Here is a 57671-nt window from a genome sequence, read left to right as displayed (position 1 = left end):
GCGCCGGTTTCCTCCGCCGTCATGCAGAAGAACGATATCTCCATCTCTGGCATGTGAAACAACGTGCCTGACGATTTTTCCTTTTCCGGGCCTTTTCCAGTCTCTCGGATCTTGGTTCCATGACCACATGATGATATGATAGCCCTCTTTTAAGAGGCTTTTGAAAGCCGTATGATTCAGCGACCCTCCCGGCGGGCGGAATAACTTGTCCCCTTCCGGCTGCAGCGATCTGATATGATGCGCGGAGCTGTGAAGCTCTTGTAAAATGTCTTTGCGTTTTAAACGGTGAAAATAAACATGGTTCATCGTATGGTTGCCGATTTCATGCCCTTCTTCAACGATGCGTTTTGCCGTTACGGGGTATTTGTCTATACGGCTCCCGATACAAAAAAAGGTTGCTTTAACATTGTGCTGTTTCAGCACGTCTAACACAGCCTCCGTATAGACAGGATGGGGGCCGTCATCGAAGGTTAAAGATAGCTTCTTTTTTTCAGACCTTATATCCCAGTACACGTTTCCCGTCTTCTCCATGTCACTTCTTTTTAAAGATTTCGCATCGGCGGACACGGCAGTGAGACCCGTGAGGACGCATATCATGATGATCAGATGAAAGCATCTCAACGTTTACACCTCCAGTAAACACTACTGTTAACGTGTCCCCTTTTGTATAAAATCATTCTCTGCATCAAATGATGCACATCACCCGCTTCCCGCCTGTTTTTGTCCAAACCCGGCTGCCAGTCGTTTCTCATCAAACGGCAAATGCTGATAAACAAGTACGCTTATCGGACAGCTTATTTTAATAGAAGGAGATAGATTTGTGCTGTATACTAATTGAAAAGAGGTGAACGTACAGATGATAAAAAAGGGATTCAGTCTTGCCGTCATCATTGCTGTCGTGATGATCGGCTTTATGCAAAAAGACGTCTGGCTCAGCATGATTCGCGCGGGCGGCATGTACGCCGTGCTTATGAGTATCCTTCTGGTCGCAGCTGACGTATTTTTTCCGATCGTTCCATTCGCCATTATCGCGGCCTTAAACGGAGCGGTTTTCGGGATTGTAAACGGAGTGTGGATTACATTGTCAGGCGCGATGCTCGGAACAATGGCATTGTTTTTTCTCGTCCGGTACGGATTCAGAGACTGGGCCAGAAAAAAACTGGTGGCTTACCCGGCCGCGGCTCAATATGAAGGTTCATTTCATCAGCACGCGTTTACGGCGGTGCTTTTCGGGCGGCTGATTCCGATTATACCGTCGCTTGCCATGAATACCGTCTGCGGGCTGAGTAATATACGATGGCCGATCTTTTTTTCTGCGTCGGTGCTCGGCAAAATTCCGAACATTGTGATCGTGACCGTCGCAGGCGCTTCATTTACAAGCAACAAACTGCTGTCTTTCGGGATTTACGGAATGTATATGCTCGTCTTAATGGCGGTCATTTATAAGAAGTTTCCCGGCCTTTTAAAAACAACGAAAAAATGAAGCGCGTACCGCTCCCTATTCCGGCGGTACGGCTCCTCTCATTCTGAGAACTTTTCCGTTTAATTCTAAATTGATGCAGCTTCGTTCCGCGTTCTCTTTGCTGCTCAGTAAAGGTGCACATAACCGATTTTTTGGCTGCGGTAAAAGTTGATGGAAGCTTCAAGCTGTCCGATCGGCTGCCCGTTATGAAGAAGCAGCTAAAAATTGTCGGGTGAGCATTAGATTTGGGATGACAGCCACCTGAGATACTCATCCTCACGAAATGAAACGGCCGTCTCTTTATGTTTCTTTAAATTGATCCGCTTGAAACACATCGGGAGTCCTCCTTTTTGAGGCCGCAAATAAGAACGAGCATAAAACGGCTGCCAACGCCAGCATAACAGCAGCCCCTGCGATGACGATGACGCGGACGGAAGAACTGACAGCCGCCGCTCCGAAAACCGCCGTTACCACTATAATGAAGACGGCTTCGACTAATGAATAAAAGCTCCCCACTCTCCCCATGATGTCCACCGGAACATTCTTTTGATAAAACGTCAGAAAGCCTGTATTGGCAAACGCCAGAAAAAAAGCGAGAAGGAAAAATCCGAAAGCAGCCGTCCAAAAAACGTCAGAAAACGCATAAATCATATATCCGGCCGCTGTGAATAAAGAGCCCATTCCCATCAATAAAGAAGCCGGCATTTTTTTATTAAAGATTACGTTGACAAGCGCCCCCGCAATAATGCCTGCCCCTGAGACACTGACAAGAAAACCGTAATCGGCATCAGTCAGCTGAAGAACTTCTTTTGAAAAAGCGGCTTCAAGCGAATCAAGCGCGGATGGCATAACGGTCATGACCAGACTGAATAAAAAATAAATGATCATGACATTTCGCGCCGTTCGGCTGAAGCGATAGACGAGCTTCCAATCTTCTTTGTACACTGCCAAAGAAAGCTTCCGTGCGGGAGAATGTACGTGGGGCTCATTTTCAAGGTTCGGCAGCATCATCGTGATGAAACCGGACAGCACTAAAGCCGCCGCATTCACCCAAATCGCAAAAATCGGCGTGCCGGCGATAAAAAGCAGCCCGGCCGCAGCCGGCCCGAGGAGAAAAGCCCCTGATTCCGACAAAGCCCTTAGTGAATTGAATCGTTTTCTCCTTTCAGCCGGAATAAGCATCGTCACATACGCCATGGAACACGGACGAAACATCGCATTGGCCATTTGAATCAAAAACACGATACAATAAATGAAAAATAAAGACCTTACAGTAAACATCAGCGGCAGAACGGCAATGAATGCAGCCCGGATGAAATCAAGCGACATCATCATATTCCGTTTGTTACACCTGTCGATGATGCTGCCCGCCCACCCATTTGTCATCAAAACAGCCGCAGGCCTGATTAAATAAAGGATGGAAACCGCAAAAGCAGACCCCGTTTCTTTTAAAACAATAAGATTAAGAGACAAAAAATAAATCCATTCACCAATATTTGCTATCCCGATTCCGGTTAACAGAAGCATCGGGTACCGCCAAGACTTCAGGTTTTTCATCTTATCCCTCCCTTAGAAATAAAAAACGCCCTCAAGACAATAAAGTCTTGAGGACGGGAAACAGCCCGCTATGCCACCTCAATTCGGTTTGGTGCCGGCCTCTTGCCGGGTACAAAGCTTACTCGGTAACAGGAGTATCCGCCGCATCATCCTCGTTTTTCATGATTCCGATGCGAAGCTAAGAGGTTTGTTTCAACACATCCATTCATACTCCTTCACAGCTCCCGGAGCTCTCTGTCATGAATGATATCTGTCTACTCGTCTCTTCAGCGCTTTTCGTTATATTCTTTTCACCCTTACTTTTTTTAACAATATACAGGCTCAATCAGCAAAAATCAAGAGGCTGTAAGAAATAAAACCTGCCTTTGATTAATTTCCCTGTACAGACACAAACAGCCTGACTGCCACATACAGTTACATATAGGCTTTTGCCTACATAACTTTGTGGAGGTGAGGATGGTGACAGGTGTTTTTGCAGCGCTCGGGTTTATTGTGAAAGAACTCGTGTTTTTAGTATCATACGTGAAAAATAATGCCTTTCCACAACCGCTCTCAAATAGTGAGGAGAAAAAATACTTAGACCTTATGGCTGAAGGCGATGAACATGCCCGCAACATGCTGATCGAACACAATCTCCGTTTAGTCGCCCATATTGTAAAAAAATTCGAAAATACGGGAGAGGACGCAGAAGATCTGATCTCCATCGGTACAATCGGGCTGATCAAAGGAATTGAAAGCTACTCAGCCGGAAAAGGCACGAAGCTTGCCACATATGCTGCACGATGTATTGAAAATGAGATTTTAATGCATCTGCGCGCATTGAAAAAAACGAAAAAAGACGTCTCCCTTCATGATCCGATCGGCCAGGATAAAGAAGGGAATGAAATAAGCCTGATCGATGTCCTCAAGTCGGAAAGCGAAGATGTGATCGACACCATTCAGCTCAACATGGAACTTGAAAAGGTCAAAAAATATATCGATATTTTAGACGACCGCGAAAAAGAAGTCATCGTCGGCCGCTTCGGGCTTGATTTAAAAAAAGAAAAAACGCAGCGCGAGATCGCAAAGGAGCTCGGCATTTCAAGGAGTTATGTGTCGCGGATTGAAAAACGCGCATTGATGAAGATGTTTCATGAGTTTTACCGGGCGGAAAAGGAGAAGCGGAAGAAGAAGGGAAAGTGAGCGAAAAGCCGGATCTGACACTCCGGCTTTTTCTGCATTTTAGGACATTCCTCTTCAAGTATAACTTCAGGATTTAAAAGTAAAACATAACAAATGAATAGAATTGGTACAATCGTTAACCTTTTTAATGATTTTGAACCTCATAGGAACCCTTACATGACAGGATTTTTGTTGTTTTTCATTGTTTATCAAGATCTAAAGCAAAAGAACTTGCTATTTCTCAAATACATCCACCAAATTTTCAATGTTAGTTTGCTTTTCATACATACTACTAATAAAAGTAAGACCTTATTAGAGCTTTACAAGACAAGCTGAATTGACTATAGTCTAATTAGACTAAAATATTGATGTAAAGAAGTGAAAAATTAAATGATAAAGTCTTTTTTAATGTTGGGGCAGTCGAATATGGCGGGCCGTGGATTTTTGAATGAAGTAGACCCTATCTATAATGAAAAAATAAAAATGCTGCGCAATGGACAGTGGCAGATGATGACAGAGCCGATTAATTACGACCGTCCGGTTTCCGGCGTTGGCTTGGCGGCATCTTTTGCAGATGCTTGGTCGAAAGCTCATCCCGATGAAGAAATTGGCTTGATCCCTTGTGCGGAAGGCGGCAGTTCATTGAATGACTGGCATCCGGAAGGCATCCTTTTTCAGCATGCTTTGTCCGAAGCCCGCTTCGCCCTCCAATCCAGTCAAATTTGCGGAATCCTTTGGCACCAAGGTGAGAGTGACAGTTATCGTTTGCTGCATGAAACTTATTACGAGAAATTAACTCTTATCATTGAGACGCTAAGAAACGAGTTGAAACTTGATGATGTACCGTTGATTATTGGAGGGCTTGGTGACTTTCTTGGGAAGACCGGTTTTGGACAGCACGCGACTGAATTTCGACAGGTTAATGAACAATTGCTGCGTTTTGCTAATGAACAACAGAATTGTTATTTTGTTACTGCTGCAGGTTTGACTGCGAATCCTGATGGCATTCATTTAGACGCAGCTTCACAACGCAAATTCGGTTACCGCTATTTCGAGGCTTTTTCGAAAAAGCACCATATCCTGAAACCCATTTCGGGAGAGGAGCAATCACTGAAAATGAATGGTGACTATTCTAAAACAGAACAGATTTACCTTCATAGTATGGATTTGGCTTCGGGTAAAATCACGTACGCGGAATTTGAGGCGCGGATGGCGAAGGTGATGAAACCATGATTCCCTTACTTATCCTTGGCTTGCTCATCCAAAACCCCGGAGCTCACGGCTATGAACTTCTGGCCTTAATGGAAAAACGTCATTACAAATACATTGTTAACTTCACGAAAGGTTCATTTTATTACAATCTGCAGCAACTTGAAGAAAAGTGTTTGATTGAACAGATTCAGCAGAAACCCTCAACCAGCGGGCGTGAAATCCGTAACTTTAAAGTCACAGATTCGGGAAGAGCAGAATTTGAAAAATTAATGATCAAATACGGCACCAAATCGGAATATGTGAACCTGCAATTTTATGGGGCGTTACTCTTTGCCGATGAAATCGACAAAAATAAATTACTGGATCTGATCCAATCACAAATTGATCAGACTAAAACTCGAATCGAGCTCCTTGATGAATACCTGTCCATCACTCAAGAAATTCCCGGCACAATCAATTACTTTCGCCGTATGAATGAAAATTCCCGTTCACATCACTTGGTTAATTTAGAGTGGTTCGAAAAATTGAAAGCAGAAATAGAGTGAACTATTGCATAATAAAAAAATGCAATGTGGAATATATAAGAATATTTTAGCTAAATATAAAACCTGTGTCGCAGATATCTAGTAACATTATTGATACAGGTTTTATACCCCTTCTTTAATTAAACCAGCTAATAGGGTTGTCAACACTTGCCCCCCAACAAGAGCAAGTGAATCTGCTGCGCGTTCTTCTTTTTCAATCCGTATGAATAACCACTTTTCACCACCTATTCAGTATCAAGTAAGTCAACTGATTTTTCTCCTTCTTCCGCTAAACTGCTGCTTTAGTCGAATAAAAAAAGTGATCTCCCTTAAGGAAGAATCACTTCCTCTAATTGAACAAGCAGTGAAGATGAACATCGTTCTCGACATCAACTAAAATTTTTTAACTGCCTCCGCGTATGCAGCTTTCAATTGATTGATAGTAAACCCCTCCCGCAAGAAAACTCCGTCTTTTTCTATTTTCTTTTCAATATAAAACAATGATAACTTTCTTTCATCTTATGAAACCCAACCAGTTATTAGATGTTTTCTTTATCTGTACAAATACAGGTGAGTAACTTAATTTATTACATATAAGTTATCCTGCAAAACTGTGCACGAAATGTCGGGCAGATACATTTCGCTCCTGTTATTCTTTTGTTAAAGGAGGTCAAATAAATGGATTCGCTTAAAAGGATGAACAGCGCATTAACGTATATTGAAGAAAACCTCACGAACGCTATTGATTTCAAAGAAGCAGCAAGGCTTGCTTTCTGCTCTGAATATCATTTTAAAAGGATGTTTTCCTTCCTTACAGGTATTTCATTATCGGAATATATTCGCCGCAGACGTCTTACTCTTGCAGCTTTTGAACTTAAAGACAGCAGCGTAAAGGTGATTGATCTTGCAATAAAATACGGTTATCACTCACCAGATTCTTTTGCACGAGCATTTCAAAATCTGCATGGCATAAACCCATCAGAAGTTAAACATAATGGCCATTCACTTAAAGCTTATCCGCGAATGACCTTCCAGTTATCAATCAAAGGAGGAAATGAAATGAACTATCGCATTGAAGAAAAAGAGGCATTTCGCATCGTCGGCATTAAAAAAAGAGTCCCTATTTTGTTCAAAGGCGTGAATCCTGACATTGCATCGATGTGGGAAAGTTTAGATGAAGCAGCAATCAAACAACTAAAAGAGCTTTCTAATACAGCGCCTGCAGGGCTCATCAGTGCATCCACGAACTTTTCTGAAGGCCGGACAGAGGAAAACGGAGAGCTTGATCACTATATTGGCGCAGCCACAACGAAACATTGCCCAAATCACCTATCACAGCTTGAAGTCCCTGCCTCAACATGGGCTGTATTCGAAGCAGCCGGATCATTTCCGGATGCACTGCAGGAAGTATGGGGGCGGATTTATTCCGAATGGTTTCCATCGTCACATTATGAACAAATTGAAGGCCCAGAAATCCTGTGGAACGAGCATAAGGATGTAACATCGCCATCTTTTAAAAGTGAAATTTGGATACCCATTTCAAAAAAGGAATATATCTGACAATGAAATTAGAGGAATTAAAGGTTTTAAGGAAGGGGTCTTATCCCTTCCTCTTATGTCACTAACCCGATCTGCGGCAATATTGATGCCGCTAATCTTTGAATTGAGTTTTTTAATGAGCAGAGCCGTTCTTACTGAAAATATAAATTGAGGTGTATTGCGTTTTGATGATCTGCTTCTCACTTCTTATTTTCCGCCTTAACGTCCGATCATTTCTGCAATTCTTCCCCAAAGTCTGACGTTGATGATTGACCGCCAAGTCTCCCGTTTTGATTCCTGCCTTCACGGTTTCCCGAAGTGAGTTCTCTATTAATTCCGCTGCTTCTTTCCGGAAATAAATCACTTCACAACAGACAAACTGAAGGCGGTATAAAAAAACAGCTCCGTTAAAATGGCCGGAACTGTCTTTCAATTTGCAGTTATCTCCATCCGTTAGTTTAATTAGAATTCAGATAATCCAAGACACGATCAACTCTTTCATTGACTGAGTAATCTCCTTCAATTTTTAACAATGGACAAGATAAATCCGCCATCCAATGTTCGTGTAAAGCTTTGCTTCTAACTTCCATTCCGGCATGATCATATAAAGAAGCCCACTCTAAAAATGTTTTTGATTGTTCATATTTACTGCCGCCGGCTAACACTTCGTTTCCATAACGCTGAAATTCCCTATGCCTTAATCTCTCAAGCCGTATATCCTGCGGAATCCATAAGAAGATGACAAGGTCAAAATAACTTTTTAGATCATCGCCCCAGCGGCACACTGCGCCAGAAAGAATCCATTTCTCATTTATTGTCAAGTCTTTTTCAAGCAACTTTCTTCTTTCAGGGATTTCTCTTTTTTTAGTGAATTTATCTGTCCAATAGTAATCATCAGTATCAAGATGCGTATGCGGCAAATGCTTTGATAATGCAACACCCAATGTTGACGTTCCGACACCAGAGGCTCCCAATATGTGAATCTTATTTTTCATACTTCCCCTCCTTATGAAGCAACCAAACTCCCTGTTGCATAAGATACTTACTATTATTTTGACATAAATCCCCAAAAACCTTTACTTTGCCAGGGGAATCCAGATGCGGTTAAAACCATACCGCTTACGAACTTCATAGTCATTTTCAAACAGTGATTAACTTTCTCTCCGGCCTATTTTAATATCCTCATACACTTTTTCAAAAGTCTCGATTGGCAGTAAAAACTTGGTTGTTTTCTCGTTGCGGTAATTGATTACGATCTCAATTTGATTATTTTTTTGTTCAGACCCAATAAGTGCATTCTCCCATTTATCTCTGATTGAAATGATACAATTTTCCATTTTTCTTTTCCTTTTTCTTATAAATGTAATTCACTTTAACTCCCCTTTCATTGATCGGCAAAAGGTTCCGTAATAAGGAAGCTCCTTAAAAAAAGGATCAAAACTTTTATCAAGTTTGATCCTTTTCCCTTTTTAGTCATTTCTTCGCGAACGTTTATAGACATTCATGGTCACCAGCCAGCTCATAACAACGATTCCTGTAAAAAGAATGAGCATATTACTGTACAAATAAGCGGAATGATCAGCGTTAACAGGTAGCAGCCTTTGATTCAGCAAGCTGATCGATAATAAACCGCCTGCAATCGAAATACCCGTTCCCTCTGATAAAAAGCTCGTAAAATTAAGCAGACTCATTCCGGCGCCGGCTTCCTTTTGTTTCAAACTGCCAGACACAATTGTAGATATAACCGTTTTTGTGAAGGAGAGCCCCCCAAAAACAAAAACGATTATGACGGTCATAAGCCAAGGTGCCGCATCTATGAAAAAGGCAGCGATTAAAAAGCTGGAAGACATCAATACAATCCCAATGGTCAGCACATACAAAGAACCTTTCCGATCAACAAGCAATCCTCCAATGTAACCGAAGATGATGACGCTCATCGTCCCGGGGAACATAATCCCGCTTCCAATTGCCGCAGTACTTAAATGGTGAACATCTTTCATCATATAAGGAACCATAGACACAAATCCTGCAGCAGTGCCGAATATCAGGCCTCCGCTAAGGACGCCCGTCATAAACAAAACATTTTTCCCCAGTGCAGGGTCAACAAAGGGATCTTGAGTTTTCCTAATATGTTTCACAAATATCAGGAAAGCCAGAATACTGATGATCAGAAAAGACATTCTATATGACGTTGTAAACAGCAGAAAAAATACGATGCCTGCAGACATTAATATAATCCCCGTCATATCAAAGCGCCCGCTGATTCTTTCTTCCTTTTCCAGCAGTTTCACCAGGAATGGAACGGTGATAACTGTTGCTGTCGGAATAAGCAGCAAATATGACCAGTGAATATAATGAGCGATCATTCCGCCAATAGCTGGTCCGACACCTTCCCCCATTGCCACCAGCGACCCGATCAGACCAAATGCTTTACCCCTGTTTTCTTTCGGAATATAGCGTACTACTGCAACCATCACAAGAGCCGGGAATGCGGCTGCACCAGCCCCTTGAATAAATCGGGCCAGAATGAGTACATGAAAGAAAGAGTGTCCGACAAATCCAATGATCGACCCGAAGCCATTTACCATAATTCCAAATAGGAGCAGTTTTTTGATGCCCAGCTGATCTGATAACTTCCCATACAGAGCAGTTCCGATGGAAAAGGTTAACATAAAGGCCGTGTTCACCCAGTTTACACTCGCTGGCAGTTTATGAAAATCGTTAGCGATATCAGGTAGCGAGACGTTCAAAACCATTTCATTTAATACGCTGAAAAATGACAAAACACAAAGCCAAATGAACACTTGGTTGTGCCGTAAAGCTGACTGTGAATAAGGCGTATTCACAAATTTCCCTCCATTAATGAGGGCAGACGCAGTTTATAGGGCCATTGATACGCTTCCCTCTTTTAATTGTACCCTGTTCATTTTTTTGCACTTCATACATAACTCCCCCTGCATTGATTGATATACCTTATTATAAATCCTCAAGCCGATGTTTTGAATACTTTGCGGCACACACCCGCTAAATGACGAAACATCAAATACTGTTATTTTTAAAATTTACAGTACCAAAAAACCGCAATTTCATTTGCTGTTGAAAAATTGGAATAAAGCATTGTATCGACCGCTCCTATGACAAAGTTATTTTTGGCATAAAAATGACAAGCTGAAACATTAATATCTTGTGTTTCAAGCATAAGACCGCATAAATGATTCTCCTTTGCCCACTCAATCGCTTTATGTAATAAAGCCGTCCCGACACCATTTTTTCTATAATCTTTTGCAACGGCAATGTCTTCAATCAGTGCGTATCCATTCCAATTAGAACGAAGCTTACTCCGGCCGACACAGTCGTTCTCTGCGTAATAAAAAAAGACAACTTTATCCTCTTCTTCAATATAACTGACATCAATGTCTTCATCGTCATATTTTTTGACATAAGGTTCAGCAAATTTCTCCTCTGTATATGTCCAAACATTGTTTTCAAATGAAGGGATGATTCTCCCTGAAACAACGAAAGGTTCGTTTGGTTTATTGAAGTCTTTCATATTGAATTGAGTCATTTTAGTTATCATCATAATCGCCTTTCTGCAGTTATTGAACTCACTTTACACCTTTTGAACTGTTGATTCGTCTGCATGTCACGAAGACTAAAACAAAAAAGATACCAACATCGATTGGTATCATCTATTTTTTCGAGCCCTTACAACAACATCCTATTTCGGAGCTTCCAAACCAAATGTTGTCCATTCCTCTTTTGCCGGACCATAAATACCCGGAACAGGTAAACCTGCTTGTCTCATAAGGACAGTCATTTGTCCTCGATGATGATTTTGATGTTGAATTAAAAACATCAAAAGTGTACCATTCGGCATTTGCTGACCAATAAAGTTGACACATTCTTGAAGTGTATCGTCAGTCCATTGCGTTTTTAACGCCTGCACAAATGCATTACTGGCTTGATGATAACTCTCAGCAATAAACTGCGCCGACGCAGGAACAGGATAATCTTCAGCCGGAGCGTGGAACGTTAAATCTGTGTTCGAGGTAATGATATGAATGGCCGCGACAGTATGCCATGCAATACGGCCTAAAGTCCAATGTTGTGAAGTGATTTCTTGTTTAAGTGATTCATCAGTCAGATGATTCAGCAGTTTTTGTGTCGCATCGGCTTCGAATTCCCAAGATTTCAAAAAATGGTCTAAGGTTTGAAACATAAAAATCCTCCTTATCCTTTTTTGTATTTCTATGTATCTGCAGTTCAATTATAGTGCTCCGTTTAGTTAAAAAAGAACAAAACGATAGACAGACAATACAATAACAGACAAAATATAAGAACAAACAGATCACTCTATACTTCCTTTTCTTCAATCGGCAAAAAAGGATAGCTGTTCAAACAGGATTCTTCAGTGTCTAATATTTTCGCTTTACAAAAGTCCATACCGTCTTAGTGATTGAACCGGAGATAAAACAGCTCCCCGTCATCATAGCCACCCAAATGAAAAATGTCGGTTCGGCACCTATTACAATAAACATAAATATCAAGGACAAAATGAATACAATAACAACCATCATCCATACTTTTTTGAAGATGAAATATCCTAAAATCCCTAACAGAAAAGAAGCTGCCGGAAGAAAAATGAGAATGATATACGCGGGACTCAACAGCGGGCTAATACAAACACCTCCCAATTTCAAAACGAGGAAGTTCCTACTTTTTGTCTGATATCAAATGATTTGAAGTGATTTATTTCATCTTGATATTACGTCTTTTCATTCATTTTATACATATTATACCAATACAATTGGGTCAAATATAGATATTTGTTCATTTTTAACATATTTTCGGAAAATCAGGAGTGATTTAAAGTCGGAGGATAGCCCGCTTTTTCTTTTCCTAGTAAGCCCTGCCGCATTGGCTTTAGCCGATCTGCTTTCTCATTGTTTTTGCAGCGCTAATATTCTCATAATCGTGTGCATGACGCTGCTTTCGTCATTTGATTTGATGACAAAGTGCGCCGCATCTTTTATTTCATCAATGGCGTTCTTAACCGCAAAGCTGTAGGAAGCCGCTTCCATCAATTCTTTGTCATTGCGGCCGTCTCCGAATGCCATTGTTTCATCAGCCGAAACCCCTAATAATCGCTGCAGTTCTTGTACTGTTGATCCTTTATGTATTCCGATATTTGATATGTCCATCCAGGTATCTTCTGATGCTACGATATATAATTGGTGAAAAAATTCATGCAGCTTTTCTCTCGTTTCCGGACAGTTGGCGTCGGGGTCATGAACCGTAATCTTGATAAAATCGTCTTTTATCTTAGTAAAATCAGTTATTTTCGTTACATGTGCATAAGAGGCATTTACATATTTCATTTCACTTTCAGACAGATTTTCTTTTACGATCGCGCCTTTTTTTGTGCACGCGATAATGGTGTGCCCGCAGCTGATTTTTTCTAAAGCGCCTATAATTGACAGTCCGGCTTTATTGCTGATCAAAGATTCATATACGAATTTGCCGTTCTTTTTCATACGTGCGGCACTGTCTCCTAAAATCCAAAAATCTTTCGCGTCTTCTCCGAATAAGGCTTCCACCCTTTCACACTGTTTCCCGGTGCAGATGGCGAAAGCAACATGCTGTTCCTCCATTACTCGTTTTGTCTTTTCAAATAACGTTCTGTCAAAATCGCCTTGATTATTTAAAAATGTGCCGTCTAAATCCGTAATCACTAATTTAATCATCGTTCAGCACCTCCGCAGTTAAAATGTCTTTTTTCAGACAAAGGGTTTTTCACATTTGAGAATGGAATCAATCGCGTTTAAGACCCCTTCCTCATTGTTTGATTGCATGATGTGCGCCGCGGCCTGTTTAATGCTTTCCTGCGCATTATCCATAGCGACTCCGTATTTCACGGCAGACACCATCTCCAAATCATTGCCGCTGTCTCCGAAGGCCGCGCATTCTTCATCATTTATCCCCCATTGTTTCTGGAGAAACTTAATCCCGCTTGCTTTATGAAGCCCCGGTATGATCAGATCTATGTCACCGTGCCCGCTTGATACAGGCGTGACGAAAGACCCGATGGCGTCTTTTAAATGCCTCAGAAGTGCGGAACAATGTTCGGCGGGAAAACTGATGGAAAATTTTAAAATGTCATCATCGATGTTTTCAAAATGCGGCACCCTTTTTAACACATAATAATACTTACTGGCATGCAGATATTCATCTTCACTGGCATTTTCATGAATATACGCGCTTTTTTTTCCGCTGACAATGACGTTTTTCACCTCATACTGCTCTAAAGCACGGATCACTGCTTTTATAGTGTCTTCAGACATGTTACCCGTGAATAATTCTTCTCCGGCATTCACGACGAAAGCGCCATTCTCGGCAACGAAAGCGATTTCACTTTTGATTTCCGGAAAAAAGGATGTAAGCTGCGCATATTGGTTTCCGCTTGCTACGGCAAATTTAATTCCCCGCGCTTTTAATTCACGATACTGATTCATAAAACGCTCTTCGTTATATGCCATTTCATCATTCAAAAACGTTCCGTCCATATCAACCGCTATCAGTTTGATACTCATATTGTCCTCCTTTTTTCGGCCGCTTTTGTCAGCAACCCTTGAAGAAATCATAATAAAGCGTATGAACGAATTATATCCGCAGTTGTTTTGCGCCGTAAATCATTGGCTGACGTCTTGTTTTGAATGACACAAAAAGTGATTTGTCACATAAATATAACACTATGTTTCATTTAAAAATGATATGTTACGATGAGATGTACATTCACCATTCTCATAAAAAGGAGAATCCCCCTGCATGTTCACACACGAAATGATTGCTTCATTTAACGAGCTTGAAACTTCTTTATACAACTACATCTCCCAAAACAGCGAGAAAGTCGTCTATATGCGAATCCGTGAATTGGCAAATGAAACCCATGTATCTACGGCTTCTATTTTACGTTTCTGCAAAAAAATAAACTGTGAAGGGTTTTCGGAGTTTAAGGTGAAGCTGAAAATGTATGCGGAGGCAAATAAAAAAACGATTTTAAAGAGTCCCCATCATTCCGTTGCCGAGTTTTTTGAAAGAACAGTAAGCGGAGGGATGGAAGAAAAGCTGAAGGAAGCAGCAGCCCTTGCAGCCGATGCAGAAAGCGTCATTTTTATCGGAGTGGGTAGTTCAGGAATTCTCGCCGAATACGGAGCCAGATATTTTTCGTGCTTAGGGAAACTTTCAATGTATATTAAAGATCCTTACTTTCCGGCCCATTCCCATTTCCGCCATAACAGCATCACGATCGCATTATCGGTTTCAGGTGAAGGAGATTCTACGGTGACTCATCTGAATCAGCTGAAACAAGAAGGAAGCCGGGTCATCAGTATTACAAATCATAAACATTCAACCATTGCCAAAATGTCCGATGTGAATATTTCATATTACGTGACGGAAGAATGGGTTGAAAATGCGAATATCACCACCCAAATCCCCGCTATGTACATACTTGAATCAATGGCTCGAAAGATATACAAATTGAGAGATTAAATTCAGGAACGGACCACGGAAATTTCGGCCTTTTTGTAAAAGTGATGAAAAACCCTTCTCTGCTGCCAGAGAAGGGTTTTGAAGATCACAGATGAGACACAATACACTTTGCATGGCCCGCCAGTTTATATTCTCCCAAACCGGAAGGCAGGAGAATGTGATCTCCTTTTCTAAAGGGATGTTCATGCCCGCCTGCAATTATTATTCCGTCTCCTTCGATCACGCTGACAAGAAGGAAGGGATGATTCTGGAATAAATTTGCTTCACCTTTTACAACCCACTTTTCGACTGAAAAATAAGGACATTCTATTAAAACAGCTGCCAGCAGATCATCTGTTTGTTTATATTGAACGGTCGGCCGTTCACGGACAGATGGAACGTCTGTCACTTCTATACTTTTTTCCAAATGGAGCTCGCGCAGCCTGCCGTCCGCATCTTTTCTTCCGTAATCATACAATCTGTAAGTCGTATCTGAATTTTGCTGCGTCTCTAAAATAAGTGTGCCCTTTCCAATCGCGTGAACGGTGCCGCTTGGGACAAAGAAGAAATCTCCCGGCTTTACCTTAACTCTGTTCAGAAGTCCGTCCCATTCTCCGCGCTCAATCATGGATATCAGTTCTTCTTTTGTTGTTGCGCTGTGGCCGAAAATGATCTCCGCATCTTTTTCACAATCAATGATATACCAGCATTCGGTTTTTCCAAGTTCCCCGTTTTCATGCATTTTGGCAAAGTCATCATTCGGATGCACCTGAACGGACAGATCTTGGTCCGCATCCAAAATTTTTGTAAGAAGAGGAAAACGGTCTCCTTCAAGGTTTCCGAATAAATCTCTGTGATGCTCCCACAATTCACCGAGCGTACATCCTTTATACATGCCGTTTCGAACTGTGCTCTGCCCATTTTGATGAGCGGCAAAGGCCCAGCACTCCCCTGTCCGCTCGGACGGAATATTATAGTGAAAATCACGCAGGGCGGCGCCTCCCCAAATTCTTTCTTTGAAAACCGGATTGAAAAATATCGGTTCAGTAGACATGATCATCCCCCGCTTTATTCGATTTCTTCCAGAAGCTCATACGCCTCTTCTTTTGTCTGAACGGAGAGCAGCCTTTCCCGATAGCTGTCATCCATCAGTTTTCGGGATAACATCTGCAATATTTTCAGATGCTGATTTCCGCCGCTTTCCTTCGGTACGGCAATCATAAAAATCAGTTTTGCATCAGAACCATCAAGGCTGTTCCAGTCAACACCCGAACGTCTTATTCCGAATGCGACACCCGGCGTTCTGACGGCATCAGACTTTCCGTGCGGAATGGCGATATTCATACCTATCGCCGTGGTTCCCTGCTGTTCACGGCTCAAAATGGCCTGCTTAAATCCGCTGTCAGACAGAAGCATACCTTTACGGGACAATTTCTCGATCATTTCATCGATAATGTCATCCCTCGTTTCGCCGGATAAATGCGGTTCAATCAAGTCCGTGCTGATAATGTCAGTCAGTTTTTTGATTTCGGTCATCCCGGCTTTTCGGCTGTCAGCCTGAGATGGTTCCTTTGTTTCTTTTGCCGCTGCAGCTTCATTTGGTGCGGCAGACGGCAGCACCTCACCGGGCGCGGGGGATTTCGCCATATCTTTCTTCAGTACATTAACCAACAGAGCGGTGACAAGAGAGCCTGCTGTTACAGCGATAAAAAACATCAATACATGATCTACTGCTCCAAGTACAGCAACGATGGGGCCGCCGTGTGCCACTCTGTCCCCCACATGGCCGATCATCGCTATCACCGAGCCGGTCATAGAACCCGCCATAATACTCGGGATCACACGAAGGGGATCTTGGGCCGCAAATGGAATGGCTCCTTCCGTGATACCGAAAAGGCCCATCGTAAATGACGCTTTTCCCATTTCTCTTTCTGCGGCGGCGAATTTTCTTTTTCCTAAAAACGTCGCAATCCCAAGCCCTATCGGCGGTATACAAATGGAAACGGCAATCGGGCCCATAATTTCATAATTTCCTTCTCCGATCATTGCCGATCCGAATAGAAAGGCCACCTTGTTTACGGGTCCTCCCATATCAAAGGAGATCATCGCTCCTAAAATCAATGCCAGGAGAATTGAGCTCGAGCCTTTCATTCCCGCAAGCCAAACCGTTAATGATGCGAAAATATGGGCGACGGGGGCGCCGATCAGAAATACAAACGCCAAACCGACGATCAGTGAGGCAAACACCGGAATAATAATGATCGGCATAATCGGCTGTATTGCTTTAGGAACTTTACATTTTTTGATTCCAAGCGCCGCATATCCCGCCAAAAATCCCGCAATGATTCCTCCAAGAAATCCTGCGCCGCTCGCACTGTCGTAAAAGCTGCCGGATGCCGCAATATATCCGCCGATCATTCCGGGGACAAGACCCGGCTTATCGGCGATGCTGAACGCGATGTACCCGGCTAAAATCGGGATCATGAATGAAAAAGAAGCGCTGCCGATCTGTTCAATCGTTTTCCAAAAAGACGCATCCGGAATGACTAAGCCCTTTGGTGTTTTTTCTCCTCCAAGCGTCAATGCAACCGCTATCAATAATCCGCCGACGACAATGAAAGGAACCATAAAAGAAACGCCGTTCATTAAATGACGGTAAATCGGGTTTTGTTTTTTGCCCTGCTGACTTGCGGATTCAGTTTTTGAAGCAGATTGATAGACCGGCACTTCACCGCTAAGCGCTCTTTGAATTAATTCTTCCGGTTTGCGGATGCCTTCCTGAACCCCGACGGCCAGCAGCTTTTTTCCCGCGAATCGGTCTTTGTTCACCGAACGGTCCGCCGCGATAATGATTGCGTCTGCTTCCCGGATTTCCTCTTCGGTCAGCCTATTTTCCACCCCGATTCCGCCCTGGGTTTCCACTTTGATCTCAACGCCTAATCTGCCGGCTGCTTTTTGTAAATTTTCAGCAGCCATATACGTATGGGCAATGCCGTTCGGACATGATGTAATCGCTAACAGTTTCATATAAATCCTCCTTTGCAGTCTGAATTTCAAGATCTTGTCTCAACTTTATACTGAAATCAGCCTGTGATAAGCGCGTTTTTTTACCATAAGTTCCGGAAATAACGGCATTTTTCCCTATAAACAGAAAAAAAGCAGGGAGCCATCCCCTGCTTTTAATAGTTTAAATACGATAAAAACGTCATCACATTTTTTTCTTCCGTCAGTTTTTGAATAAATGCCGGCTGCTCGCTAAGATAGGAAAGCTCACTGAATAATTGCTTTACCTTGTTTTGATCTTCGTGTTTGACGGCAAGCATAAATACAAGCGACACCTTTTCCGTCCCCCACTCAATGGGCTCTTTTAAGGTGGCGATTGCAATGGCTGATTGTTTGATATATTTAGAGTTCGCGTGAGGGATGGCAATACCCGCTCCGATATTTGTCGCCGACATTTTTTCTCTCATTACTGCATGAATGCCATACTCTTTTTCTACATAGCCTTTTTCATACAAAGCCTGCGCCAGCTTTTCAATGACCTGATAACGGTGCTCTGTCTCTTGCTGTAAAAAAACGAGAAACGGAGTCGTATCATTCAGCATTTTAAACGTTTTTTGCTCCCGGCGGTGTGATGTATCAAGCTGTTGCATAAATGCGCTGAGCTTCTTTTCATCAGCAGGCTCCAAAAGCGGTGATACGACGATATGAGGGATCGTTACATTTCCAAGCCCTATCGTAGAAATGACGAAATCTATATCTTTATGCTTTTTGATATACTCTGTCAGCTCCGCTTTTGCGATACAGTCTTTTATCGTAATGTGATGAAATTTGCGTTCAATTTTAGTCCGCAGCAATTGCGACATGCCAATGCCCATATGGCAGACGATGATCGTCCTTTTAGGGTTATGACTGCTTCGGCGCAGCCGTTCAATCGCTGCCTGAAAATGCAGGGTCAAATAGGCCGCCTCTTCTTCAGGAATATAAAGATCAAATGTTTGATTGATGTCTTCTAAAACGTCAATGATAAGATGAAACAAATAAGGATACATTTTTTTGATATCGTGGAGCATGGGGTTTGAAACAGAGAGATCATAGCTCAGCCGCTTCAACACCGGATCGAGATGAATGTTCAATCCGTTGATCAATTCCTGGTCTTTATGGAAATCCAGCATTTTCAGTTCTGAAACGCGATTGATCAAATGCCTGACGACTTTGGAAAGCTCAGAATCTTCAAGATCAAGCTTCTTTTCTTGCTGCAATGGATAGCGCACTTTCCCGCCTATTATATGTAAAGTTAAATAGACGGCTTCTTCCTCGGGAAACCGGATGGCAAATACCGGCTCAAGCCGTTTTAAACAAGCCAGTGTCCATTCATATTCTTTCTTCTTTTTTACCGCCTCCAGCTGCCTTGCAGAGATGGCGACCGGCTGTTTCATTTTGATACGGCGGATGGTCAGCAATGTATGCAGCAGCAAACTTTCAAATGTTTCATCCGTAAAATAGATAGAATGGTTTTTTTGTAATAACTTGATTTCTTTTCTCACAAAGTCCGCTTCATGACTTAAAAACTTACTTTTTATAAATTGGCTTGTAAACTCCGCATTATCAATCAAATCTGAAATTCGCGCCAATGCTTTTCTTTTGTTTTTTTCGTCTCCTTCAATCTTTAAGCCGAGCCGCTGTTTAGAAACCAGTGTGAGATCAAATCGCTTCAGCCACTCTTCAACCGCACTGATATCCTTTTTAATGGAAGCTCTGTTTACAAAATGCTGTGCGGCAATTTCTTTTGCGGAAACGGGCTTTGAATTCATTAATAAATCATAAGCGATGTGAAGTATTCTTTCTTCATCGGTCTTGTGCCTGCATGTAAAGTGCTCATTATAAATATGCCGGCTTAACCGTGACCTTTCCTGTTCAGATATATGTAAATAGACGCCTAATCCCGGTTTGCGGATCAGCTGAGCTTGAGCATGCTCATTCAGAAAATCTTCAATCGTTTTCAAATCATTCCTGATCGTTTTTTCAGAACAGCGGACCCTGTCTGCGAAATCTTGCACAACTAAGTAGTCATCAGGTTCAGATAACAACAGATACAAAATCTTTTTCTGTCTTGAATTCATGTATTTCATCTGTTTTTCTATCCTTCCTGTCCGTTTCTGCTGGAGCAATTGTGATAGGTTAAATATACCGCGCATACGAAACCGTTTTCATTGTATAGTGAAACAAAAGAGTAAAAAGTTTTGTTTTTTACCGCAGATTCCGGAAAAATCATGTTTTATACTGAGGCTGTTCACCTTTGGTTGACAACAAAACACCAACCGTTTTTAAACGATTGGTGTCGGCAGCGAAAACCTGCTGTTACAGCCAAAATGTTTCGCCAAGCGCTAATGCTTTCAGGTTTTCAGGAGGTAATGCACGCCGGGCCCACTCACCGTGCAGTCTGCTTAATGCTTCCGGGCCTGTATCATCAGCAAGCCGGAATGCCCCGTAATGCATGGGAATGAAGCTGTCAGCCTTCAGCTCCAAAAACGCTTTCACGGCGTCTTCCGGATTGATATGTGACACTTTCATAAACCATTCGGGTTCATATGCTCCGATCGGCATCAGGGCCGCCTTAATACGAAACCTCTCTCCGATTTCTTTAAAGCCTTCAAAATAGCCTGTATCTCCTGCAAAATAGATGGACTCGCCGTTTTCGCTTTCTATGACCCAGCCTCCCCAATGAGAAGTATCGGTATCCCAAAGCGTTCTCCGGGTCCAGTGTTGGGCCGGAACAAATGATATATTCACCCCCCGCATCTCAAAACGATCCCACCAATTCATTTCATGAACCTTTTTGCGGCCTTTTTTGATGAACAGCTTTTTCAGTCCCGCAGGCACGTAAAAATCCGGGTTTCCTCTCAGTTTTTTTATACTCGGAAAATCAAGATGGTCATAATGCCCATGTGAGATGAGCACGGCATCAATGTCAGGCAGTTCGCTCAATTCATATCCCGGCTCTGTCAGCCGTTTTTGAAAACCCATCCTCCGCGCCCATACAGGGTCGGTCATTATGTTAAGCCCCTGTATTTGGATCAGAAATGAAGAATGGCCGATCCATGTTATGGCGGTTTCCGTCCGATTGACGGCAACATCACGGACATCCCTTGTGACCGCTTTCGGAATATTCTCGCTTAAATCTTTACTTTTTTCTCTTCGTTCTTTCATCCATTTCCACATGTCCATGAATCCATGTTCATTCTTCACGCCATTCAAGTTTTCATATCTTTTTTTCATTATCATTCTCCCTTGAAACGTGTATTCCATTAGATCCACCGGACATTTATACAATGTCTGTAAATACCGCCCCGCTTGCTTCGGCTAAATCTCGAGGCGCTACTTTCAGCTGCATTCCGATTTTCCCCGCACTGACAATCATAAACGCCAGTGTTTCAGCGGATCTATCAATAAAAGTCGGAAACCTTTTTTTCATTCCGATCGGAGAGCAGCCGCCGCGTATATAGCCGGTCACTTCCAAAAGGTCCTTCATGGCAATCATTTCTATTTTCTTCTCACCTGCCGCCTTCGCAGCCTTTTTCAGATTCAGTTCTTTTGCAACGGGAACGACAAAGACGTAATAACGATCAGTTCCTGCAGATGCCACTAAGGTTTTATAAACATATTCGGCAGAGTATCCGATTTTTTGTGAAACGGAAAGACCGTCTGCGGGCTGTTCCCCTTCTGTTTTGTAACCTAATAGCTCATAGGGAATGTTTTGCTGCTCAATGATACGGACAGCATTTGTTTTCACTGTTTTTTTCGCCATGGTTTTCCTCCGTTTTCTGTATTTCTTTCTGCTTTATTTTCAACTTCGATTTTAATAAAATGACCGCTCAGTTGCGTGCTTTGTAATAATCAAGTGCAAACTGTTTAAAACGCTCAGAAGCGGGAGAGAGAGCATGGTTTTTTAACTGGGCTAACGCTATGGTGCGTTCGCATTGGTAATCTGCAACCGGGAGAAAAACGACCGGAAAGTATGAATGCTCCGCGGTTTTCGGCAGCACTGCAGCCCCCAGACCCGCGGCGGTCAGCCCTAATATGGTTGACACTTCCTCTCCTTCAAATGCGAGATGCGGGTGTATATTCAAATCCCGGCACATCAGATCAAACATATATCTCAGCCCGTATCCCGGTTTAAATCCGACAAAATCCTCGTCCTGCATCTCTTTCATTTGAATGCTTTTATTTTCTGCAAGCGGGTGGTTCTCAGGAAGCACCGCATAAAGAGGCTCTTTCTCCAGCACTGTCCATTGTAAAAGCTCGCTGGGAAGCGGCGGGGAGCTGAGACAGATATCCGCATCTCCCGTTTCCACCATTTTGCGAAGCGTTTCATTTGCGCCTTGATAAAGCCGGAAGGTCACGTTTGGGTATAGCTTTTTAAATTCGGCAATCAGCTGAGGCATCAAGCGCAGCCCGAGCGTATGAAGAAAAGATACAGATATTTCGCCGTGCTCCAGGCTCATATTTTTTTTCACTTGTTCAACGCCTTCATTTAAAGCTCGTCTCGCTTGTTTTGCTTTTATTAAGAACTGCTCTCCGTGCCTTGTCAGCCGGACGGCTTTTGTCTCTCTGTAAAATAACGGCGCGCCTAATTCTTCTTCGAGCCTGATAATCGATCGGCTTAATGCCGGCTGAGAAATCATTCTTTCTTTTGCCGCATTTGTGAAATGCTGATGAGTTGCCGCCGCAATGAAGTTGTCAATTTGATGAAGCTCCATTTTCTCCTTCTCCCCTTTCTTCATAACCTACACGCATTAATTCTATAGTTATTATAAATTAGACACATTGAAATGAAAAGCGTACGATACATATATAACCAACAGTGAGAAAAGAGGGACATTCATGACGTTTATTCAGCCTCATACAAAGGCTTACAGAAAGGCCAGCTTGGCACTGTTTATCAGCGGCTTTGTGACATTTGCCACGCTTTACACGACACAGCCGCTTATGCCTTTGTTTTCGGAAGAGTTTCATATTTCCGCTGCGGCTGCCAGCTTAACTTTATCCATCTCAACAGCCGTTTTGGCATTTTCATTATTGGCCGCTGCTTCGTTGTCTGACGGATTCGGCAGAAAAAAATTAATGGTGCTGTCGTTAACAGCCACTTCTGTTTTAGGTCTATTAACAGCGTTCAGTCCGGCTTTTCCGGCGCTTTTGGCGATGAGGGGGCTGCTCGGTATTTTTCTGGCAGGCGTTCCTGCTGTCGCTATGACATATGTAGGCGAGGAGTTTGATCCGAAGGGCCTCGGGAAAATGATGGGCCTGTATATCAGCGGCACAAGCATCGGGGGAATGAGCGGCAGGCTGTTAACGGGGCTTCTGACTGATGTATTCGGCTGGCGGCCGGCGCTTGCCATTATCGGCATTCTTTCTATTATATTAAGCTATTTGTTTTGGCGTTTTCTTCCGGCTCCGCGCCATTCATCTCAGCGGCATGCGGGCGTAAAAGCGGCATGTAAGGAATACGGAGCGGTTCTACACCGCAAACGGCTGCTTTTGTTAATATCTCTGGGATTTATATTAATGGGGAGTTTTGTGACATTATATAATTATATCGGCTTTCATTTAATGGCGGCTCCTTATCATTTGTCACAGACTGTAATCGGTTTTATTTTTATTGTCTATCTCGCGGGAACGTTCAGCTCTGTCTATATGGGGAAAAAAGCAGATCTTTTCGGAAGTGCAAAAATGATTAAGATTGCGATTTTTGTTATGCTTGCCGGCGCAGCGGTGACACTTTTGCCCCAGCTTGCCCTTAAAATTGCGGGCATTGCCGTGTTTACCTTCGGCTTTTTCGGCGCACATTCAATTGCAAGCGCCTGGGTCGGCCGAGCAGCCGGTGATCAGCGCGCGCAAGCTTCTTCATTATATCTGCTTGCATACTATATCGGGTCAAGCGCGGCCGGGTCTTGCGGCGGTTTCTTTTGGACGCATTTTCATTGGATCGGTATCATTTCATTTATTTCGGTTTTGCTATTGCTGTCTTATCCAATTTTATTTGTGGCGGAATTCAGAAAAAAGGGACATAGCCGCCTGCATGTAAATCAATAAAAACATTAAAGATTTGTGTCTTTTGTCCGATACTAAAGATAAGGCCGGCACGATACTCCCTATAACTATTCCTTTTGATTCAGTAGATTTCAAATATCGTGCCGGCTTTCTTCAATTAAAACACAATCTTCAATTGCCTTACGCTTCTGTTACACACCTGCCCAAACATCTTTCGCATATCTTCCTTCCGCCTGCAGCTGTTCAAGCCAATTCGAGGAAACTTTTGAATCAGTGTTATGCACCTTTTCATACGCCTGAAGCAGTACATTTTCGACAGCCGGAGCCATTTTGCTTCCGTCTCCGCATATATAGAGATGGCCGCCTTGGTCAAGAAGCGCAATAATCTGTGCAGCCTCGCGAAGCAGGACATCCTGTACGTAAACTTTACAGTCCTGATCTAATCTGGAATACGCCCGATGCACGGTGACAAGGCCGTTTTTCTCCGCATGGTCGAATTCATCTTTGTACAGATCGTCTTCTTCAGGGTGTCTGCAGCCGAAGTATAAATGAGCTTCGCCCAGGCTGTTACCGGACATTTTTTCTGCAGCCCGCGCCTGGATAAATCCCCTGAACGGTGCAATTCCGGTGCCTGCTCCGATCATAATGAGAGGCGTTTTCGTATTTTCGGGCAATGCGAAACCCGACTGCGGCGAGCGGATGAAACAGACGGCAGAATCGCCATTTTGTAATCCGGCTAAATAGTTCGAAGCCACGCCCTTGTATTCTCCCCGGCCGCTCCACGCCGGAGCCGTCACAACGCCGACCGTGATACTGAGCTCCCTTTTGTTTGCCTTCGGTGAGCTTGAGATTGAATAATAGCGCGCCTTTAAGGACGGCAGAAGTTCTAAAAAGCGCTCAAACGGCAGTTCACAAGCCGGATAATCTTCCAGCAGGTCCAGCATGGTCATTCGTTTTTTCAGCACGTTTTCTTTATATGCCGCATCGTCAGAATAAAGATGCTCCAATTCTTTTTGGTGCGGCGGGCACACGGTATGGGCGGCAAGTTCGCGAAGCTGGGCTCTCGTTGCCGGTTCCTGCAGCTCTACATATGACGCCAAAAGCTCCGGCGCATTAATCGGCCGGTCCATCGGCAGATGAGGCAGCTGCCGGCCCTTGATCTTAAAGTGCTGATTCGGGTCGAGACCGAATCGGCGAATGACACGGCTGATCAGTTCCCCGCTGTTTTGCGGAAGCACCCCGAGATGGTCTCCTTCCCGATACGTTTCGGTCTTCGGGAGACGCAGCTCAATATGCCGGACTGAACGCTTGCTGCTTTCGGTATGAAGCTCTTTGTTTGTGATGACTTCCGCCTCAAATGCTTTGTACGTTTTGGCAATCGGCGTCTCGGCTGCTTCACTTACGTATTCGATTGATAACTGTGATTTGTTTGCCTGTTTTGGAGCGGCCTCTATATGAAAAGCCTTCATGATGTCCTTCCAGAATGAGTCTTCCCAGGCTTCCTGACTGTACTCAAAATCATCGGCATTGTCGCCCTCCCCGATAGAAGTCAGCCGTTTTGCCCCTTTTTCTTCAAGCACTTTGTCTATCAGGCGGGGGATTCTCTGGTAAGTGGCGGCCCAGTTGCGGTCTCCGCAGCCGAAGACGGCGTAAGAAACACCCTTTAATTCCTGATCCTCAAGGGTTTCCGTCCATTTCACAAAACCCGCCGCATTATCAGGCGGCGCCCCGTTATAAGAAGCCGTCACAATAACGACTGCGCCTTTTACAGGCAGTTTCCCGGCATAATCATCAAGCGGGCCGGTTTCAGTTGAAAATCCTTTGCTTCTGCCGATGTCAGCCAGCTCTTCCGCGATTCCTTCCGCAGTTCCCAAATTTGAACCGTAAAGAATGAGAAGCGGCGTTCCGTGGGACGGGATTTCTTTCGTTTCTTCTTTGTGACCGCCGCCTTCAGCTTTATGGTTTTGTACGGGCTGATGATTGGACACGTCCTTGTTTTTTACACGGATTTTAAAATCACCGGGCTTAATGGTTAAAGCTTCTTTAATCGTAAGCTCATAATCAGTATGATCAATCAGTTCAAAGTGTTTAAGGACAAGGCCGAGCACCATTGTCGCTTCCTGCAGGGCAAACTGCATCCCGATGCATGCGCGCTGTCCGTTTCCGAACGGCTTATACGCATCAGCCGGAATTGCCGCGGGATCGCTGAACCTTTCCGGACGGAATAGCTCGGCATCTTCTCCCCACGCGCTTTTATCCCGGTGAAGCTGCGGAGTCAGAATCGTCACCGGCTGTCCTTTCGCAATCGGATATTTCCCGCCGAGAACCGTATCTTCTTTCGCGTACAGGGAAAATGCCGGGGCAGTCGGATACAGCCGCAAAGTCTCGTTTAACACCATGCGGATATATGTCAGCTGCTGAATCTGCTTATATTCAGGTGTCTCTCCCGTCAGCACCCGCTCGGCTTCCTGAACGGCTTTTTTCAATTTATCTTTATTTTTCAGCAGGCAGTAAATCGCGAATGAAAGCAGTCCGCTTGTGGTTTCATGCCCCGCGATCAAAAAGGTAATGATTTGATAACGGATATTTTCATCATCCAGCCTTTCACCCGTTACAGGATCTTTCGCTTCAAGCATCAATGCTAAAAGGTCAGACAGATTCTCATCCGGATTTTCCCTCCGCTCAGCGATGATCCGGTCTACGAGTTCATTCATCACTTCAATATCCTGCTGGAACTGATGTCTCGTTTTGATCATCAGCTTGTCCTGCAGGCTGTGTCTCTGCGATTGGCGCATTGCCTCCTGCAGCGCGCGAAGCATACTTGTGATAAAAGGATGCTGTGTGTCGCGGTAAAAGCTGTTAAAGCGGTAATGAAATCCGCACAGGCCGATTGTATCCAGCGTCAGGCGCGTCATATCTTCGGCAACGTCAATTTCTTCATTCGGATTTAATCTGCTCCACTTCTGCACGAGCTGCATGGCAATATCAAGCATCATTGAATGATAGCCTTTCATCGCCTTCTGGCTGAAGCTCGGCAATAAAATCCGATGCGCTTTCTGCCAATTCTTTTCGTGAGTCCAGCTCGTAAATAGTCCGTCACCGCCAAACTCACGGACTTTCAGCAAGGCTTTGCTGAGGTTTTTATCAAATCGCTTTTCATCACAGACTTCTGCCGCGAGCTCGCGGCCTGAGACGAAGACCCCGACAGAGCTCGGAAATTCGAAACGAAAGATCGGGCCGTATTCTTCGGCAATTTTCCAGAGCGATTGTGACAGTTTTTCTTTTTCCAAGTGAGGGAGATTTTTCAGAGGTCCGTATGTTTTCGGCTGCGGTATAGCGCTTAGCTGTTTCATATCGATCTTCCTTCCTTCGGCGAATAATTAATGAGTTCTGATGGCATCCCAAGAACATTGTTCCAGTTCTTTCAGAAACGGTTTTGTTATTTCGACGCTTCCCGTCCGGATAAGCTGATAGAGTTTGAGATATGCCCCGAGCAGCAGCGCCATCAGCACATTGGACGGCAGATTGCGGAGCACACCTTCAGACTTGCCGCGCTGAAAAAAGACGTCAAGCATCTGTGTTATTTCATCAAGAAGCTTACGGCTCGTTTCATTCAGAAAGTAGGCGTCCTTATTCGTTTCAAGAAAAAACAATGCATACTCACTTTCCTTCGTAAAATCAATCAGACAATAAAACAGGTGATGAAACCCTTCTCTTACAGAGATACCCTGAAAGTCCGTTTTGACTTTTTTCATAAAACGCTGCGCACTTTCCTGATACAGTACGTTCACAAGTGTCTCTTTACTGTCAAAGTAACGGTAGATTGTGCCGGTTCCGACATCGGCCTGAGCGGCAATCATCGGAATCGTCGTGGCGTCAAATCCTCTATCTGTAAACAAAGTAAGCGACGCTTTCATAATGAGTTCAACCTTGTTTGAAGCTGTCATTTCATCCCCCTTTCCAGATGCGGAATGAATATTCATTCCGTTTGTTCAAAATATTTAAAATGTACGGTCATCTGATTACCATTGTATAAGAAAAAAACTTTTTTTAATATAAAATAGATGTGAAATAACCAAAAATAAGGAAATATGCCCAATTTCACAAAAAGAGCTGCAGTGACTTAAGCAGCTCTTTTTATTTCCCAAGAAATATTCTATTTAATGGCAGTAATAAAATGGAACGAATCTCTGCTGACAACTGAAATGTCTCTGAAATGCTGATCATAGAGCACCTCAATCACATCCTTCTCACTCATCCGCGAAGGTTTCAAAACCATATAGAAACACCCGTCAATTTGAAGAACGCGGTACACTTCTTTACATGCTGTCCTGTAATCGCTGACTGTTTCAGCAGTATGTAATGAGAAAACTTTATGAAAGCTGCGATCGCGGAACGGTAAGCTTTCAGGCCTCCCCTGCTGAATGTTTCCGCGCCCGGCTTTTATAACCGAACGGTTTGCGCGCTGTGTTTTCCGTATTTTACGTTTCGATGTTTCTATGCTTTTAAGACTGCCCTTTTCAAGCTGTCCGATGATTTGTTTAAACATTGAGCCGTTTCCGGTCCCGATTTCCAAAATGCGGTCGTATTCCTGTATGTCCATCAAGATTTGCTGAATGACTGACTCTGCCGGTTCTGATGCAGCAAAGTATTTCGCGCGCATTCGTTTTAATGCTGAAGATGTATGTTGCAACATTGTATAACACCCGCTTTTCCATTCCTGTGATTTATTATTCAGAAATAATATTACCTCGTATTAGTATGAGGTACTAACTAGACGCACTTCTCTTCATGAACGTTTCGATTTATTTGAAATTTATATTTGTTTTCATAAAAAAAAGACGGAAAACGTAGGTTTTCCGCCTGCTCTAGTACCAATAATACGGTGCTATATATCTTGTCTGCCGGGAAAGCGCCGCCATTCTCTGCCGGCGATACGGGTTGCCGTAGCCGTGTTTAAATGAATGGGGCATTGACGCATACCCGTGCCCGATGGATGGAATTCTGTTCTGACCGCCTTGCATGCTATCACCCGCTTACCAATTTTTCTTTCTTTACCATGGTATGCAGGCCGTCTGCGACGTGACAGCAACATCCTCGCTAAACCTGGTCCTTCTCCATTGTGTAATGATTCAGCAGTTCAATTCTGAACATGATGATCTCCTCCTTCTCCTCCGTTTTGGCCCTTCGTGTCCGTTCAGTTCATATAAAAGTGTTTCAGCTGGCGTTCTTTCGCTTCATTATAAAACTCTTCGACCTGCTGTTCTCGTTCATACTCTTCCGCACTTTTAAAACGCTTTGAAATGGTCAGTGTTAAAAAGAAAAGATTAATGGTCATTATCGCTCACCCCCTTTCAATATCCGCACAAGCGAAAATAACCCGCAGCAAACTTCATATGCGCTGCGGGCAGACTAAATCCGCAGACAAAAGAAGACGTGCTTCTTTCCCTGCGGGGAGCTGCGAATGTCCTGATACTCCGAAATTAACGTGCTTGACGGGCAGAGGTTAAGGAAGGACACGAACTCTTCCACAGGCTGAATCGGTTCAATTGTAAATTTTGATTGCCGTTTAAAGTCGTCATGTGATTCAACCTCCCTTTGCTTTTTTCTTACTTTGTAAGTATATCCATCAGCTTCCATTTTGTAAACATTTTTTTCAAGATTTGGACGGAAAATGTGCTGGCATTCCGCTTCAATTGTCCGTGTTTTCCGGCATCTTTCTTACCTCAGGAAACTCTTTTCATCCCTTGCTTTTTCTGATCTTTTTTTGAATATGCAATAAAATAAATAAGGCCGACAAACACTGCCCCGCCGATTACATTCCCGATAAAGGCCGGAATGAGATTGTCAATCAGATCACCCCACGAAAAAGAACCTGCAAAAATCGCAGCCGGGATGATAAACATATTGGCTACAACGTGCTGAAAACCAATCGCGACAAACGCCATAATCGGAAACCATATACCCGCGATTTTTCCGGCTCCGTCTTCTGCGCCGAAAGAAAGCCAAACGGCCAAACAGACAAGCCAGTTACAGCCGATCGCCGAAACAATGACTTTTCCAAACGGCATATCCAACTTGCCTTGTGCGACCGCAATCGTTTTTTCCAAGTAAGGTCCTGTTTCGGTTAATCCGACAACATGTCCGAAAAAGTAAGCGACAAACAGTGCACCGACAAGATTCATCAACGTCACGATCACCCAATTTTTCACTAATGCACCGGCGGATATTCTTCTGGAAAAAAGCGCCATAGATACCGACATCATATTACCCGTAATCAGCTCCGCGCCGGCAAGAACGACGAGCACCAATCCGATGGGAAACACGGACGCCCCGATTAAACTCGACAGGCTTCCCCATTCTTTCGGAAGGTCGCCGATGACACGGATATCAAGCAAATAACCGAGTGCGATAAACGCTCCTCCCAAAAATCCTAATACAATCAGTGCTGAAAGCGGTGAATTCACCTTTTTTACCCCTGATTCGACCGCAAGCTCCGCTATTTCGTCCGGTTTACGAAAAGCCATAATAACCCCTCCATTTATCATTTCAGCCCCGCAGTTTCCAAAGACGCCTAACAAAAAAGGCAGCATTCAAACAGCCCGTCTAAAACGGGTTTGAATGCTGCCTAACTTGTATGCATACCCATACAACAATATCAAGCAGAATGAAAATATCAGCTATAGAAAATGTACAGATCATGCACACATTCCATAAAATTCGTCCTTAAGCCACTGCAGGCAGTTCATATCATATCAAATGTGACAATTTCGTGTCAATTGAATTTTTTTCAGCTTTTGATTTCTTCATGGCGCTCTTCAATTGTTCGGTCAAAGACAAATACAGACACCGCAATATTCTCTTCGATCTTGATGTCTGAAAACAGATGCACGAGCTTTGCTCCGATGAGCTCTTCCATTCCGTCAGGCGTTTGTTTTGAATACAGTTCCTGAATTAAGCTGGTCCGCGCCGCATGAACCATTTCTCTTCCTTCAGGCGTGCGTGCGATAAACTGCTCACTTGCGCTTAGATTGCCGTAAAGCGTTGATACCGCCATGTTATCCACAAAAACGGTGTGAATTCGTTCCGGCCCCTTTCCAAATAATTCTTTGCGCAATTTCCGGATAATATCGTTAAATTCATGAATTTTTTTAGACATATTGTCCCCTCCGATTTTAGCCTATGAAAGACATTCCCGGTTCCCCTTTGTGACATTTCACCTGGTTAAAGTTTTCCTTTCGTATTGTATTATAATAAATATCACCTTATAATAAAAGCAGTGAAGATGGATTTGTAATAGGAAACGTGTTATGAGTCTATCGTTTTATACAAATAGGATTGGTCTGTTAGTAAGACTTGCTAGTGAACTATTCCGCCATGCGTATTTATACCGTTCTCCGGACAGGAGGCCGGTATCTATGTGCATGGCTTTTTTTCGAGTTTAAAAGATGGAGGGGAATTGGAAGTGACAGACGTTCAGTCTATCCGTGTCAAAATTGACGGCACGGAGTATGAAGCACCAGAGGGGTCTAAGATTTTAGATATTTTAAACCAAAACGGAATTGAGATTCCGCAAATATGCCATGTACCGGAAGTAGATCCGATTCAAACATGTGACACCTGTATTGTTGAAGTAAACGGGAAATTGCAACGCTCTTGTTCCACGGCTGCAGAAAACGGGATGTCCATCTCGCTTACGTCGGGAAGGGTAAAAGAGGCTCAGACAGAGGCCATGGACCGCCTGCTCGAGAATCACCTGCTTTACTGTACGGTATGCGATAACAACAACGGCAACTGCACACTGCATAATACAGCGGAAATGATGGGAATTGAGCATCAGAAATATCCGTATACGCCGAAAGATGATTCAAAGTGCGCGGTTGATATGTCTCACCCGTTTTACCGCTATGATCCGAACCAATGCATTGCCTGCGGCCAATGTGTGGAAGTGTGTCAAAACCTTCAGGTGAATGAGACCCTTTCAATTGATTGGGAGCGTGACCGCCCGCGGGTCATTTGGGATGAAGGCGTCCCCATTAATGAATCATCCTGCGTCAGCTGCGGCCAATGTGTCACTGTCTGCCCTTGTAACGCACTGATGGAAAAATCAATGCTCGGCCAAGCCGGATTTATGACAGGAATAAAAGAAGATGTCATGGAACCGATGATTGATTTAGTGAAAAATGTTGAACCCGACTATACAAGCATCTTCGCCGTGTCAGAAGTGGAAGCGGCTATGCGCGATAAACGGACGAAAAAAACGAAAACAGTCTGCACGTTCTGCGGCGTCGGATGCTCTTTTGAAGTATGGACAAAAGGCCGTGACATCCTTAAAATTCAGCCTGTTTCCGATGCTCCGGTTAATGCGATTTCCACTTGTGTGAAAGGGAAATTCGGCTGGGACTTCGTAAATTCGGAAGAACGGATTACAAAACCGCTTATCCGGAAAAACGGCGCATTTGTTGAATCGTCATGGGAAGAAGCTCTTGATCTTGTCGCTTCAAGACTCGGTTCGATCAAGGCCGAACACGGAAATGGTTCTGTCGGTTTTATTTCTTCTTCTAAAATTACGAATGAAGACAACTACGTTATTCAAAAATTAGCGCGTCAAGTATTTGAAACCAACAACGTGGATAACTGTTCACGCTACTGCCAGTCACCGGCAACGGACGGCTTATTCCGCACAGTCGGTATGGGCGGTGACGCCGGCACAATTAAAGATATCGCAAAAGCGGGCCTCGTGCTCATCGTCGGCGCCAATCCGGCAGAAGGACATCCGGTTCTGGCCACACGCGTGAAACGTGCACATAAGCTGCACGGACAAAAATTAATTGTTGCCGATCTGCGCAGAAATGAAATGGCTGAACGGTCCGACCTCTTTATCAGCCCGAAACAAGGGACTGACCAAGTCTGGCTCATGGCAGTGACAAAATATATGATTGACCAAGGCTGGCACGATCAAGCGTTTATTGATGAGAATGTCAACTACTTTGAAGATTATAAAGAAACGCTGAAAAAGTATACATTAGAATATGCGGAGCGCATCACCGGACTTTCTCAGGATACGATCATCCGCATTGCCGAAATGATTCGTGATGCAGACGGCACTTGTGTTCTTTGGGGCATGGGCGTTACCCAGAATACAGGCGGCTCTGATACATCAGCGGCGATTTCCAACCTGCTGCTTGCCACAGGAAACTACCGCCGTCCGGGCGCCGGAGCTTATCCGCTGCGGGGACATAACAACGTTCAAGGCGCTTGCGATATGGGAACTCTTCCAGGCTGGCTTCCGGGGTATCAGCATATTACCGATGATGCGGCACGCGCTAAATTCGAAAAAGCTTACGGTGTTGAAATTGACGGCAAGCCGGGTCTTGATAATATTGAAATGCTCCATGCGATTGAAGAAGGAAACATGAAAGCCATGTATCTCGTCGGTGAAGATATGGCGCTCGTCGATTCAAACGCCAACCATGTTCATGACATTTTATCCAGCCTTGATTTCTTTGTTGTACAGGATATTTTCCTTTCAAGAACGGCGCAATACGCGGATGTCATCCTGCCTGCGGTTCCATCTCTTGAAAAAGACGGAACATTTACAAACACAGAGCGTCGTGTACAAAGATTGTATCAGGCGCTTCCGACACTCGGCGATGCCAAACCCGACTGGTGGATTATTCAGGAGGTTGCCAATCGTTTAGGCGCTGATTGGAATTACACGCATCCAAGCGACATTTTCTCAGAAATGGCGAGCCTTTCTCCGCTGTTCGGAAAAGCAAGCTACGACGTTCTTAGCGGCTGGAACAGCTTCCTGTGGGGAAGCTTTACGGGAGAGAGCACTCCGCTTCTTTATGAAGACGGCTTTAACTTCCCGGACAAAAAAGCCCGTTTTGCGCTGAGCGATTGGGTGGAGCCTGCCGTATTCCCTGAAGAATATGACCTGCATATTAACAACGGACGGATGCTTGAACATTTCCACGAAGGAAACATGACAAACAAATCGAAGGGCATTCAGTCTAAAGTGCCGGATGTATTTGTTGAAGTATCGCCGGAGCTCGCGGCTGAACGCGGAATTTGCGACGGAACAATGATCCGGCTCGTCTCTCCTTTTGGGGCGGTTAAATTGAATGCGCTTGTGACAGACCGTGTCCGCGCAAATGAGCTTTATCTGCCGATGAACTCTACAGATAAAGATTCTGCGATTAATTTCCTGACCGGGCCTGCGTATGATTCACGGACACATACACCTGCCTATAAACAGACAAAAGTCCGCATGGAAGTGCTCGGTTCCTGTGATACACCGCCGCTTCCGAAAACGAATCCGCGGAACAAAAAACGTCATCCGCAAAACGGTGTGGAAGCTCAGCGAAAATGGAACCGTCCGGGCTATGTGCACCTAACTGATTAAGGAAAGGAGGAAACATAATGGCAAGCCCAATTACTGAAATTCAAAAAGAAACGAAAACAGAGGAACAGCTGAAAGCTGAAAAACTGGAAGAACTGAAGACGCTTCTCGCAGAAAATGAAGAAGCCGTCGCGAAAACGATGTCCATTATGGCAGAGCTGAATGGCTTGGGCATTTTTGATGCCGCCGGCTATATGCTCCAGGCAAAAGAGGAGATTGCCAAAATCGCACTCGGACAGATTTCCCGGGAACCTGTCACCAATCTTCTGAATACGATGATGGCCGCGGGAGGCGCACTGTCAAAAGCTGATCCCGAATTTATGGGCAGACTTTTAGAAAGCGCCATGGCCGGGACGGACCAGGCGCAAAGATTTTTAAAAGAGGACAGGAAAGTCAGTATGTTTGAACTGATGAAAGCCGTCGGTGATCCTGATATTAACCGCGCGCTCGGCTTCGGGCTGCAGTTTTTAAAAGGAATGGGAAAAGAATTACGCGAAACCCCTTCTGAATAAGAAATGAAAAAGCCATTGTCAAAAGACAATGGCTTTTTTTTATTCTTCGGCCTCTTCCAGCCTCTTTTTATAAATAAGTGAACGGTCAACGCAGAAATAAGCGCCCGCTAAAAATGCACAATCCGTTACAAACATCAGCATTTTCTGGCCCGCAGTCAGCCCTTGTCCGGGAAGAACCGCGCCGATATAAATGAAGGTGCTGACTGCAAGCAGAATAAATGCGTAATGCTTAAAATCTTCTATTAATGATTTCAGTCTTTTCTTCTCCATATAAGGTCACCTGCCAGTTTTATAGTCTACCAACATTATAATACAAGCTGACAGCCGACAGAGAATGTAAATCTATCCATTCTTTATTAAAGTGAATCAAGCGCCTGTTTCACATCCGCCGTTAAATCCTCAGTATCCTCAATACCGACTGAGATCCGTACGAGCCCGTCGGTAATGCCAAGCGCAAGACGGCGGTCGCGCGGGATCGAAGCGTGCGTCATTCTGGACGGCACGGAGATTAAGCTTTCAACCGCTCCTAAGCTTTCCGCGATTGTAAACAGGTTCAATTTTTCTAAAAACGCGTCGACGCGTTCACTGCTGCCGATATCAAAGGAAATCATTCCGCCGAAACCGGAGCTTTGCGCTTTTGTCAGCTCATGGCCCGGATGTTTCGCTGATCCCGGATAGTAGAGCGTCTGAACGGCATCATGCGCTTCAAGCAGCTCGGCGATTTTCCCGGCGCTGTGATTGATGGCATCCATTCTGAGTCCCAGTGTTTTAATGCCTCTCATTAAAAGCCATGAATCCTGCGGTCCTAAAACGCCGCCTGTTGAGTTTTGCACATAATGAAGCTTTTCACCGAGCTCTTTATCAGCCGTGACGACTAAGCCGCCGACGACATCGCTGTGGCCGCCGAGATATTTTGTCGCGCTGTGCAGCACGATGTCCGCGCCGAAGCTGAGCGGCTGCTGGAAATATGGCGTGTAAAACGTATTATCGACGATAAGCAATACGCCCGCTTCTTTTGCGATGTCAGACATCAGTTTGAGGTCAGTCACTTTCAATAGCGGGTTTGTCGGTGTTTCGATATAAATGGCTTTCGTATTCGGGCGAATGGCCTTTTTGACTTTTTCTTCACTGCTCGTATCAACAAAGTCCGCTTCAATACCGAAGCGGTTCAGCACACCTGTCATCACCCGGTAAGTGCCGCCGTATACATCATCCGTCAAAATAACATGATCGCCGCTGTCAAACAGCATCATGACGGCAGTAATCGCAGCCATGCCTGAGCCGAACGCATATCCCGCCGCGCCGCCTTCAAGCTCTGCAATTAAGCTTTCAAGCGCCGTCCGCGTCGGATTGGCCGTTCTTGAATATTCATAACCCGTATGCTCGCCCGCTTTCGGCTGCCGGTACGTGCTTACTTGATAAATCGGTACGGAAACCGCTCCTGTTTTTTCATCTCCCGTAATTCCTCCGTGCACCATCAGCGTTTTTTTCTTCATCTTACTGACCTCCTTGAAAAATGTTTTTGCTTATATATCGATCGCTGCCGTCAGGGAAAATAGTGACGATATTTGATCCGGCGGGCGCTTTTTTCGCTTCTTCAAGCGCTGCATAAAGAGCCGCCCCTGAAGAGCTTCCGATTAAGAGGCCTTCTTTCTCGGCCGCTTCTCTGACAAGCGAAAACGCCGTATCGTCTTCCACTGTGTAAATGGCGTCAAAATGGTTCTCGTCCATATAATCCGGGATAAACTCCATGCCGATGCCTTCCGTTTTATGGGCATGCGGCTCTCCTCCGTTCAGGATCGAGCCTTCCGGTTCAACGATCACCGTTTTGACGGCAGGATTTTTCTCCTTTAAATAAGCTGCCGTACCGGCAAAGGTGCCGCCGGAACCCGCTCCTGCGACAAAGGTGTGGATATCCCCGCCGAGCGCGTTCCATATTTCAGGTCCGATCGTTTTATAGTAAGTCAATGGATTTACTCGGTTTTTAAATTGCAGAACGGCATAAGAATTATTAATCTCTCTCTCCAGTTCAAGCGCTTTTCGAATGGCTCCCTGCATACCTTTTTCTCTCGGCGTATGCACGATGTCCGCTCCGAGAGCTTTCATAATTTGCTGCTTTTCTCTGCTGAAATGCTCCGGGACGCAAAAAACGGCGCGAAGCTGATGCTTTCTGGCGCACAGAGCGAGTCCGATCCCGGTGTTTCCGGCAGTCGCTTCGATGATAACACCGCCCGGTTTCACCTTTCCCGTGCGTAGCGCATCTTCAATGAGCATTCCGCCCAGCCTGTCTTTAATGCTTCCGCCCGGATTCATCATCTCAAGTTTAGCATAAACCGCTGTTCCCTCCGGTATATCAAAATGCTTGAGACGGAGCAGCGGTGTATTTCCGATCAGTTCTGTAATATCTGTTATCACGTTCAATATGTGTCCTCCTCCTGGAAAAGCGGAGGAGAACGAGAATCCCCCGCTTAGTGAATTCGTTTGATGACATTCAGGACAAGCTCAGTTGAATGAACGGCAGCCTGTTCTAAAAATTTATCAAATGAAACGTCAGATTCTTTTCCGGCAATATCAGATAAAGCTCTGATGACAACAAAAGGCGTTTTGAACTGGTGGCACACCTGTGCGACAGCCGCAGCTTCCATTTCAACCGCGTACAAATCCGCAAATTTGGCGCGTACGTCTTCAACCCGCTTCGGATCATTCATAAAAGAATCTCCCGTAGCGATTGTGCCTTTGGCGACTTGAATGCCGTTCAGTTCAGAAACCGCTTCCTCAGTAATACTGATCAGCTTTTCATCAGCTTTGTATGCTGCCGGAAGACCCGGCACCTGTCCGTATTCATAGTCAAACGCCGTCACATCCACGTCATGATGGCGGACATCTGTTGAGATGACGACGTCGCCTACATTCAATGTATGATGAAAACCGCCCGCTGAGCCTGTGTTAATCACATAATCAGGTTTGAAACGGTCAAGCAGAAGCGTCGTGCTGATCGCGGCGTTGACTTTTCCGATCCCCGATTTCAGCAAGATAACTTCGACGCCTTCATAGCTGCCCGTCGTAAACTCACAGTGAGCGATCATCTCTTGTTTTGCGTCTTTCAGTTTGCTTCTTAAAATCGTAACTTCCTCTTCCATTGCTCCGATGACTGCCAGTTTCATTTATACACAATCCCTTCGATTTACCGTTTAATCGCCTCCATTATCCAGACAAAGTCATTTTGCTGCGTAAACCGCGCGGCAAATCCCTCTTCTGAAAAGATGTTTTTCATTGTCCCGAGTGTCGGATAATGTTCCGTCTTTAAATCGTCCGCTAATTGATGATAGCCGTTTCGGATTGCTTTTTTAATTGTTTCATCATAAGCTTCATGATCTTTAAAGACGGTATCGGCAAACACTATTTTATCATGCTTCTGAAGGATTGTGCCATATTGCTTTACAGCCGCTTGCTTTTCTTCATCGGTTAAATGATGAAAGGCGTACGAGCTGACGATGGTATCTATTTGAAAAGGCGGAGCGGGAAACTCCAGAAAATCTCCGTCACTGAACACGGCTTTGTCAGAAAGCTTGTCAGCCGCCAGTTTTCTCATTGACGGAGACGGTTCTACACCAAACACCTTTTTGTTCGCGGCGGCTAATTTCGCCGTTAAATTCCCTGTGCCCGGTCCGAACTCTAAAACGTTAGAACCCGAAAGTGCGACGATGCTGTCAAGAATATTGTCATACCCTTTAAAAACATCAGCGTATTGTTTGTCTGCCCCGTGCACTGTGGCATCATAAGTCGCTGCCCAATCTTCAAATAATGGAATAAATTCACGGCCCATATTTTTCACTCTCCATAATTTATAATTCCTATGAGTATAGTATGGATTAATCGTGGAACAGTTCCTATCCTATCACAAAAAAGAATGGAAGGGTACTAAAATACTTTGGGATTATTGCGCAATTACGGCAGAAAGGCTTATACTTTCATTGACTCAGAAGAAAAATCAGGAGGATCTGTACTGATGAATTTTCAATTGGATTTAATCAAAGATAAAGTAGAATTTTTCGAAGCGGCATCTTTGCAGGAGCTTGAAAAGAAAATAAACGTTCAGATTGAAAACAACCAGGCGATTATGCTTCGCGTCCGTTCTGTATCCCATCAGGTGACGGCCGTTGACGGCAGAATCCTTTACAGCGCGTCGGTGCATTTTTCAGCTGACGTATGACAGAAAAAAGCAGCTGAATAATCAGCTGCTTTTTTGCGGTTATTTTAACGTTTCTACTTTTGTCGGCTTCCAGCCTTTTTTGTCTTTCCAAGTGATGGTGACCTGATACTTTTTGCCGTTCGTTTTGTCTAAAACTTTACCCTTCGCATCTTGCGGGCTTCCATTGTTTCCGAGCCACAGCACTGTCATGTGATCTTTTGACACGCCTGTTGCGTAAGAGATGGCGTCAAGCATTTCGGACCAGTCTTCAGAGCTTGAGTCATACGTCGCCGCATGTTCTCCCGTCTGCTTTGTTCCGACCGCTTTCCATTTTGGGTTAACAATTGTTTTCTCAACATCGCTTGATGAGCCGCCCTCTGTTATTTTTGCGCCTTTAAAAGGATCGCTTGAATCAGAGTCTTTTTTGCTGCTGTCATCACTTTTCGATGAATCATCGTCTTTTTTGCTGTCAGAGTCTGAAGATGAATCAGATGTGTCCTTATCCTGTTTATCTTTTTTGTCATCGTCTGATGCCGTATCTTTTTTGCTGTCTTTTATGTCTTCATCGGATGTCTGCTTCGTCTTGCCTGATGCAGGTGTTTCCTGCTTCTGGCTCGTGTCCGCTTTTTCGCTCACGTCGCTCGACGGACTGTTGATGAAGAGGCTGACTGCAACGACGACAATAAGAATAGATACGATAGCAATTAAAATGTTAAGCACCATATTTGCTTTTCTGCGCTTATCACGGTTTTCAAAACGAGATTGTTTATTGCTCAATCATTCTGCACTCCTTTATCCCTCTTGCTCAGCATATATTTTAACATGGGCTGAGCGGTTGTTCTATGTCTGATTTGTTTCATTTTCATGTACCTTTTTAACAATATCATAAAACACTGTATTTGTCAGAGCCTTATCCCCCGGCGTGTCCATGTGCAGCACCACGAGAGCGTATTTCGGCTTGTCCGCGGGAAAGTATCCCGCAAACCATTTGTGGTAAAGCGTCTGTTTTTCTTTTGTGAACATTCCCGTCTGGGCCGTTCCCGATTTGCCTGCTATCTCATACGGCAGATCCTGAAACCTTCGGCCGGTTCCTTTCGGTGAGGTGACGACTTCTCTGAGAATTTTTTGAAGCTGCTGCGCCGTATATTTGTCGATGTTTTCCCCTTTTAACGGCTGTTCTTTGAATGACGCCATCGTCGTTTTGTTTTTGTATTCAATTTTGTCCGCGATTTTGACTTGTTTTTTCTCACCGCCGCGCGCGATCGCCGCCATCATATTGGCGACTTCAAGAGGCGTGACTTTCACGTTTTTTTGCCCGATCGCCGTCTGTGCGACGGCTTTTTTTACGGTTTTGTCTTTGTCATCTCCCCAAATGACCCCGCTTTTTTCATTATACAGCTGTCTGAATCCGTCTTCCCGGTACAGCTTGCCTTCCCAGCCCGCCCGCTGTGTGAGACCTAGTTTCTCCGCCATGTTTTCAATAACGGAATCATCTTTTTTGATTAATTTTTCCGCAAGACTTGTAAACGTATAATTGCAGCTTTGGGCAAAGCTTTCTCCAAAACTGAGCGTGCCTTTATCATCCCCCGGCTCTCCGTACAGGTTGAGATTGCAGTTAAAGGATGTGCCCGGCTTCACTTCGTTTTGTTCTATTGCGGCTGCGGCGATCACCGTTTTAAACACTGATCCCGGATAAATCGGCGTCAGCATGTAATTTTGCAGTGTCTGCTGCTTTGACATGTCGGCGTCAGGCTTTGATACCATTCCGAGCACACTGCTTTTTTCAATGTCTAAAAGGACGGCTCCCCCCTTTTTTAACCCGCGGTCTTTCAATACATCTTCCATTGCTTTTTGAATATTGCGGTCGATGGAGGTTTTGACTTGCAGCGGATAAAACGCGTTTGCTTCAGCCGTATATTTGACGTCCATTCCGAATAAAGGGTTTCCCCTTCCGTCGACATGATACAAAAGTTTTGTATCCTGATCCGCCAGTAAAAACTCATCAAACGTCCGCTCCATCCCGCTTGTCCCGATTTTTGCCGTGATCGGCAGTTCGTTCCTGCCGGGGTATTTCTTTTTCAAAAGCTCAGGGTCCTGGTTTGTCGCGCCCAACAGATGAGCGGCTATGTTTGTTTCTTTGCTGTCTTTCATATATACGCCGTAAATGCCGGGATATTTCAAAGAATTGATATTTGCCACGGATTGTTTCGTCAAATGTTTTATTTTTCTGCTGTTCAGGATCACCGGTTTTTTTGCTTCCGTCAGCAGCTGCCTGAGCTCCCCCTGTTTCATTCCGAGAATGTCTGATACCCGGTCAACCGGCCAATCCTGCGTCACGAGAAAGGGAAACAGTATGACGGCAGGCTGCTTTTTTCCGGTCAGTTCTTTGCCGTTCCGATCAAGAAAAGAGCCGCGGCCGTCTGAAATAAGGACTTCTTCCGTCCGCTGCTTGACGCTTTCCTGAATCAGATTAATATTGGATTTTGAAAAAGATTCTGTAAAAAACAGCTGAATTTCAGCCAGCCTTGCAAGCAGAAAGAAAAACACGAGCAGAAAACAAATCACGGCCGTTTTCAGCCTTTTTGATACGATCATAAAAAACACCTCATCCACATTTTGGACGAGGTGTTTCATTGTTAAACGGATCTTATGAAATTTTCACAATTTTCACGAGCATTTCTCCGCCCGGCGTCTGAACTGTCACTTCTTCGTCCACTTTTCTGCCGAGCAGGCTTTTTGCGATTGGCGAGTCGTTTGAGATTTTTCCTTCAAACGGATCAGCTTCAGCGCTTCCGACAATCGTGTAAGATTCTTCTTCACCGTCGGGCAATTCGATGAATGATACGGTTTTTCCCAAACCGACTACATTTGAACCGCCGTCGTCCTCGATGATTTTCGCATTGCGGATCATGTTTTCAAGCGTCGTGATGCGCCCTTCCACAAATGCCTGTTCTTCTTTTGCGGAATCATACTCAGAATTCTCTGACAGATCTCCGAAGCTTCTTGCGATTTTAATGCGTTCTACTACTTCTTTACGTTTAACCGTTTTCAATTGCTCTAATTCTTGTTCAAGTTTTTGTTTTCCTTCGTGAGTCATCGGAAAAACTTTTTCTTGTGCCATGTTCCTTCACTCCTTGGTGGTTGTCCCTCAACAATAACGTGTGATTATGTATGAGAGCATAAACGAAAAAATCAAGAATGAGAACACAGGGCAGTCCTCGTTCTTCTCTCCCATATAGGTACTGTTTATCTTAAACTGAATGTGTGTTTTCTGCAAATGTTTCGGTTTATAAACAGGGAAAGAAGGGAACTGTCTCATTCCCTTCCAGCCTATACATAATATGGTCTGAGTTATTTATGTCTATGCTATGGTATTACAAAATTGCATTTTGTTCAAGGATCGTTTGAATCTTCGTGACCATCAGATCAATTGCGACGTGGTTTTGTCCGCCTTCCGGAATAATGATGTCCGCGTAGCGTTTCGTCGGTTCAACAAACTGATTGTGCATCGGTCTGACGACGGACACATACTGCTCAATGACAGAATCGATTGAACGGCCTCTTTCGTTAATATCTCTCATAATCCGTCTGATGATACGGAGATCCGCGTCCGTGTCGACATAAAGTTTCATATCCATGAGGTCGCGAAGTCTTTTATCTTCGAGAACGAGAATGCCTTCCAGAATAATGACATCCTTCGGCTCAACCGGAATGGTTTCCTCAGAACGCGTATGCAGTTTATAATCATAAATCGGCTTTTCTATCGGCCGGTAATTCAAAAGCTCTTGAATATGCTCGATTAAATAGTCATTATCAAATGCGAGCGGGTGATCATAGTTTGTGTTCAGCCTTTCTTCAAACGGAAGATGGCTTTGGTCTTTATAATAAAGGTCTTGCTGGATCATTAAAATCGAGTGTCCTTTAAACTGTTCATAGATGGAACGGGTGACGCTTGTTTTTCCTGATCCGGAACCTCCTGCGATACCTATAACTACAGGACTCTTACCCATTGGTGATTACTTCCCCTTTCTCATCATGTTGCTCGGATAAATCTTTTTGTCTACTTTAAATGTAACGATTTGCAGGGGATGGCGGGCAGCATCAAGCTCGTTTCCGTCTTCGTCCCAAATAGTGCCGATTGTGAATGTGAAATTGTCGATTTCAGGACCGAAAAATTCCACTTCGTCACCTTGTTTAAAGAAATTGCGCTGCTGGAGCGTCACCATTTGAGTTTCCTCGTCATACGCGAGCACGAGACCGGCAAAATCAAATGTTGTTTTCTTTCCGTGTTCGCCGAACATCTGCTCTTCATACCCGGGCGTGCCTTCAAAGAAAGCAGGCGCGGTATCCCGGTTTGCACATTTGTCCAGCTCATCCAGCCATTCTTTTTGAATGACAAAGTTTTCAGGATCAGCGCAGTATGCGTCGATGACTTTGCGATACACGCTGACAACCGTCGCAACGTAATGAATCGATTTCATCCGGCCTTCAATTTTCAGGCTGTCGATACCCATCTCAATCATTTGCGGAATGGATTCAATCAATTTTAAATCTTTCGGGCTCATCGCAAACGGAGCGTCTTCTTCGTCATAAAGCGCGACCGCGTTTGCACCGTCTGTCTGATACAGGTCATAATCCCAGCGGCAGGACTGACAGCAGCCGCCGCGGTTGGAATCCCGGGCTGTCATGTGATTGCTCAGCACGCATCGTCCTGAATAAGCGATACACATGGCGCCGTGGATAAAGGTTTCGATTTCAATATCCACCTTTTCCTTCATTTCTTTAATTTCCAGTCCGCTCGTTTCACGGGCAAGCACCACGCGGTCAAGCCCTTCTTCTTTCCAGAACTGCACCGCTTTCCAGTTGGAAAGGGACTGCTGTGTGCTGAGGTGAATTTCTACGTCCGGGGCCACTCTCCGGCATGTTTCAATAATCAGCGGATCAGCGACGATAATTCCGGCAACTTTTGCGTCTCCCAACGCTTTTAAGTATTCTTCCAGACCGTCCATATTTTCATTATGGGCGAAAATGTTTGTTGTCACATATATTTTTGCCCCGTATTTTTTGGCAAATTCTACGCCCTCTGCGATTTCTTCTATTGAGAAGTTATCCGCATTTGAGCGGAGTCCGTATTCCTGTCCTCCGATAAAAACCGCGTCCGCTCCGTAATGAACGGCAATTTTTAATTTTTCAAGGTTTCCTGCCGGAGCAAGGAGTTCAGGTTTTTTCGTAATGACGCGTTTTCCGTTTACGACTTTGGAAATGGTTTGATTTACGGCTGTCATCCGTTGCACCCTCCTTTTTAATAGACCGTTTCTTTAAAGAAGAATCCTGTGTCGATGCTTCTGTTCACAGGCTGAATGCTTTCAATCCGCTCTATCCAGCTCTCTTTTTTCTCTTCGTATGTCTCTCGGCTTTCGAAGCACAGATCGATTGCTTCTCTGTACATGCGGGTCACTTCAGTTAAGTATTCAGGAGACTTCAAAACTCCGTCGATTTTGAAAGAATCGATGCCGGCGTCCATCAGGTCCTCTAATTCATCAATCATGCACACATCGTTCGGGCTCATGATGTGCGTGCCGTTTTCATCTTCAAAAATCGGGTATTTATTGCCCCGTTCCTTGTCATGCAGAAACATTCCCGCTTCTTTTTTCTTCTGTTCGATGTCCATGACTTTTCCCTGGTATTCGAAGTAATGGCCCACTAAAGAACGCTTCGATTGGAACATGCACGTCATGCCGTGGATTTGAATTTCAATTTCAACTTCGGCGTTTTCTTTTATGTCAATGATGCTGTCCATATTTAATTCCTTAGCCAGCACTGCCCGCCGTGCGCCTTTGCGTCCCCAGTAATTGCAGGAATAGTAGTTGGTACCCGTTGTTTCCGTGCTCCAGTGCAGTTTAAGATCGGGAGCCGCTTCACGCGCCGCCATTAAAACGGCCGGATCACCGAAAACAGCCGCATCAACGCCGGCCTCCTGCAAAAAGGCAAGATAGCCGTTCAGCTCGTCCACTTTTTCGTTGTGAAAAATAGCATTGACGGCGGCGTACACTTTCGCGCCTTCCTGATGAGCTGTCTTTACGGCTTCTTTTATATCTTCTCTTGAAAATTCACCGGCCAGTCTCAGGCCGTATCTCTGTTCTCCGACTAACAGAGCCGTTGCGCCCGCTTGAATGAGCGGAAGAATATCCTGTACAGAAGTCGGAGTCACCAAAAGTTCAGGTTTTTTCATGATCATTCACCTCTTCTTTTTACTGATGGCGATGCCGTCTCCGACCGGCAGTATGACCGTTTGATAGTCAGGCCGGTTCATCAGCCATTGGTTATATTGATCAATTTTTTCAACAAGCTTCCGTCTTCTTTTCGGCTCAATGTCCGAGTGATTTTGTGCCACCAGTCCTTTAAACAGAACATTGTCTGTAAAAATGACTCCATCCGGCGCAAGCATCGGTTCATAGAGCTCAAAAAAGTTCGTGTACTGGCCTTTGGCCGCGTCGATAAAAATGGCATCATAAGGAGCCGTGACACGGACAGACTCAGAAAGTTCCAGCGCATCCCCGTGCATTACGTGAATCCGGTTTTCCATTTCAAAGTCTTTTATATTGTTCACAGCTTCTTCATAGCGTTTGTCGTCCCGTTCAATCGTGTAAATATTCGCACCCGGAAGCTCAAGCGCCATCCGTATGGCGGAATATCCGATTGCCGCGCCGATTTCCAAAATGTTTTTCGCCTGTTGAATCGACAGCATTTGAAGCAGCACTTCAATACCCGCTTCTTCCATAATCGGAACATGGTGCTCTTTTGCATAGGCTTCAAGCTTTTTCACTTTATCAGGCCGAGGCTTCAGCATCGCGTTTATATACTCGTTTATTTGTTCATACCGATCATTCACGGCAAACAGCCTCCGTTCTAAAAAGGAGTGCCCCTGACGAATCCGCGGGGACACTCTCTTAAGACACTTCTTTATCCATAAGTAAACAACCCGATATATTTTATCATAAAACCTTTCAGAATGGAATAAAAGGAGAGCTTTTGCCCTCCTTTTATTCGCTGTCTTTTTTGGAAATATACTTTTCCTTCGCTTTATTATGGTCTTTTAATGTTTTGGTGAAAACGACCTCGCCGTTTGGTTTTGCAAGGAAATAGAGATAATCCGTTTTGTCAGGGCGGAGAGCCGCTTCCCATGATGAATCACCGGCATTTGCAATCGGTCCCGGCGGCAGCCCCTTATGTTTATACGTATTAAACGGAGAATCAATTTTCAGGTCTTTGTAGTAGACCCGGCTTTTATGCTTACCGGCCGCATATAATACCGTCGGGTCAGTCTGCAGCGGCATTTTTTCTGCAAGTCTGTTGTAAAAAACGCTGGCGATTTTGTGACGGTCGGCTTTGGCGGTGGCTTCTTCTTCAATAAGCGATGCCATCGTCAGCGCGTCATGGACGGAAAGTTTCTTTTTTTCCAGTTCAGATTTATACGTTTCGATACGGGTATTTGTTTCCTGAACCATTGCCGTCAAAATCGTGTCAAGCGATGCATCCGGATCATTAAACGGATATGTGGCCGGATACAGATAGCCTTCGAGCGGATGCTTGAGCTTCTTGTTTGAAAGTGCGTCCGTTATTGTATCAGGAAACTGTTTTTTCAGTTTGCCGATGAATGTTTTGTCATCCAGTTTTGCCATGATCTCTTCTTTTGAATATGATGTTTCTTTTGCGATCGCATCCGCAATCTGTGTAAGCTGTTTTCCTTCAGGAACGGAGATCTGAAAGGCATATCCCGTTGATCCCGCGGTCAGTTTTTTAATAATCGCATCCGCATCCATTCCTTTATTCAGGTGGTAAAATCCCGCCTGAAACCCGGAAGCGCCTTTATACTTCACATACAGCTGAAATGCTTTTTTGCTTTTGATGACATGCTGATCCTCAAGAATTTCAGCGATTGCCGAAACGGAGGAACCGCTCGGAATATTAATATTGACTGCCGTTTTGCTGCCTTTGTCAACCGGGGACAGCAGAGATTTTCCATAGAAAAAAGCACCGCAAATGATGATAAGCAGAGCGATCACGGAGGACAGTATTATCGTTGTTTTTTTGTTTTTACGCGGAAATGAATTTTTAGTCTGATTGATATTCATACAAGTATTTTCCTCCCAACAGCTCTTATACTACATGATTCATGTGCATTCGGCAATTTATTACAAAAAAAAGCCGAAGCGCATATGCGCTCCGGCTTTTTCCGTTCATTTTATTCTTCGTCTTCTTCCGCTAAAAACGTGTTCAGCGTTTCTTCGATCATTTCCCACTCTTCATCGGTTTCAATCGGCATCAGTTCGCCGTCTTCACCGTTTTCGTTCGGTTCGAAGCTTGAAGCGTGAATTTCAATTTCATCATCGTCTTGAGCATCAATCGGATAATAAAGTACGTAAGATTTGTTGAATGTGTCGTTTTCAAATGTGAACAGCACTTCGCAAAGCTGTTCGTTGCCTTGATCATCGACAATTGTAATATGTTTTTCGCCGTGTTCCATTTCTTTCACCTCTTAGTTTAAACTGTCCAGATATCCTTGAAGGATCATGACAGCCGCCATTTTATCAATGACTTTTTTTCGTTTTTGCCTGCTGACGTCAGCCGCGATCAGCATTTTTTCAGCCGCCATCGTCGTCAGACGCTCGTCCCACAGCACAACAGGGACATTGTACGCTGTTTCAAGCAGTTTCGCAAATGTTTGGCTGGCTTCGCCTCTCGGACCGATCGTCCCGTTCATGTTTTTCGGAAAACCGAGCACGATCTTCTCTACATTATAGTCTTTCATCAGCTCGGATAAACGGTCCAGACCGTAATCTCCTTCAGCCTCGTTTATTTTTATCGTCTCAATGCCCTGAGCGGTCCAGCCCATTTCATCGCTTAAAGCTACGCCGAGTGTTTTCGTTCCAAGATCAAGTCCCAATATTCTCATGAATGTATTTACGCCTCTTTATGCTGTTCTAGATAGGATTTTACCAATTCCTCGATTAATTCGTCACGTTCCAGTTTGCGAATTAAGTTCCGGGCGTCGCGATGCCTAGGAATGTATGCAGGATCTCCAGACAGCAAGTATCCGACAATCTGGTTGATAGGATTGTACCCCTTTTCCTGAAGCGCATCATATACCGTAATCAGCACTTCTTCGACGTTTGTTTCAGCAGAATCATCGGAGAAATTAAATTTCATCGTTTTATCAAACGAGCTCACCGTTTTGCACCTCTTTCCCAAATTCGCAGGCAAAGTTCAGCCTGAGGTCCTCATCTTATCATCATTCTACACTAGTTGAAAGGATTATAAAACGGATTTTATCCAATCTTCCGCAGATGCGAGCGCCTCTTCCAATTTTTCAGGCTGCTTTCCGCCGGCCTGCGCCATGTCCGGACGGCCTCCGCCTCCGCCTCCGCAGACTTCAGCCGCTTGTTTGACCATTTTGCCGGCGTGAAGGCCTTTTTCAATCAGGTCTTTTGTTACGCCTGCTGAAAGGTTGACTTTCTCGTTTTGCACGGCGCCGAGAATGATGACCGCAGAACCGAGCTTCGCTTTCAGATCATCCACCATAGTGCGAAGGTGGTTCATGTCTTTCGCATTTACTTTTTCAGCCAGCACTTTTACGCCGCCGATGTCTTTTACTTTAGACAGAATGGCTCCGGCTTCCACATTGCCAAGTTTGCTGAGCAATGATTCGTTTTCTCTTTGCGCTTCCTTCAGCTCCGCTTGAAGAGACTGAATTCGCTTCGGTACGTCTTTTACGTTTGATTTCAGCTCATCCGCAGCGTGCTGCAGAAGGCTGAGCTGGCTGTTCATTTCCTGATAAGCGCCTTTTCCTGTTACGGCTTCGATTCTTCGCGTACCTGCGCCGATCCCTGATTCGGATACGATTTTAAACAGGCCGATTTCAGCCGTATTCGTGACATGGCATCCGCCGCAAAGCTCCAGGCTGTAATCTCCGACTTGTACGACGCGGACGATATCGCCGTATTTCTCGCCGAACAGGGCCATCGCGCCCATTTCTTTCGCTTCATTGATCGGTTTCAAATCAATCGCTACCGGAATGCTCTCCCAGATTTTTTCGTTGACGATTCCTTCAATGCGTTCAAGTTCTTCTTTCGTCACTTGACCGAAATGAGAGAAGTCAAAACGCAGACGATTTTCGGTAACGAGTGAACCCGCTTGGTTGACATGTGTGCCGAGAACGTCTTTCAGCGCCTGGTGCAGAAGGTGGGTTGCTGTATGGTTTTTCACCACACCGCTTCTCATTTGATCTTCAACTTCAGCCGTCACGCTTGCGCCTTTTTGAATCGTGCCGCTATCCACCGTGCCTTCGTGTACATGCTGGCCGTTCGGAGCTTTTTTCACGTCTTTAATGGTTACGACAGCCTGCTCGCTTCTCAGCACTCCTCTGTCACCGATCTGTCCGCCGCTTTCAGCATAGAAAGGCGTTTTGTCAAGAAGAATTTGGACGGTATCCCCTTCATGCGCCTCGCTGATTAATTGCCCGTCATGAAGAAGTTCGATCACCTTCGCTTCAGCTTTTACGGCACTGTAGCCGACAAATGTGCTTTCTGCGGTAATGTCGCGCAATGCGCCGCCCTGCACCTGCATGCTTCCTACATCTTGGCGCGCATTTCTCGCCCGTTCACGCTGTTTTTCCATTTCGGCTTCAAAGCCTTTATGGTCAACCTTCATTTGTTCATCTTCCGCGTATTCCTCCGTCAATTCAACCGGGAATCCGTACGTATCGTACAGTTTGAATACGTCTTTTCCGGAGATGATGCCGCTGCCTTTTTCCTTCTCTTTCTTTATCACGTCAGATAAAATGGCCAGACCTTCGTTTAATGTTTCGTGGAAGCGCTCTTCCTCCGTTTTGATGACTTTGGCGATAAACTCTTGCTTTTCTTTCACCTCCGGATAGAAAGCGTCCATAATTCCTGCAACAGTCGGTACCAGCTCGTACATAAACGGACGGCTGATACCGATGGTTTTCGCGTATCGCACCGCCCGGCGCAAGAGGCGTCTCAGTACATACCCGCGCCCTTCATTTGACGGCAGAGCTCCGTCGCTTACCGCAAATGCGACCGTTCTGATATGATCGGCGATCACTTTAAAGGCCGTATCCTTCATTGCGTCCTTTCCGTAAGCATCTCCGGAAATGCGCTCTGTTGCTTCAATAATCGGCATAAACAAATCAGTGTCAAAGTTTGTCGGGACATCCTGAATCACGGAGACCATCCGTTCAAGCCCCATGCCCGTATCAATGTTTTTCTTCGGAAGCGGTGTGTACGTGCCGTCCGGGTTGTGGTTGAACTCTGAGAATACCAGGTTCCATACTTCAAGATAGCGGTCATTTTCGCCGCCCGGATACAATTCAGAATCTGACGGGTCATTGCCGTATTTCTCGCCGCGGTCATAGAAAATTTCCGTATTCGGTCCGCTCGGGCCTTCGCCGATATCCCAGAAGTTCCCTTCCAGACGGATGATTCTTTCTTCCGGAACGCCGATTTTTTCCGCCCATAGCGTATAAGCTTCTTCATCCTCAGGGTGAACTGTTACAGACAGCAGCTCCGGATCAAAGCCGATCCACTTTTCGCTCGTTAAAAACTCCCATGCCCACGTGATGGCTTCTTCTTTAAAATAATCACCGATGGAAAAGTTTCCGAGCATCTCAAAGAACGTGTGGTGGCGCGCCGTTTTCCCCACATTTTCAATATCATTTGTGCGGATTGATTTTTGCGCGTTTACAATTCTCGGATTCTCCGGCACAACGCGGCCGTCAAAGTACTTTTTCAGCGTCGCAACGCCGCTGTTGATCCACAGTAAAGACGGATCTTCATGCGGAACCAATGAGGCGCTCGGTTCAACGGCATGGCCTTTTTCTTTAAAGAAATCTAAAAACATTTGACGCACTTCAGCAGAAGTTAAGTGTTTCATCTATATTCCTCCTTATCACTACCCGAAATTCTCTTTTGCGACAGCAAAAAAGCTCTCTCCCTATGCAAACCATGCGTTCACACAGGGACGAGAGCTGTCTCGCGGTACCACCCTGATTACAGGCCGAAAAAGGCCTGTCACCTTTCATCCCGTAACGCAGGATTGCGGCAGCCTTTAACTGCACTCAGGATTAGCTTCGGCCGATCTTCTGCTGAAGCTCCTCTCAGCGTATCGGAGCTTCTCTCTTAAACAGGGCTTCGGCGTACTCTTATCCGTCACTCGAGATTCGTATGTATTCTACTCGAAATTATAGACAAGCAGAACCCGAATGTCAATGTTCCGTCCTGATCCGCAAAAAGTGAATGGCCGTCACTTTTAAAACGGCTGCCGCCGGAACAGCGAGAATCATGCCGGGAATGCCCGCGAGCTCTCCTCCGGCAAGAAGCGCAAGCATGATCACGACGGGGTGCATTCTGAGACTTCGCCCGACAATGAGCGGGCTCAAAATGTTTCCTTCTATAAATTGAAGAATAAAAATCGTGACGATTACGATGATCACAGCCTTGGAGGAAATCGCCAGCGAAAGGAGCAGCGCCGGCACAGCGCCGATAAACGGACCGAAATACGGGATAACATTCGTAATCCCGATGGCAAGGCCCAAAATCAGCGGGTAAGGAAGCCCGAACAGCCAAAATGAAACACCGGCTATTAACCCGAGCAAAAAACAAACGAGAAGCTGACCGCGGATGTAATCACCGAGAGAGTCGTCCACATCCCGCAGAAATTCACTCCCCCTTTTTCTCCAGGACTTCGGCGTCAAATACCAGACCGTCTTTTTCATGACGCCTATATCCTTCACCATATAGAACACGAGAAAAGGAATCGTCGCCGCGATCAGGATATAATCAAGCACGAAACGGATGCTTCTGATCGTGCTTTCAATCGTGCCGGCAAGAAACGTTTCTGTCTGCTGAATCATTTTGTCCATCCGATGGTGCATGCCGTCAGGCCAATGATCCGTGTGATTATGCAGATGCCTCAGCATGCTGTTGTAGTTTTCGGCAAGACCGGGAATGCTCTCAGACAGATCCTGCAGCTGTTCAATTAAAACAGGAACCCCTTTATAAACCCCCCAGCCGATTCCGCCGAAAAACAGGCAATAAATCAGAAGCAGGCTTAAAGTTCTAGGCATCCCTTTTCTATGAAGCCATTCAGTAATCGGAAGTAAAAGATAAGCAATAAATACTGCGATGAATATAGGAATAAAGAGAGATTTTATAACAAGCCAAATGGGAGACCATAACATATCGAGCATGCAAAAGACATACACTGTTAACAAAACGAGCAGACATACAGCCGTCCACAGTAAGAGCTGCAGCGGTTTTTGAAGCATGACGTTTCACCTCTTGCTTTATCTTTTGACAGAAAGCCGGAATTATTCTCGTTTCATAAACTCCGCCTTATGACGCAGACCTCTTGACGGGAATAATTATCAGAAATTACGAAATAATCTAAATAACATTCATAAAAGTCTGTATAACCATCGTAATGTGTTAAAGGATTTCAAAACTGTCCAGTCAATATGACTCATGTTTTTTTAAGGAGGATGGCCATGATTTCATTTCAGGATGTAAATAAGCACTACGGACATTTCCACGTGCTGAAAAACATTAATCTGCACATTAAAAAAGGGGAAGTCGTCGTTATCATCGGACCTTCAGGATCGGGAAAAAGCACGCTTCTCCGCTGCATTAATCAGCTGGAAACAGTTGATGGAGGCGCCTTAACGGTAAACGGCGTCTCCATCCGTGACAAGAAAACGGATATAAATCAGGTCCGCCGGAATATCGGCATGGTGTTTCAGCATTTTCATCTGTACCCGCACAAAACCGTTCTGCAAAATATCATGCTCGCACCGATCAAAGTGCTCAAGCAATCAAAAGAAGAAGCAAAGGAAACGGCCTTATACTATTTGAAAAAAGTCGGTATACCGGACAAAGCGGACGCTTATCCTTCACAGCTTTCCGGCGGCCAGCAGCAGCGTGTCGCCATCGCCAGGGGGCTTGCGATGAAGCCCGAAATTATGCTGTTTGATGAACCCACATCCGCGCTTGATCCGGAAATGATCGGGGAAGTGCTGGATGTCATGAAAACACTCGCAAAGGAAGGCATGACCATGGCAGTCGTCACACATGAAATGGGATTCGCAAAAGAAGTGGCGGACCGCATCGTGTTTATCGACGGCGGATCCATCTTAGAAGAAGCTGCACCGGCTGAATTTTACGAAAGCCCCCGTGAAGAGAGGGCGCGTTTATTCTTAAGCCGTATTTTAAATCACTGAAAAGAAACGGAGGAGCGCTTATGTCACGCGCAACAAAATGGTTGTCATTCGGATTGATATCACTGCTGGCCGTCTTTATGCTGGCAGCCTGCGGAGGGAAAGAAACGTCCGGGGATTCAAAAGGAACGGGAAAAGACACGTTAGCCTCTATTAAAGACAGAGACAAAATCATCTTCGGCGTCAAAACCGATACGAGGTTATTCGGGCTGAAAAACCCAAGCTCCGGTGATATTGAAGGCTTCGATATTGATATCTCAAAACAGCTCGCAAAAGATATTCTGGGGGATGAGAAGAAAGCGGAATTTAAAGAAGTGACGTCAAAAACGAGGATTCCGATGCTGCAAAACGGCGATATCGACGCCATCACCGCCACGATGACGATAACGGATGAGCGGAAAAAAGAAGTTGATTTCTCAGATGTTTATTTTGAAGCCGGGCAATCCCTGCTCGTCAAAAAAGGAAGCAGCATCAAAAGCACCGAAGACCTGGGAAAAGGCTCAAAAGTATTGGCGGTAAAAGGCTCCACTTCCTCACAGAACATCAGAGAAAAAGCGCCTGACGCCTCAGTGCTGGAATTTGAAAATTACGCCGAAGCGTTCACTGCGCTTAAAGCGGGACAGGGAGATGCGCTCACAACCGATAATGCGATTTTATACGGCATGGCCGATGAAAATAAACAATATCAGCTGACGGGCGAAACCTTTACCGATGAACCTTACGGAATCGCCGTCAAAAAAGGCCAATCCGGCCTTGTCAAAGAAATCAACGCCTCTTTGAAAAAAATGAAAGCCGACGGCAGGTACGAAAAAATCTATAAAAAATGGATAAAAGAAGAACCGGCAAAATAGGACGGACCGCGGGATGAGCATGCATGCTCATCCCCGTTTTATAAGGAGTGACATAGATGAACTTTTCAATTTTAACGGAAAACTTCGATATGTATATGGACGGTTTCCTGCACACATTGCTTGCGAGCTTCATCGCGCTGGCAGGCAGCTTTGCGCTGGGCGTTCTGATCGCAGTCATGAGAATCACGGCTTTCAAACCCCTTCAATGGATCGGCACTGCGTATGTGGAATTTATCCGTAACATCCCGCTTCTCCTCATCACATTCGTTTTTTATTTCGGACTTCCGAACGCCGGGCTGAGACTGGACGGCTTTCAGGCGGGAACGATTGCGCTTACGATTTACACGTCCGCCTTTATCGCAGAAGCCATCAGAGCCGGAATTCAGACTGTCCCCAAAGGACAGATGGAAGCGGCCAGATCGTCAGGCTTCACCTACAGTCAGGCGATGAGATATATCATTCTTCCTCAGGCCGTAAAAATCGTCATTCCCCCGCTTGGAAACCAATTTCTCAACCTTGTCAAAAACTCATCAATACTCGGAGTGGTGGCGGGACTCGATTTGATGTATCAGGCGGATCTCGTGTCCTCGAGCACTCTTGTCGTGTTTGATGTCTATATTTTCGTCGCGCTTTTTTATTTGATATTAACGATCCCGCTCAGCATCGGGGTTCACTATTTGGAAAGACGTCTCGGAAAGAGTTATTAGAGAAGGAGAGTGAATAACATGGATTTTAGCGGCGCCTATACACCTGACCATCTGCTGTTTTTATGGGACGGCTTTTTGGTCACACTTTATGTTGCGCTGATCTCCATTGTCCTGAGTTTTATGTTCGGGCTTGCCGCCGGCACTTTGCGCTATGCGAACATTCCTATCGTCTCGGGCATTATAGCGGCCATTGTGGAAACCATCCGCAACCTGCCGCTGTTATTAATCATTTTCTTTACGTTTTTTGCCCTTCCGGAAATCGGGATCAAACTGGAAATTACCGCGGCCGCCATCACGGCGCTGACGATTTTTGAATCGGCCATGCTGTCAGAAATCATCAGAAGCGGTTTGCAATCCGTTGACAAAGGACAGATTGAAGCGGCGCGTTCTTCAGGACTGACGTACACGCAGACTCTTTTTCTCGTCGTCATGCCGCAGGCGATAAGGCGTATGGTTCCTCCGATTGTGAGCCAGTTTATCTCCTTATTAAAGGATACGTCACTTGCGGTCGTCATCGCTCTGCCCGAACTGATTCATAACGCGCAGATTTTAAACGGACAAAGCGCTGACGGGGGGTATTTTTTCCCGATCTTTCTGCTGGCGGCCCTGATGTATTTCGCGGTCAATTACAGCCTGTCTCTCGCTGCCAGACGGCTGGAAGCGAGACAAACGTAAAAAGGATACTTCCGGAGAAGTATCCTTTTTTCCGCTTAAAACATTTTCATGACTCGTCTTCTCATCCGTTTCATACCTTTTTTATTCAGCATATCGGACTGAGAAGCCATACGATACATAACGGCTCCAGCTCCTAAAGCCAACAGAGAGGTCATTGTTCTGCCCATCGCGCGTATCTCCTTTCAACTTTAAAAATTGATACTGCGTTCGTCTTCAGAAAACAAATCATCAAGACTGCTTAACGTGCCGTCTTCCTCTACTTGATGTGTCGCAATTTTGCCTTTGGCCACCGTCAGCTCAATGAAGCAGCCCCAGCAATAGTATTGGTTTACACCGATTTTGCCGATATCTTTACTTTTGCAGTTCGGACATACAAGCACAGACTACACCTCTTATCCGTTCAGGACGATGCCTTCTTTCCCCGCTTCAATAAGCATATCGGCGGCGCGGCGCACTTGGCGTCTGCCAGCCAGATCTGAAAAGAAGCCGTCCGAGAGTTCATATGCTACGATTATGCCCCTGTCCAAACAAAAGTATACATCTTCCAGCAAACCGAACATTTCACCATCAGGCGATTTCACCGGCTGCATTTTAATCTGTTCAAAGGTGAAACAGCTCTTCGGCAAAGGCTGCAAATGAGCATGACCGGCAGCTACGGCTTCTTGATCCATCTCTTTTATATCACTTGCCCCTAAAAAAAGATGACGGTTGTGAAACAGGCGTTTCTGCTCCAGCACGAAACCGAGAAACCGGCCGTCCAGAGAGAAACATACATCCGATATCATCCCGAGACTGCGCCCGGTGTTTTCGTCATATACTGTTCGTCCTTCAGCTGCATGGCATGTTCTCAAAGTGTGATCAACCACCTTTTGTTGAACACGTATAGGTTTTGCCAAGAAGCCGGGCAGCATACTTTGAAATGACTTCCACAGGCGAAAACCCGGCGCATAAACATGTGCCGGGTTTTATTTACGCTTTTTCTTCCATAAAGTCAAAAGGCGTGATGCCTTCCATTCCGATGTTCGCATCATATACACTGAACGGCAGCTCTTTTTGCAGGGCGGCCAGTTCTGCATCCATCTCTTCAGTCTGCTCTGTGAGCCTGTTTTTAAGCGACGTCTGTCTGACGGTGGCATCATTGTTTTTGACGCCCCATTCAAGCGCTTCTTCTTCTCCGCAAAGAATCAGAAATTTTTTCGCTCTTGTAATGGCGGTATAAAGCAGATTTCTCCTGAGCATTCGATAGTAGCCTTTGACGACAGGCAGGACGACAATCGGGAATTCGCTCCCCTGCGACTTATGAATGGAACAGCAGTAAGCGTGGGTAAACTGGCTGAAATCCTTTTTCGTAAAGGTGATTTCGTTGCCGTCAAACGAGACGACGACCATGTCTTCTTTTTCCGTATTTTCTTTGGCATAAAAAATGGACACGATTTCGCCGATATCGCCGTTAAACACATTGTTTTCCGGCTGGTTGACAAGCTGCAATATTTTATCGCCCGTCCTGTAGACGACATCTCCGAATTTCAGCTCCCGCCTTTTTTCTTTAGGCGGATTCATGATGTCCTGAAGAAGCATGTTCAGCTCGTTAATTCCCGCTTTTCCCCTGTACATCGGGGCAAGCACTTGAATATCTCTGGAGGTATACCCCTTTTTTAACGCGTTCGAGACGACCTGATCCACGACTTCTTTAATCTGTGAAGAATTACAGCGGATAAATGAGCGGTCCTTTGTCGGCGCGGTCAGCCCCTTTGGAAGCAGCCCTTTTTTCATATCATGGGCAAGTTCCACAATGGATGATCCTTCAGCCTGACGGTAAATATCTGTCAGGCGCACGGTCGGCAGCACTTCAGAAGCCAAAAGATCTCTGAGCACCTGCCCCGGTCCTACTGAAGGAAGCTGGTCTTCATCACCGACAACAATGAGCTGAATGTGCTTAGGAAGCGCCTTAAACAAATGGCTGGCGAGCCAGATATCAAGCATACTCGCTTCGTCTATAATGA

Annotated in this window: 59 protein-coding genes, 1 pseudogene and 1 other annotated feature (2 of these 61 cut by a window edge); of the genes and pseudogenes, 14 read left to right on the top strand and 46 right to left on the bottom strand. The window is 44.9% G+C overall.

From position 1 onward, the window contains the following. On the bottom strand, positions 1 to 621 hold the 5' portion of the coding sequence (locus C5I45_RS07190; RefSeq protein WP_041481888.1) for a polysaccharide deacetylase family protein. The gene continues 114 nt to the left of window position 1, outside the view; only the first 621 of its 735 coding nucleotides appear in the window; the start codon lies at positions 619 to 621; the stop codon falls past the left edge of the window. A gap of 235 nt (positions 622 to 856) precedes the next feature. On the opposite strand from C5I45_RS07190, the gene C5I45_RS07185 reads away from it, so the two are divergent. Continuing rightward, positions 857 to 1483, top strand: a complete 627-nt coding sequence (locus C5I45_RS07185; protein WP_003152841.1) for a TVP38/TMEM64 family protein — start codon at positions 857 to 859, stop codon at positions 1481 to 1483. A gap of 279 nt (positions 1484 to 1762) precedes the next feature. Here the strand turns inward: C5I45_RS07185 and C5I45_RS07175 are convergent, their stop codons facing one another. Beyond that, entirely contained in the window at positions 1763 to 3019 is a 1257-nt protein-coding gene (locus C5I45_RS07175; protein ID WP_003152839.1) for an MFS transporter, read from the bottom strand. 456 nt (positions 3020 to 3475) lie between these two features. Between C5I45_RS07175 and sigK the strand changes: the two genes are divergently transcribed. From sigK to C5I45_RS07155, 4 genes are all read left to right on the top strand, one after another. Beyond that, entirely contained in the window at positions 3476 to 4201 is a 726-nt protein-coding gene (sigK, locus tag C5I45_RS07170; protein ID WP_020956104.1) for an RNA polymerase sporulation sigma factor SigK, read from the top strand. 369 nt (positions 4202 to 4570) lie between these two features. Beyond that, entirely contained in the window at positions 4571 to 5413 is an 843-nt protein-coding gene (locus C5I45_RS07165) for a sialate O-acetylesterase (RefSeq protein ID WP_025853004.1), read from the top strand. Continuing rightward, the gene (locus C5I45_RS07160; RefSeq protein ID WP_003152833.1) at positions 5410 to 5937 is read left to right on the top strand and encodes a PadR family transcriptional regulator; all 528 of its coding nucleotides are present in this window, start codon (positions 5410 to 5412) and stop codon (positions 5935 to 5937) included. Before C5I45_RS07165 ends, C5I45_RS07160 begins: the two co-directional genes overlap by 4 nt. Before the next feature lie 657 nt (positions 5938 to 6594). Further along, positions 6595 to 7476, top strand: coding sequence for an AraC family transcriptional regulator (locus C5I45_RS07155; RefSeq protein WP_025853008.1), 882 nt, complete (start codon positions 6595 to 6597; stop codon positions 7474 to 7476). Between the two features lie 437 nt (positions 7477 to 7913). Here C5I45_RS07155 and C5I45_RS07145 read toward each other — a convergent pair whose 3' ends face one another. From C5I45_RS07145 to C5I45_RS07105, 9 genes and pseudogenes are all read right to left on the bottom strand, one after another. Further along, the gene (locus C5I45_RS07145) at positions 7914 to 8450 is read right to left on the bottom strand and encodes an ATP-binding protein (RefSeq protein WP_013352982.1); all 537 of its coding nucleotides are present in this window, start codon (positions 8448 to 8450) and stop codon (positions 7914 to 7916) included. 156 nt (positions 8451 to 8606) lie between these two features. Further along, a pseudogene (locus C5I45_RS20145) lies at positions 8607 to 8826 on the bottom strand (hypothetical protein). A 98-nt stretch (positions 8827 to 8924) separates the two neighbouring features. Continuing rightward, complete coding sequence (gene tet / locus C5I45_RS07135; RefSeq protein ID WP_107994302.1) at positions 8925 to 10301, bottom strand: Tet(L)/Tet(K)/Tet(45) family tetracycline efflux MFS transporter; 1377 nt, start codon at positions 10299 to 10301, stop codon at positions 8925 to 8927. Between the two features lie 33 nt (positions 10302 to 10334). Then, positions 10335 to 10397, bottom strand: a complete 63-nt coding sequence (locus tag C5I45_RS20210; protein ID WP_134816631.1) for a tetracycline resistance efflux system leader peptide — start codon at positions 10395 to 10397, stop codon at positions 10335 to 10337. A 113-nt stretch (positions 10398 to 10510) separates the two neighbouring features. Continuing rightward, the gene (gene satA / locus C5I45_RS07125; protein ID WP_048368211.1) at positions 10511 to 11032 is read right to left on the bottom strand and encodes a streptothricin N-acetyltransferase SatA; all 522 of its coding nucleotides are present in this window, start codon (positions 11030 to 11032) and stop codon (positions 10511 to 10513) included. 141 nt (positions 11033 to 11173) lie between these two features. Then, positions 11174 to 11674: a DinB family protein gene (locus C5I45_RS07120; RefSeq protein ID WP_107994301.1), complete on the bottom strand. Its 501-nt coding sequence runs from the start codon at positions 11672 to 11674 to the stop codon at positions 11174 to 11176. 196 nt (positions 11675 to 11870) lie between these two features. Next, complete coding sequence (locus C5I45_RS07115; RefSeq protein ID WP_015387973.1) at positions 11871 to 12122, bottom strand: DUF2651 family protein; 252 nt, start codon at positions 12120 to 12122, stop codon at positions 11871 to 11873. Positions 12123 to 12395: 273 nt separating this feature from the next. Further along, positions 12396 to 13199, bottom strand: a complete 804-nt coding sequence (locus C5I45_RS07110) for an HAD-IIB family hydrolase (protein WP_014305469.1) — start codon at positions 13197 to 13199, stop codon at positions 12396 to 12398. 33 nt (positions 13200 to 13232) lie between these two features. Further along, the gene (locus C5I45_RS07105; protein ID WP_025853019.1) at positions 13233 to 14045 is read right to left on the bottom strand and encodes a Cof-type HAD-IIB family hydrolase; all 813 of its coding nucleotides are present in this window, start codon (positions 14043 to 14045) and stop codon (positions 13233 to 13235) included. 235 nt (positions 14046 to 14280) lie between these two features. Between C5I45_RS07105 and C5I45_RS07100 the strand changes: the two genes are divergently transcribed. After that, positions 14281 to 15006 (top strand): MurR/RpiR family transcriptional regulator, encoded by a 726-nt coding sequence (locus tag C5I45_RS07100; protein WP_046559902.1) that lies wholly within the window; start codon positions 14281 to 14283, stop codon positions 15004 to 15006. 85 nt (positions 15007 to 15091) lie between these two features. Here the strand turns inward: C5I45_RS07100 and manA are convergent, their stop codons facing one another. The 6 genes from manA to C5I45_RS07070 form a co-directional block, all read right to left on the bottom strand. Beyond that, positions 15092 to 16039 (bottom strand): mannose-6-phosphate isomerase, class I, encoded by a 948-nt coding sequence (manA, locus tag C5I45_RS07095; protein WP_025853021.1) that lies wholly within the window; start codon positions 16037 to 16039, stop codon positions 15092 to 15094. Positions 16040 to 16053: 14 nt separating this feature from the next. Beyond that, positions 16054 to 18012: a fructose-specific PTS transporter subunit EIIC gene (locus C5I45_RS07090; protein ID WP_024085638.1), complete on the bottom strand. Its 1959-nt coding sequence runs from the start codon at positions 18010 to 18012 to the stop codon at positions 16054 to 16056. A 152-nt stretch (positions 18013 to 18164) separates the two neighbouring features. Then, positions 18165 to 20117 carry a mannose transport/utilization transcriptional regulator ManR gene (locus C5I45_RS07085; protein ID WP_024085639.1) on the bottom strand — a complete coding sequence of 651 codons (1953 nt, stop codon included), beginning with the start codon at positions 20115 to 20117 and terminating at the stop codon, positions 18165 to 18167. 229 nt (positions 20118 to 20346) lie between these two features. Continuing rightward, positions 20347 to 21264: an MBL fold metallo-hydrolase gene (locus C5I45_RS07080; RefSeq protein ID WP_072588437.1), complete on the bottom strand. Its 918-nt coding sequence runs from the start codon at positions 21262 to 21264 to the stop codon at positions 20347 to 20349. Positions 21265 to 21310: 46 nt separating this feature from the next. Next, complete coding sequence (ybaK, locus tag C5I45_RS07075; protein ID WP_048368160.1) at positions 21311 to 21793, bottom strand: Cys-tRNA(Pro) deacylase; 483 nt, start codon at positions 21791 to 21793, stop codon at positions 21311 to 21313. Positions 21794 to 21860: 67 nt separating this feature from the next. Next, positions 21861 to 22745, bottom strand: a complete 885-nt coding sequence (locus tag C5I45_RS07070; RefSeq protein WP_107994300.1) for a LysR family transcriptional regulator — start codon at positions 22743 to 22745, stop codon at positions 21861 to 21863. 124 nt (positions 22746 to 22869) lie between these two features. On the opposite strand from C5I45_RS07070, the gene C5I45_RS07065 reads away from it, so the two are divergent. After that, the gene (locus C5I45_RS07065) at positions 22870 to 24078 is read left to right on the top strand and encodes an MFS transporter (RefSeq protein WP_003152792.1); all 1209 of its coding nucleotides are present in this window, start codon (positions 22870 to 22872) and stop codon (positions 24076 to 24078) included. Positions 24079 to 24227: 149 nt separating this feature from the next. Here the strand turns inward: C5I45_RS07065 and C5I45_RS07060 are convergent, their stop codons facing one another. From C5I45_RS07060 to C5I45_RS07030, 7 genes are all read right to left on the bottom strand, one after another. Then, on the bottom strand, positions 24228 to 27389 hold the full coding sequence (locus tag C5I45_RS07060) for a bifunctional cytochrome P450/NADPH--P450 reductase (RefSeq protein WP_107994299.1): 3162 nt from the start codon (positions 27387 to 27389) through the stop codon (positions 24228 to 24230). Between the two features lie 27 nt (positions 27390 to 27416). After that, positions 27417 to 27983, bottom strand: coding sequence for a TetR/AcrR family transcriptional regulator (locus tag C5I45_RS07055; protein ID WP_003152789.1), 567 nt, complete (start codon positions 27981 to 27983; stop codon positions 27417 to 27419). Positions 27984 to 28192: 209 nt separating this feature from the next. Continuing rightward, entirely contained in the window at positions 28193 to 28732 is a 540-nt protein-coding gene (locus C5I45_RS07050) for a class I SAM-dependent methyltransferase (protein WP_015387964.1), read from the bottom strand. A gap of 172 nt (positions 28733 to 28904) precedes the next feature. Beyond that, complete coding sequence (locus C5I45_RS19750; RefSeq protein WP_007408227.1) at positions 28905 to 29060, bottom strand: hypothetical protein; 156 nt, start codon at positions 29058 to 29060, stop codon at positions 28905 to 28907. 173 nt (positions 29061 to 29233) lie between these two features. Further along, positions 29234 to 29374 carry a YrzI family small protein gene (locus C5I45_RS07045; RefSeq protein WP_003152787.1) on the bottom strand — a complete coding sequence of 47 codons (141 nt, stop codon included), beginning with the start codon at positions 29372 to 29374 and terminating at the stop codon, positions 29234 to 29236. Positions 29375 to 29762: 388 nt separating this feature from the next. Further along, positions 29763 to 30563: a formate/nitrite transporter family protein gene (locus tag C5I45_RS07035; RefSeq protein WP_107994298.1), complete on the bottom strand. Its 801-nt coding sequence runs from the start codon at positions 30561 to 30563 to the stop codon at positions 29763 to 29765. 263 nt (positions 30564 to 30826) lie between these two features. Beyond that, on the bottom strand, positions 30827 to 31195 hold the full coding sequence (locus C5I45_RS07030) for a Na-translocating system protein MpsC family protein (RefSeq protein ID WP_107994297.1): 369 nt from the start codon (positions 31193 to 31195) through the stop codon (positions 30827 to 30829). Positions 31196 to 31501: 306 nt separating this feature from the next. Between C5I45_RS07030 and fdhF the strand changes: the two genes are divergently transcribed. Continuing rightward, positions 31502 to 34444, top strand: a complete 2943-nt coding sequence (gene fdhF / locus C5I45_RS07025) for a formate dehydrogenase subunit alpha (RefSeq protein WP_024085644.1) — start codon at positions 31502 to 31504, stop codon at positions 34442 to 34444. A gap of 17 nt (positions 34445 to 34461) precedes the next feature. After that, positions 34462 to 34953: a helical membrane plugin domain-containing protein gene (locus C5I45_RS07020; RefSeq protein ID WP_003152780.1), complete on the top strand. Its 492-nt coding sequence runs from the start codon at positions 34462 to 34464 to the stop codon at positions 34951 to 34953. A 39-nt stretch (positions 34954 to 34992) separates the two neighbouring features. Here C5I45_RS07020 and C5I45_RS07015 read toward each other — a convergent pair whose 3' ends face one another. From C5I45_RS07015 to C5I45_RS06995, 5 genes are all read right to left on the bottom strand, one after another. After that, positions 34993 to 35223 carry a YrhC family protein gene (locus tag C5I45_RS07015; protein WP_003152779.1) on the bottom strand — a complete coding sequence of 77 codons (231 nt, stop codon included), beginning with the start codon at positions 35221 to 35223 and terminating at the stop codon, positions 34993 to 34995. An 86-nt stretch (positions 35224 to 35309) separates the two neighbouring features. Beyond that, positions 35310 to 36449, bottom strand: coding sequence for a bifunctional cystathionine gamma-lyase/homocysteine desulfhydrase (locus C5I45_RS07010; protein ID WP_052586365.1), 1140 nt, complete (start codon positions 36447 to 36449; stop codon positions 35310 to 35312). 1 nt (position 36450) lies between these two features. Next, positions 36451 to 37374 (bottom strand): O-acetylserine dependent cystathionine beta-synthase, encoded by a 924-nt coding sequence (locus C5I45_RS07005; RefSeq protein ID WP_107994296.1) that lies wholly within the window; start codon positions 37372 to 37374, stop codon positions 36451 to 36453. Between the two features lie 47 nt (positions 37375 to 37421). Next, positions 37422 to 38117 (bottom strand): 5'-methylthioadenosine/S-adenosylhomocysteine nucleosidase, encoded by a 696-nt coding sequence (gene mtnN / locus C5I45_RS07000; RefSeq protein ID WP_003152774.1) that lies wholly within the window; start codon positions 38115 to 38117, stop codon positions 37422 to 37424. Positions 38118 to 38137: 20 nt separating this feature from the next. After that, positions 38138 to 38779 carry a class I SAM-dependent methyltransferase gene (locus tag C5I45_RS06995; protein ID WP_003152772.1) on the bottom strand — a complete coding sequence of 214 codons (642 nt, stop codon included), beginning with the start codon at positions 38777 to 38779 and terminating at the stop codon, positions 38138 to 38140. Positions 38780 to 38962: 183 nt separating this feature from the next. Between C5I45_RS06995 and C5I45_RS06990 the strand changes: the two genes are divergently transcribed. After that, positions 38963 to 39166 carry a YrzA family protein gene (locus C5I45_RS06990; RefSeq protein ID WP_003152771.1) on the top strand — a complete coding sequence of 68 codons (204 nt, stop codon included), beginning with the start codon at positions 38963 to 38965 and terminating at the stop codon, positions 39164 to 39166. A gap of 39 nt (positions 39167 to 39205) precedes the next feature. On the opposite strand, the gene C5I45_RS06985 is transcribed toward C5I45_RS06990, so the two are convergent. The 13 genes from C5I45_RS06985 to C5I45_RS06925 form a co-directional block, all read right to left on the bottom strand. After that, a complete protein-coding gene (locus C5I45_RS06985) occupies positions 39206 to 39922 on the bottom strand; it encodes a YrrS family protein (RefSeq protein ID WP_014305483.1) in 717 nt (238 codons plus the stop codon). A 63-nt stretch (positions 39923 to 39985) separates the two neighbouring features. Beyond that, positions 39986 to 41740, bottom strand: a complete 1755-nt coding sequence (locus C5I45_RS06980) for a peptidoglycan D,D-transpeptidase FtsI family protein (protein WP_088037426.1) — start codon at positions 41738 to 41740, stop codon at positions 39986 to 39988. 52 nt (positions 41741 to 41792) lie between these two features. Continuing rightward, complete coding sequence (gene greA / locus C5I45_RS06975) at positions 41793 to 42266, bottom strand: transcription elongation factor GreA (protein ID WP_003152766.1); 474 nt, start codon at positions 42264 to 42266, stop codon at positions 41793 to 41795. A gap of 253 nt (positions 42267 to 42519) precedes the next feature. Further along, complete coding sequence (gene udk, locus C5I45_RS06970; RefSeq protein WP_003152763.1) at positions 42520 to 43155, bottom strand: uridine kinase; 636 nt, start codon at positions 43153 to 43155, stop codon at positions 42520 to 42522. A 6-nt stretch (positions 43156 to 43161) separates the two neighbouring features. Next, the gene (locus C5I45_RS06965; protein ID WP_014305485.1) at positions 43162 to 44430 is read right to left on the bottom strand and encodes a peptidase U32 family protein; all 1269 of its coding nucleotides are present in this window, start codon (positions 44428 to 44430) and stop codon (positions 43162 to 43164) included. A 17-nt stretch (positions 44431 to 44447) separates the two neighbouring features. Then, on the bottom strand, positions 44448 to 45377 hold the full coding sequence (locus tag C5I45_RS06960; protein WP_003152757.1) for a peptidase U32 family protein: 930 nt from the start codon (positions 45375 to 45377) through the stop codon (positions 44448 to 44450). Between the two features lie 6 nt (positions 45378 to 45383). Further along, positions 45384 to 46037 carry an O-methyltransferase gene (locus C5I45_RS06955; protein ID WP_015387906.1) on the bottom strand — a complete coding sequence of 218 codons (654 nt, stop codon included), beginning with the start codon at positions 46035 to 46037 and terminating at the stop codon, positions 45384 to 45386. A gap of 151 nt (positions 46038 to 46188) precedes the next feature. Further along, positions 46189 to 47280 (bottom strand): endolytic transglycosylase MltG, encoded by a 1092-nt coding sequence (mltG, locus tag C5I45_RS06950; protein ID WP_107994295.1) that lies wholly within the window; start codon positions 47278 to 47280, stop codon positions 46189 to 46191. 110 nt (positions 47281 to 47390) lie between these two features. Next, positions 47391 to 47672 (bottom strand): DUF1292 domain-containing protein, encoded by a 282-nt coding sequence (locus C5I45_RS06945; protein ID WP_003152751.1) that lies wholly within the window; start codon positions 47670 to 47672, stop codon positions 47391 to 47393. Positions 47673 to 47684: 12 nt separating this feature from the next. After that, a complete protein-coding gene (gene ruvX, locus C5I45_RS06940) occupies positions 47685 to 48101 on the bottom strand; it encodes a Holliday junction resolvase RuvX (RefSeq protein ID WP_003152750.1) in 417 nt (138 codons plus the stop codon). 8 nt (positions 48102 to 48109) lie between these two features. Next, positions 48110 to 48376 (bottom strand): IreB family regulatory phosphoprotein, encoded by a 267-nt coding sequence (locus C5I45_RS06935; protein ID WP_003152749.1) that lies wholly within the window; start codon positions 48374 to 48376, stop codon positions 48110 to 48112. Positions 48377 to 48460: 84 nt separating this feature from the next. Further along, positions 48461 to 51097, bottom strand: a complete 2637-nt coding sequence (alaS, locus tag C5I45_RS06930; protein WP_003152748.1) for an alanine--tRNA ligase — start codon at positions 51095 to 51097, stop codon at positions 48461 to 48463. A gap of 80 nt (positions 51098 to 51177) precedes the next feature. After that, positions 51178 to 51385 (bottom strand) — a binding site (T-box leader). A gap of 43 nt (positions 51386 to 51428) precedes the next feature. Further along, positions 51429 to 52490, bottom strand: a complete 1062-nt coding sequence (locus tag C5I45_RS06925; protein ID WP_069448888.1) for an AI-2E family transporter — start codon at positions 52488 to 52490, stop codon at positions 51429 to 51431. A gap of 219 nt (positions 52491 to 52709) precedes the next feature. On the opposite strand from C5I45_RS06925, the gene C5I45_RS06920 reads away from it, so the two are divergent. The 4 genes from C5I45_RS06920 to C5I45_RS06905 are packed head-to-tail and all read left to right on the top strand — an operon-like array spanning position 52710 to position 55668. Beyond that, positions 52710 to 53438: an amino acid ABC transporter ATP-binding protein gene (locus C5I45_RS06920; RefSeq protein ID WP_003152746.1), complete on the top strand. Its 729-nt coding sequence runs from the start codon at positions 52710 to 52712 to the stop codon at positions 53436 to 53438. Between the two features lie 20 nt (positions 53439 to 53458). Further along, entirely contained in the window at positions 53459 to 54286 is an 828-nt protein-coding gene (locus tag C5I45_RS06915; RefSeq protein ID WP_003152745.1) for a transporter substrate-binding domain-containing protein, read from the top strand. A 56-nt stretch (positions 54287 to 54342) separates the two neighbouring features. After that, on the top strand, positions 54343 to 54993 hold the full coding sequence (locus C5I45_RS06910; protein ID WP_003152744.1) for an amino acid ABC transporter permease: 651 nt from the start codon (positions 54343 to 54345) through the stop codon (positions 54991 to 54993). 18 nt (positions 54994 to 55011) lie between these two features. Then, the gene (locus C5I45_RS06905) at positions 55012 to 55668 is read left to right on the top strand and encodes an amino acid ABC transporter permease (RefSeq protein WP_014305490.1); all 657 of its coding nucleotides are present in this window, start codon (positions 55012 to 55014) and stop codon (positions 55666 to 55668) included. Between the two features lie 35 nt (positions 55669 to 55703). On the opposite strand, the gene C5I45_RS06900 is transcribed toward C5I45_RS06905, so the two are convergent. From C5I45_RS06900 to recD2, 4 genes are all read right to left on the bottom strand, one after another. Continuing rightward, a complete protein-coding gene (locus C5I45_RS06900; RefSeq protein ID WP_003152741.1) occupies positions 55704 to 55835 on the bottom strand; it encodes a YrzQ family protein in 132 nt (43 codons plus the stop codon). Positions 55836 to 55856: 21 nt separating this feature from the next. Then, complete coding sequence (locus tag C5I45_RS06895) at positions 55857 to 56048, bottom strand: hypothetical protein (protein ID WP_003152738.1); 192 nt, start codon at positions 56046 to 56048, stop codon at positions 55857 to 55859. A gap of 12 nt (positions 56049 to 56060) precedes the next feature. Beyond that, positions 56061 to 56519 (bottom strand): PRC-barrel domain-containing protein, encoded by a 459-nt coding sequence (locus C5I45_RS06890; RefSeq protein WP_003152735.1) that lies wholly within the window; start codon positions 56517 to 56519, stop codon positions 56061 to 56063. 118 nt (positions 56520 to 56637) lie between these two features. Next, on the bottom strand, positions 56638 to 57671 hold the end of the coding sequence (gene recD2, locus C5I45_RS06885; RefSeq protein ID WP_025853055.1) for an SF1B family DNA helicase RecD2. Its footprint extends 1345 nt past the window's final position; the window shows 1034 of its 2379 coding nt (coding positions 1346-2379); its start codon lies beyond the right edge, outside the window; its stop codon occupies positions 56638 to 56640.

The organism is Bacillus sp. ZY-1-1 (assembly GCF_003047165.1).
Lineage (GTDB): Bacteria > Bacillota > Bacilli > Bacillales > Bacillaceae > Bacillus > Bacillus velezensis.
The sequence above is the reverse complement of the archived record's forward strand: the minus strand, read 5'-3'. Positions and strand labels throughout refer to the sequence as shown.

Bases quoted from the DNA above. Each gene is read 5' to 3' on its own strand.
- C5I45_RS06910 (WP_003152744.1), top strand. From the start codon at position 54,343: ATGAACTTTTCAATTTTAACGGAAAACTTCGATATGTATATGGACGGT.
- C5I45_RS06925 (WP_069448888.1), bottom strand. From the start codon at position 52,490: ATGCTTCAAAAACCGCTGCAGCTCTTACTGTGGACGGCTGTATGTCTG.
- ruvX (WP_003152750.1), bottom strand. From the start codon at position 48,101: ATGAGAATATTGGGACTTGATCTTGGAACGAAAACACTCGGCGTAGCT.
- mtnN (WP_003152774.1), bottom strand. From the start codon at position 38,117: ATGAAACTGGCAGTCATCGGAGCAATGGAAGAGGAAGTTACGATTTTA.
- C5I45_RS07065 (WP_003152792.1), top strand. From the start codon at position 22,870: ATGACGTTTATTCAGCCTCATACAAAGGCTTACAGAAAGGCCAGCTTG.
- C5I45_RS07045 (WP_003152787.1), bottom strand. From the start codon at position 29,374: ATGACCATTAATCTTTTCTTTTTAACACTGACCATTTCAAAGCGTTTT.
- C5I45_RS06990 (WP_003152771.1), top strand. From the start codon at position 38,963: ATGAATTTTCAATTGGATTTAATCAAAGATAAAGTAGAATTTTTCGAA.
- C5I45_RS07120 (WP_107994301.1), bottom strand. From the start codon at position 11,674: ATGTTTCAAACCTTAGACCATTTTTTGAAATCTTGGGAATTCGAAGCC.
- C5I45_RS07035 (WP_107994298.1), bottom strand. From the start codon at position 30,563: ATGGCTTTTCGTAAACCGGACGAAATAGCGGAGCTTGCGGTCGAATCA.
- C5I45_RS06980 (WP_088037426.1), bottom strand. From the start codon at position 41,740: ATGATCGTATCAAAAAGGCTGAAAACGGCCGTGATTTGTTTTCTGCTC.
- C5I45_RS07165 (WP_025853004.1), top strand. From the start codon at position 4,571: ATGATAAAGTCTTTTTTAATGTTGGGGCAGTCGAATATGGCGGGCCGT.
- C5I45_RS07185 (WP_003152841.1), top strand. From the start codon at position 857: ATGATAAAAAAGGGATTCAGTCTTGCCGTCATCATTGCTGTCGTGATG.
- ybaK (WP_048368160.1), bottom strand. From the start codon at position 21,793: ATGGCGAAAAAAACAGTGAAAACAAATGCTGTCCGTATCATTGAGCAG.
- C5I45_RS06900 (WP_003152741.1), bottom strand. From the start codon at position 55,835: ATGGGCAGAACAATGACCTCTCTGTTGGCTTTAGGAGCTGGAGCCGTT.
- satA (WP_048368211.1), bottom strand. From the start codon at position 11,032: ATGATAACTAAAATGACTCAATTCAATATGAAAGACTTCAATAAACCA.
- C5I45_RS07145 (WP_013352982.1), bottom strand. From the start codon at position 8,450: ATGAAAAATAAGATTCACATATTGGGAGCCTCTGGTGTCGGAACGTCA.
- C5I45_RS07080 (WP_072588437.1), bottom strand. From the start codon at position 21,264: ATGAAAAAAAGATATGAAAACTTGAATGGCGTGAAGAATGAACATGGA.
- C5I45_RS07175 (WP_003152839.1), bottom strand. From the start codon at position 3,019: ATGAAAAACCTGAAGTCTTGGCGGTACCCGATGCTTCTGTTAACCGGA.
- C5I45_RS07070 (WP_107994300.1), bottom strand. From the start codon at position 22,745: ATGGAGCTTCATCAAATTGACAACTTCATTGCGGCGGCAACTCATCAG.
- C5I45_RS07100 (WP_046559902.1), top strand. From the start codon at position 14,281: ATGTTCACACACGAAATGATTGCTTCATTTAACGAGCTTGAAACTTCT.
- C5I45_RS07030 (WP_107994297.1), bottom strand. From the start codon at position 31,195: ATGTCTAAAAAAATTCATGAATTTAACGATATTATCCGGAAATTGCGC.
- C5I45_RS06960 (WP_003152757.1), bottom strand. From the start codon at position 45,377: ATGAAAAAACCTGAACTTTTGGTGACTCCGACTTCTGTACAGGATATT.
- C5I45_RS07010 (WP_052586365.1), bottom strand. From the start codon at position 36,449: ATGAAGAAAAAAACGCTGATGGTGCACGGAGGAATTACGGGAGATGAA.
- udk (WP_003152763.1), bottom strand. From the start codon at position 43,155: ATGGGTAAGAGTCCTGTAGTTATAGGTATCGCAGGAGGTTCCGGATCA.
- C5I45_RS06995 (WP_003152772.1), bottom strand. From the start codon at position 38,779: ATGGGCCGTGAATTTATTCCATTATTTGAAGATTGGGCAGCGACTTAT.
- mltG (WP_107994295.1), bottom strand. From the start codon at position 47,280: ATGAATATCAATCAGACTAAAAATTCATTTCCGCGTAAAAACAAAAAA.
- C5I45_RS06965 (WP_014305485.1), bottom strand. From the start codon at position 44,430: ATGACAGCCGTAAATCAAACCATTTCCAAAGTCGTAAACGGAAAACGC.
- C5I45_RS07110 (WP_014305469.1), bottom strand. From the start codon at position 13,199: ATGATTAAATTAGTGATTACGGATTTAGACGGCACATTTTTAAATAAT.
- C5I45_RS07160 (WP_003152833.1), top strand. From the start codon at position 5,410: ATGATTCCCTTACTTATCCTTGGCTTGCTCATCCAAAACCCCGGAGCT.
- C5I45_RS06915 (WP_003152745.1), top strand. From the start codon at position 53,459: ATGTCACGCGCAACAAAATGGTTGTCATTCGGATTGATATCACTGCTG.
- C5I45_RS07020 (WP_003152780.1), top strand. From the start codon at position 34,462: ATGGCAAGCCCAATTACTGAAATTCAAAAAGAAACGAAAACAGAGGAA.
- C5I45_RS19750 (WP_007408227.1), bottom strand. From the start codon at position 29,060: ATGCAAGGCGGTCAGAACAGAATTCCATCCATCGGGCACGGGTATGCG.
- C5I45_RS07055 (WP_003152789.1), bottom strand. From the start codon at position 27,983: ATGACAGCTTCAAACAAGGTTGAACTCATTATGAAAGCGTCGCTTACT.
- C5I45_RS07060 (WP_107994299.1), bottom strand. From the start codon at position 27,389: ATGAAACAGCTAAGCGCTATACCGCAGCCGAAAACATACGGACCTCTG.
- C5I45_RS06945 (WP_003152751.1), bottom strand. From the start codon at position 47,672: ATGGAACACGGCGAAAAACATATTACAATTGTCGATGATCAAGGCAAC.
- C5I45_RS07155 (WP_025853008.1), top strand. From the start codon at position 6,595: ATGGATTCGCTTAAAAGGATGAACAGCGCATTAACGTATATTGAAGAA.
- C5I45_RS07015 (WP_003152779.1), bottom strand. From the start codon at position 35,223: ATGGAGAAGAAAAGACTGAAATCATTAATAGAAGATTTTAAGCATTAC.
- alaS (WP_003152748.1), bottom strand. From the start codon at position 51,097: ATGAAACACTTAACTTCTGCTGAAGTGCGTCAAATGTTTTTAGATTTC.
- C5I45_RS06920 (WP_003152746.1), top strand. From the start codon at position 52,710: ATGATTTCATTTCAGGATGTAAATAAGCACTACGGACATTTCCACGTG.
- C5I45_RS07050 (WP_015387964.1), bottom strand. From the start codon at position 28,732: ATGTTGCAACATACATCTTCAGCATTAAAACGAATGCGCGCGAAATAC.
- C5I45_RS07090 (WP_024085638.1), bottom strand. From the start codon at position 18,012: ATGAAACTGTTAGCGATTACATCATGTCCGAACGGCATTGCCCATACG.
- C5I45_RS07105 (WP_025853019.1), bottom strand. From the start codon at position 14,045: ATGAGTATCAAACTGATAGCGGTTGATATGGACGGAACGTTTTTGAAT.
- greA (WP_003152766.1), bottom strand. From the start codon at position 42,266: ATGGCACAAGAAAAAGTTTTTCCGATGACTCACGAAGGAAAACAAAAA.
- C5I45_RS06905 (WP_014305490.1), top strand. From the start codon at position 55,012: ATGGATTTTAGCGGCGCCTATACACCTGACCATCTGCTGTTTTTATGG.
- manA (WP_025853021.1), bottom strand. From the start codon at position 16,039: ATGTCTACTGAACCGATATTTTTCAATCCGGTTTTCAAAGAAAGAATT.
- sigK (WP_020956104.1), top strand. From the start codon at position 3,476: ATGGTGACAGGTGTTTTTGCAGCGCTCGGGTTTATTGTGAAAGAACTC.
- C5I45_RS07085 (WP_024085639.1), bottom strand. From the start codon at position 20,117: ATGAAATACATGAATTCAAGACAGAAAAAGATTTTGTATCTGTTGTTA.